Annotated in this window: 54 protein-coding genes and 1 pseudogene (2 of these 55 only partly in view); 29 read left to right on the top strand and 26 right to left on the bottom strand. The window is 69.3% G+C overall.

Annotated elements, in window-relative coordinates:
• The 5 genes in view from APZ15_RS19195 to APZ15_RS19175 are tightly spaced (at most 28 nt apart) and all read left to right on the top strand, a layout consistent with a single transcriptional unit that may run on beyond the window.
• Positions 1-577 carry the final stretch of a glycerol-3-phosphate dehydrogenase/oxidase gene (locus tag APZ15_RS19195; protein WP_027791190.1) on the top strand. 1103 nt of this gene lie to the left of the window's left edge, so 577 of the gene's 1680 nt are visible here — the last part of the coding sequence; its start codon lies beyond the left edge, outside the window; its stop codon occupies positions 575-577.
• Positions 574-2136 carry an FAD-binding oxidoreductase gene (locus tag APZ15_RS19190; RefSeq protein WP_027791191.1) on the top strand — a complete coding sequence of 521 codons (1563 nt, stop codon included), beginning with the start codon at positions 574-576 and terminating at the stop codon, positions 2134-2136. Before APZ15_RS19195 ends, APZ15_RS19190 begins: the two co-directional genes overlap by 4 nt.
• A 5-nt stretch (positions 2137-2141) precedes the next feature.
• The gene (locus APZ15_RS19185) at positions 2142-2717 is read left to right on the top strand and encodes a glycerol-3-phosphate responsive antiterminator (RefSeq protein WP_027791192.1); all 576 of its coding nucleotides are present in this window, start codon (positions 2142-2144) and stop codon (positions 2715-2717) included.
• A gap of 28 nt (positions 2718-2745) precedes the next feature.
• Positions 2746-3078 carry a putative quinol monooxygenase gene (locus tag APZ15_RS19180; RefSeq protein ID WP_027791193.1) on the top strand — a complete coding sequence of 111 codons (333 nt, stop codon included), beginning with the start codon at positions 2746-2748 and terminating at the stop codon, positions 3076-3078.
• The gene (locus tag APZ15_RS19175) at positions 3078-4235 is read left to right on the top strand and encodes an iron-containing alcohol dehydrogenase (protein ID WP_027791194.1); all 1158 of its coding nucleotides are present in this window, start codon (positions 3078-3080) and stop codon (positions 4233-4235) included. Before APZ15_RS19180 ends, APZ15_RS19175 begins: the two co-directional genes overlap by 1 nt.
• Before the next feature lie 198 nt (positions 4236-4433).
• Here APZ15_RS19175 and APZ15_RS19170 read toward each other — a convergent pair whose 3' ends face one another.
• A complete protein-coding gene (locus tag APZ15_RS19170; RefSeq protein ID WP_027791195.1) occupies positions 4434-5342 on the bottom strand; it encodes a LysR family transcriptional regulator in 909 nt (302 codons plus the stop codon).
• A gap of 174 nt (positions 5343-5516) precedes the next feature.
• Here APZ15_RS19170 and APZ15_RS19165 point away from each other — a divergent pair, with 174 nt between their 5' ends.
• The gene (locus APZ15_RS19165; protein WP_027791196.1) at positions 5517-6101 is read left to right on the top strand and encodes a putative glycolipid-binding domain-containing protein; all 585 of its coding nucleotides are present in this window, start codon (positions 5517-5519) and stop codon (positions 6099-6101) included.
• A gap of 36 nt (positions 6102-6137) precedes the next feature.
• On the opposite strand, the gene APZ15_RS19160 is transcribed toward APZ15_RS19165, so the two are convergent.
• Both APZ15_RS19160 and APZ15_RS19155 read right to left on the bottom strand, forming a co-directional pair.
• Positions 6138-7130, bottom strand: coding sequence for a sulfonate ABC transporter substrate-binding protein (locus APZ15_RS19160; RefSeq protein WP_027791197.1), 993 nt, complete (start codon positions 7128-7130; stop codon positions 6138-6140).
• 342 nt (positions 7131-7472) lie between these two features.
• Complete coding sequence (locus APZ15_RS19155; RefSeq protein WP_027791198.1) at positions 7473-7880, bottom strand: DUF427 domain-containing protein; 408 nt, start codon at positions 7878-7880, stop codon at positions 7473-7475.
• Positions 7881-8145: 265 nt separating this feature from the next.
• On the opposite strand from APZ15_RS19155, the gene APZ15_RS19150 reads away from it, so the two are divergent.
• Complete coding sequence (locus APZ15_RS19150) at positions 8146-9807, top strand: ABC transporter substrate-binding protein (protein ID WP_051363312.1); 1662 nt, start codon at positions 8146-8148, stop codon at positions 9805-9807.
• A 100-nt stretch (positions 9808-9907) separates the two neighbouring features.
• Here the strand turns inward: APZ15_RS19150 and APZ15_RS19145 are convergent, their stop codons facing one another.
• The 6 genes from APZ15_RS19145 to APZ15_RS19120 form a co-directional block, all read right to left on the bottom strand.
• Complete coding sequence (locus APZ15_RS19145) at positions 9908-10855, bottom strand: TauD/TfdA dioxygenase family protein (protein ID WP_027791200.1); 948 nt, start codon at positions 10853-10855, stop codon at positions 9908-9910.
• A gap of 156 nt (positions 10856-11011) precedes the next feature.
• Entirely contained in the window at positions 11012-11965 is a 954-nt protein-coding gene (locus APZ15_RS19140; RefSeq protein WP_027791201.1) for a TauD/TfdA dioxygenase family protein, read from the bottom strand.
• 148 nt (positions 11966-12113) lie between these two features.
• The gene (locus tag APZ15_RS19135; protein ID WP_021162897.1) at positions 12114-12959 is read right to left on the bottom strand and encodes an ABC transporter ATP-binding protein; all 846 of its coding nucleotides are present in this window, start codon (positions 12957-12959) and stop codon (positions 12114-12116) included.
• Positions 12960-12992: 33 nt separating this feature from the next.
• Positions 12993-13811, bottom strand: a complete 819-nt coding sequence (locus tag APZ15_RS19130; protein WP_027791202.1) for an ABC transporter permease — start codon at positions 13809-13811, stop codon at positions 12993-12995.
• Between the two features lie 48 nt (positions 13812-13859).
• Entirely contained in the window at positions 13860-14711 is an 852-nt protein-coding gene (locus APZ15_RS19125; protein WP_027791203.1) for an ABC transporter permease, read from the bottom strand.
• A gap of 14 nt (positions 14712-14725) precedes the next feature.
• The gene (locus tag APZ15_RS19120) at positions 14726-15793 is read right to left on the bottom strand and encodes an ABC transporter substrate-binding protein (protein WP_027791204.1); all 1068 of its coding nucleotides are present in this window, start codon (positions 15791-15793) and stop codon (positions 14726-14728) included.
• A 99-nt stretch (positions 15794-15892) separates the two neighbouring features.
• Between APZ15_RS19120 and APZ15_RS41020 the strand changes: the two genes are divergently transcribed.
• The 13 genes from APZ15_RS41020 (at position 15893) to APZ15_RS19060 (ending at position 27175) form a co-directional block, all read left to right on the top strand.
• The gene (locus tag APZ15_RS41020) at positions 15893-16312 is read left to right on the top strand and encodes a hypothetical protein (RefSeq protein WP_138143382.1); all 420 of its coding nucleotides are present in this window, start codon (positions 15893-15895) and stop codon (positions 16310-16312) included.
• Positions 16313-16656: 344 nt separating this feature from the next.
• On the top strand, positions 16657-16839 hold the full coding sequence (locus APZ15_RS19115; protein WP_027791205.1) for a Flp family type IVb pilin: 183 nt from the start codon (positions 16657-16659) through the stop codon (positions 16837-16839).
• Positions 16840-16929: 90 nt separating this feature from the next.
• Positions 16930-17403 carry an A24 family peptidase gene (locus APZ15_RS19110; RefSeq protein WP_027791206.1) on the top strand — a complete coding sequence of 158 codons (474 nt, stop codon included), beginning with the start codon at positions 16930-16932 and terminating at the stop codon, positions 17401-17403.
• Between the two features lie 20 nt (positions 17404-17423).
• Positions 17424-18443: a Flp pilus assembly protein CpaB gene (gene cpaB, locus APZ15_RS19105; RefSeq protein WP_027791207.1), complete on the top strand. Its 1020-nt coding sequence runs from the start codon at positions 17424-17426 to the stop codon at positions 18441-18443.
• A gap of 54 nt (positions 18444-18497) precedes the next feature.
• Positions 18498-19880 carry a type II and III secretion system protein family protein gene (locus tag APZ15_RS19100; RefSeq protein WP_021164088.1) on the top strand — a complete coding sequence of 461 codons (1383 nt, stop codon included), beginning with the start codon at positions 18498-18500 and terminating at the stop codon, positions 19878-19880.
• Between the two features lie 15 nt (positions 19881-19895).
• Positions 19896-20276 carry a CpaD family pilus assembly lipoprotein gene (locus tag APZ15_RS19095; RefSeq protein ID WP_021164087.1) on the top strand — a complete coding sequence of 127 codons (381 nt, stop codon included), beginning with the start codon at positions 19896-19898 and terminating at the stop codon, positions 20274-20276.
• Positions 20277-20297: 21 nt separating this feature from the next.
• A complete protein-coding gene (locus APZ15_RS19090; RefSeq protein WP_027791208.1) occupies positions 20298-21521 on the top strand; it encodes a CpaE/TadZ family protein in 1224 nt (407 codons plus the stop codon).
• Positions 21518-22936: a TadA family conjugal transfer-associated ATPase gene (locus APZ15_RS19085; RefSeq protein ID WP_027791209.1), complete on the top strand. Its 1419-nt coding sequence runs from the start codon at positions 21518-21520 to the stop codon at positions 22934-22936. Before APZ15_RS19090 ends, APZ15_RS19085 begins: the two co-directional genes overlap by 4 nt.
• A complete protein-coding gene (locus APZ15_RS19080; RefSeq protein WP_027791210.1) occupies positions 22933-23910 on the top strand; it encodes a type II secretion system F family protein in 978 nt (325 codons plus the stop codon). The genes APZ15_RS19085 and APZ15_RS19080 overlap by 4 nt, the downstream gene beginning before the upstream one ends.
• Positions 23907-24851 carry a type II secretion system F family protein gene (locus tag APZ15_RS19075; RefSeq protein ID WP_027791211.1) on the top strand — a complete coding sequence of 315 codons (945 nt, stop codon included), beginning with the start codon at positions 23907-23909 and terminating at the stop codon, positions 24849-24851. Before APZ15_RS19080 ends, APZ15_RS19075 begins: the two co-directional genes overlap by 4 nt.
• The gene (locus tag APZ15_RS19070; protein WP_027791212.1) at positions 24848-25717 is read left to right on the top strand and encodes a tetratricopeptide repeat protein; all 870 of its coding nucleotides are present in this window, start codon (positions 24848-24850) and stop codon (positions 25715-25717) included. Before APZ15_RS19075 ends, APZ15_RS19070 begins: the two co-directional genes overlap by 4 nt.
• Positions 25714-26142 carry a TadE/TadG family type IV pilus assembly protein gene (locus APZ15_RS19065; RefSeq protein ID WP_021162502.1) on the top strand — a complete coding sequence of 143 codons (429 nt, stop codon included), beginning with the start codon at positions 25714-25716 and terminating at the stop codon, positions 26140-26142. The genes APZ15_RS19070 and APZ15_RS19065 overlap by 4 nt, the downstream gene beginning before the upstream one ends.
• A complete protein-coding gene (locus APZ15_RS19060; RefSeq protein WP_027791213.1) occupies positions 26135-27175 on the top strand; it encodes a TadG family pilus assembly protein in 1041 nt (346 codons plus the stop codon). The genes APZ15_RS19065 and APZ15_RS19060 overlap by 8 nt, the downstream gene beginning before the upstream one ends.
• On the opposite strand, the gene APZ15_RS19055 is transcribed toward APZ15_RS19060, so the two are convergent.
• From APZ15_RS19055 to APZ15_RS19040, 4 genes are all read right to left on the bottom strand, one after another.
• Entirely contained in the window at positions 27148-28401 is a 1254-nt protein-coding gene (locus APZ15_RS19055) for a glycosyltransferase family 87 protein (protein ID WP_027791214.1), read from the bottom strand. The two genes, APZ15_RS19060 and APZ15_RS19055, sit on opposite strands and share 28 nt — an antisense overlap.
• Before the next feature lie 15 nt (positions 28402-28416).
• Complete coding sequence (locus APZ15_RS19050; RefSeq protein WP_027791215.1) at positions 28417-29496, bottom strand: glycosyltransferase family 2 protein; 1080 nt, start codon at positions 29494-29496, stop codon at positions 28417-28419.
• A 262-nt stretch (positions 29497-29758) separates the two neighbouring features.
• The gene (locus tag APZ15_RS19045; protein ID WP_027791216.1) at positions 29759-31021 is read right to left on the bottom strand and encodes a glycosyltransferase family 87 protein; all 1263 of its coding nucleotides are present in this window, start codon (positions 31019-31021) and stop codon (positions 29759-29761) included.
• 6 nt (positions 31022-31027) lie between these two features.
• Positions 31028-32125 carry a glycosyltransferase family 2 protein gene (locus tag APZ15_RS19040; RefSeq protein WP_027791217.1) on the bottom strand — a complete coding sequence of 366 codons (1098 nt, stop codon included), beginning with the start codon at positions 32123-32125 and terminating at the stop codon, positions 31028-31030.
• 315 nt (positions 32126-32440) lie between these two features.
• On the opposite strand from APZ15_RS19040, the pseudogene APZ15_RS39495 reads away from it, so the two are divergent.
• A pseudogene (locus APZ15_RS39495) lies at positions 32441-32812 on the top strand (phage protein NinX family protein); the annotation flags it as partial.
• 32 nt (positions 32813-32844) lie between these two features.
• Here the strand turns inward: APZ15_RS39495 and APZ15_RS19030 are convergent.
• Together APZ15_RS19030 and APZ15_RS19025 are read right to left on the bottom strand one after the other, a co-directional pair.
• Complete coding sequence (locus APZ15_RS19030; RefSeq protein WP_027791218.1) at positions 32845-33831, bottom strand: ABC transporter substrate-binding protein; 987 nt, start codon at positions 33829-33831, stop codon at positions 32845-32847.
• A gap of 148 nt (positions 33832-33979) precedes the next feature.
• Complete coding sequence (locus APZ15_RS19025) at positions 33980-34870, bottom strand: LysR family transcriptional regulator (protein WP_027791219.1); 891 nt, start codon at positions 34868-34870, stop codon at positions 33980-33982.
• A 100-nt stretch (positions 34871-34970) separates the two neighbouring features.
• Between APZ15_RS19025 and APZ15_RS19020 the strand changes: the two genes are divergently transcribed.
• Positions 34971-36542 (top strand): MFS transporter, encoded by a 1572-nt coding sequence (locus tag APZ15_RS19020; protein ID WP_027791220.1) that lies wholly within the window; start codon positions 34971-34973, stop codon positions 36540-36542.
• 48 nt (positions 36543-36590) lie between these two features.
• Here APZ15_RS19020 and APZ15_RS19015 read toward each other — a convergent pair whose 3' ends face one another.
• The 4 genes from APZ15_RS19015 to APZ15_RS41015 form a co-directional block, all read right to left on the bottom strand.
• Complete coding sequence (locus tag APZ15_RS19015) at positions 36591-37799, bottom strand: LysR family transcriptional regulator (protein ID WP_027791221.1); 1209 nt, start codon at positions 37797-37799, stop codon at positions 36591-36593.
• A gap of 61 nt (positions 37800-37860) precedes the next feature.
• Positions 37861-38589, bottom strand: coding sequence for an aspartate/glutamate racemase family protein (locus APZ15_RS19010; RefSeq protein ID WP_027791222.1), 729 nt, complete (start codon positions 38587-38589; stop codon positions 37861-37863).
• A gap of 22 nt (positions 38590-38611) precedes the next feature.
• Positions 38612-40162 carry an NCS1 family nucleobase:cation symporter-1 gene (locus tag APZ15_RS19005; RefSeq protein ID WP_034196035.1) on the bottom strand — a complete coding sequence of 517 codons (1551 nt, stop codon included), beginning with the start codon at positions 40160-40162 and terminating at the stop codon, positions 38612-38614.
• A 238-nt stretch (positions 40163-40400) separates the two neighbouring features.
• Positions 40401-40697, bottom strand: a complete 297-nt coding sequence (locus APZ15_RS41015) for a hypothetical protein (RefSeq protein ID WP_172535146.1) — start codon at positions 40695-40697, stop codon at positions 40401-40403.
• A gap of 130 nt (positions 40698-40827) precedes the next feature.
• Here APZ15_RS41015 and APZ15_RS18995 point away from each other — a divergent pair, with 130 nt between their 5' ends.
• Complete coding sequence (locus tag APZ15_RS18995; protein WP_027791224.1) at positions 40828-41385, top strand: DUF3005 domain-containing protein; 558 nt, start codon at positions 40828-40830, stop codon at positions 41383-41385.
• 83 nt (positions 41386-41468) lie between these two features.
• On the opposite strand, the gene APZ15_RS18990 is transcribed toward APZ15_RS18995, so the two are convergent.
• On the bottom strand, positions 41469-42233 hold the full coding sequence (locus tag APZ15_RS18990) for a DUF4397 domain-containing protein (protein WP_027791225.1): 765 nt from the start codon (positions 42231-42233) through the stop codon (positions 41469-41471).
• Positions 42234-42745: 512 nt separating this feature from the next.
• On the opposite strand from APZ15_RS18990, the gene APZ15_RS18985 reads away from it, so the two are divergent.
• Positions 42746-43078, top strand: coding sequence for a hypothetical protein (locus APZ15_RS18985; RefSeq protein ID WP_027791226.1), 333 nt, complete (start codon positions 42746-42748; stop codon positions 43076-43078).
• A gap of 124 nt (positions 43079-43202) precedes the next feature.
• Here the strand turns inward: APZ15_RS18985 and mmsB are convergent, their stop codons facing one another.
• The 3 genes from mmsB to APZ15_RS18970 form a co-directional block, all read right to left on the bottom strand.
• Positions 43203-44093: a 3-hydroxyisobutyrate dehydrogenase gene (mmsB, locus tag APZ15_RS18980; RefSeq protein ID WP_027791227.1), complete on the bottom strand. Its 891-nt coding sequence runs from the start codon at positions 44091-44093 to the stop codon at positions 43203-43205.
• Between the two features lie 113 nt (positions 44094-44206).
• The gene (locus APZ15_RS18975; protein WP_027791228.1) at positions 44207-45733 is read right to left on the bottom strand and encodes a CoA-acylating methylmalonate-semialdehyde dehydrogenase; all 1527 of its coding nucleotides are present in this window, start codon (positions 45731-45733) and stop codon (positions 44207-44209) included.
• Positions 45734-45848: 115 nt separating this feature from the next.
• Positions 45849-47168, bottom strand: coding sequence for an MFS transporter (locus APZ15_RS18970; RefSeq protein ID WP_027791229.1), 1320 nt, complete (start codon positions 47166-47168; stop codon positions 45849-45851).
• 157 nt (positions 47169-47325) lie between these two features.
• On the opposite strand from APZ15_RS18970, the gene APZ15_RS18965 reads away from it, so the two are divergent.
• The 3 genes from APZ15_RS18965 (at position 47326) to APZ15_RS18955 (ending at position 49724) form a co-directional block, all read left to right on the top strand.
• The gene (locus APZ15_RS18965; protein WP_027791230.1) at positions 47326-48285 is read left to right on the top strand and encodes a LysR family transcriptional regulator; all 960 of its coding nucleotides are present in this window, start codon (positions 47326-47328) and stop codon (positions 48283-48285) included.
• A 90-nt stretch (positions 48286-48375) separates the two neighbouring features.
• Positions 48376-49167, top strand: coding sequence for a hypothetical protein (locus APZ15_RS18960; protein WP_027791231.1), 792 nt, complete (start codon positions 48376-48378; stop codon positions 49165-49167).
• Between the two features lie 59 nt (positions 49168-49226).
• The gene (locus tag APZ15_RS18955) at positions 49227-49724 is read left to right on the top strand and encodes an SRPBCC family protein (protein ID WP_027791232.1); all 498 of its coding nucleotides are present in this window, start codon (positions 49227-49229) and stop codon (positions 49722-49724) included.
• On the opposite strand, the gene APZ15_RS18950 is transcribed toward APZ15_RS18955, so the two are convergent.
• The 3 genes from APZ15_RS18950 to APZ15_RS18940 all read right to left on the bottom strand — a co-directional run bounded on the left by APZ15_RS18950 (position 49721) and on the right by APZ15_RS18940 (position 52352).
• A complete protein-coding gene (locus APZ15_RS18950; RefSeq protein ID WP_226153227.1) occupies positions 49721-50731 on the bottom strand; it encodes a hypothetical protein in 1011 nt (336 codons plus the stop codon). The two genes, APZ15_RS18955 and APZ15_RS18950, sit on opposite strands and share 4 nt — an antisense overlap.
• 55 nt (positions 50732-50786) lie before the next feature.
• Complete coding sequence (locus APZ15_RS18945; protein WP_027791234.1) at positions 50787-51509, bottom strand: haloacid dehalogenase type II; 723 nt, start codon at positions 51507-51509, stop codon at positions 50787-50789.
• Positions 51510-51713: 204 nt separating this feature from the next.
• Positions 51714-52352 carry a hydrolase gene (locus APZ15_RS18940; RefSeq protein WP_027791235.1) on the bottom strand — a complete coding sequence of 213 codons (639 nt, stop codon included), beginning with the start codon at positions 52350-52352 and terminating at the stop codon, positions 51714-51716.
• Between the two features lie 199 nt (positions 52353-52551).
• On the opposite strand from APZ15_RS18940, the gene APZ15_RS18935 reads away from it, so the two are divergent.
• The gene (locus APZ15_RS18935) at positions 52552-53445 is read left to right on the top strand and encodes a LysR substrate-binding domain-containing protein (protein ID WP_027791236.1); all 894 of its coding nucleotides are present in this window, start codon (positions 52552-52554) and stop codon (positions 53443-53445) included.
• A 495-nt stretch (positions 53446-53940) separates the two neighbouring features.
• Positions 53941-55863: the 5' portion of a putative bifunctional diguanylate cyclase/phosphodiesterase gene (locus APZ15_RS18930; protein ID WP_027791237.1), read on the top strand. The gene runs 327 nt beyond the window's last position; 1923 of the gene's 2250 nt are visible here — the first part of the coding sequence; its start codon is at positions 53941-53943; the stop codon falls past the right edge of the window.

Here is a 55863-nt window from a genome sequence, read left to right as displayed (position 1 = left end):
GGGCGGCAAGACGATCGAGATGAAGCGCAACCACGAGATCCATGTCGCGCCGGACGGGCTCGTGACGATCGTCGGGGGCAAGCTGACGACGTCGCGGCACATGGCCGAGCAGACGATCGATACGGTCGGCAGGTTGCTCGGGCGCCGCACGCGCTGCCGCACCAAATCGGCTTACCTGCTCGGCGCGGCCGGCTACGACCCGCAGGCGATCGTCGCGTCGGGCGGACTCGCCGCGCATCTTGGCGAACGCTACGGCACCGAGGCGCGTTTCGTCGGCGATCTCGCAGACGAAACGCCGTCGCTGCTCGCGCCGATCGTCGAGGGGCTGCCATACAGCGAAGCGGAAGTGCTCTATGCGGTACGTCACGAATTCGCGCGCAGCGTCGACGACGTGCTGTCGCGCCGCACGCGCGCCCGATTGATGGCGCGCGACGCATCGGCGCGCGCGGCACCGCGTGTCGGCGCCATTCTCAAGGCGGAGCTCGGCTTGTCCGATGCGGCCGTCGCCAGCCAGGTGAGCGACTACGTCGCCGCCGTCGCACTCGAAAAAGCCATCCTCATGGGAGAAAACGGATGATCAGCAAGGAAGCCATCAAGCGCGGCTACAACCGCGGCAATTACGTCGTCGGTGCGCATACGCCGCCGCCTTATTCGCTGAACCTGCAGACGGCGGGCAGCACGTTCGCCGAAGCGGGCATGCAGCGCGCGCCGGTCGTGGTATCGCCGCAGCAAGTCGACGCGTTGCGCGCGGTGGCCGATGAAGTGCTCACGCAGCCAGCCGACGTCGTCGCTTGGACGCGCGACTGGTGGGCCGCGTCGATGGTCGCCGAGACGGGCGGCCGGCCCGCGACGCCGCATGCGGTCATCGTGCGCGTGTCGACGGTCGAGCAGGTGCAGGCCGTGATGCGCATCGCGCACGCGGCGACGATTCCGGTGACGGCGTCGGCCGGTCGCAGCAACGTGACGGGCGCGGCGCTGCCCGTGCGCGGCGGCATCGTGCTCGACGTGTGCGGGCTGAACCGGTTGATCGGTGTCGATACCGAGAGCCAGATCGTCGACGTCGAAGCCGGGATGTTCGGCGACGTGTTCGAGGAAACGCTGCAGCGCGAGCACGGGCTGACGATGGGGCACTGGCCGTCGTCGTTCGGGATCAGCACCGTCGGTGGCTGGATCGCCTGCCGCGGCGCGGGGCAACTGTCGACGCGCTACGGCAAGATCGAGGACATGGTGTTCGGGATCGACGTGGTGCTCGCGGATGGCAGCCTAGTGACGCTCGGCGGGTATTCCCGCGCGGCGGTCGGCCCCGATCTGCAGCAGTTGTTCGTCGGCAGCGAAGGGACGCTCGGCATCATCGTGCGCGCGCGCCTTAAGCTGCACCGGCTGCCCGATTACGGCCGCGCGATCGCGTACGGTTTCGACACGTTCGCGGCCGGCCTTGACGCGTGCCGTGAGATCCTGCAGCGCGGCGCGAACCCGGCGGCACTGCGGCTCTACGACGAACTCGAGAGCGGCGTGCAGTTCGGTCTGCCCGACACGAACGTGCTGCTGATCGCCGACGAAGGCGCGCGCGAGATGGTCGACGCGGTGATGGCGATCGGCGCACGCGTCGGTGAGGAAGGCGGGCGCAAGCTCGACGGCGACGCGATCTTCGAGAAGTGGCTCGACACGCGCTACCTGACCGGCAAGAGCGCGGAAGGCTTCAAGCGCAGCCCGGGCTTCGTCGCCGATACGCTGGAGATGTGCGGCCGCTGGCGCGATCTCGCGGCGATCTACCGCGACGTGGTGGCCGCGCTGCAGGCCGTGCCGGGCACGCTGGCCGGCTCGGCGCACCAGTCGCATGCGTATGCGGACGGAGCGTGTCTGTATTTCTCGCTGCGCGGCGATGTCGCGGTGGCCGAACGGGGCGCGTGGTACCGTGCCGCCTGGGACGCAGCGAACGCGGTGCTGATCCAATACAATGCGACGTTGAGTCATCACCACGGCGTCGGGCTGCTGCGTTCGCCGTACATGCGTGATTCACTGGGCACGGCGTTTCCGGTGCTGCAGGCGGTGAAGCGCGCGCTCGATCCGAAGCACATCCTCAACCCCGGCAAGCTTAGTCTCGGCGACGAGACAGGCCCGCACGTCGACCGGTAAACGTCATGGACAAGTCGCTGGGCGCGCGTCTCGCCCGTCATCCCGTCATCGCGACGCTGTACGGCGCCGAGCAGGCCGACAGTTTCGTCGACAGCGCGGCCGAGGTCGGCATCGTCGCGAACGTCGACCTGCGCCGCCTGCAGGCGGTGGTCGCGGCGCTCGCCCGGGCCGGCAAGTTCGTGATCGTCAACATCGACAGCTGCGATGGGCTGTCGCAGGACAAGGGCGGCGTCGAGTATCTGGCCGATATCGGTGTCGCAAGCCTCGTGTCGACGCGCGTCGCGACGATCCAGCGCGCGAACCGCGCGGGGCTGATCACGATGCAGAAGGTGTTCGTGACCGACCGTTCGACATGGCCGCGCAGCATGAAGGCGATCGAGCAGAGCGATCCGAACCTCGTACAACTGATGCCCGCGCCGATGCTCGCGCACCTGAGCGAAGCCGACCGGCAGGCACTGCCGCCGATCGTTGCATCCGGCTTCGTCGGCAATGCGGACGACGTGCGCAGCGCGAGGCGGCACGGCGCGCTCGCGGTGTCGACGAGCGACAGCGCGTGGTGGAATTTCGACCCGTCGTCGTGACGGATTCCTGTTAAACACGGAGCGCAACATGAACGAACCCTACCTTCAGGTCATCGCGCATTTCTTCGCCAAACCGGGCAACGGCGACCGCGTGATCGAACTGCTCGCGGAACTCGCGCCGGCGACGCGTACCGAGCCGCAGAACCTCGACTACGCGTATTTCCGGTCGGCGGAGAACCCCGACCACATCGTGATCCTCGAACGCTACCGCTATGCGGACGGCCTCGACGTGCATCGGGATACGCCGCATTTCCAGCGGATCGGTGTCGGCGCGATCTTCCCGTTGCTCGATCGCCGCGACGTGTTGCGCTTCATGGTGCAGCCGGACACCGGCACGGCGACGTCGCCGGGAGGTGCCTGATGAACCCGTTTCAATTCCGCACCGTGCCGACGCAGGTCGTCGAATTCGGCGCCGCGCGCCGGCTCGGCGCGTTGTTGCGTGAACGCTTTCCGGCGCTTGTGCGGCTGTGCGTCGTCACCGATGCGTTCCTGCATCGCAGCGGCGTGCTCGCGCCGGCGCTGGAGAGCCTCGCCGCGCACGGCTGGCAGGTCACCGTGATCGACGACGTGATCGCCGATCCGCCCGAGCAGGTGGTCCTCGACGCGACCGAGCGGGCCGTCGCGGTCGATGCGGAGATCGTGCTCGGCCTGGGCGGCGGATCGTCGATGGACGTCGCGAAGCTGATCGCGGTGCTCGTGCCCGGGCGGCAGGCGCTGGCCGACATGTACGGCGTCGACAAGGTCACGAGCGAGCGGCTGCCGCTCGTGCAGATGCCGACGACGGCCGGCACGGGCTCCGAAGTGACGGCCGTGTCGATCGTCACGGTCGGCGAGGCGCGCAAGATGGGCGTCGTGTCGCCGCACCTGTTCGCCGATGTCGCGATCCTCGACGCCGAACTGACGCTCGGCCTGCCGCGCGCGGCGACGGCCGCCACGGGCATCGACGCGATGGTGCATGCGATCGAGGCCTACACGTCCGCGCGGCTGAAGAACCCGGTGTCCGACATGCTGGCCGTGCACGCGCTGACGCTGCTGTCGCGCAACCTGCTCGCGGCGTGCGACGACGGCCACGACCGCCACGCGCGCGAGGCGATGCTGGTCGGCGCGATGTTCGCGGGGCAGGCGTTCGCGAATGCGCCGGTCGCGGCCGTGCACGCGCTGGCCTATCCGGTCGGCGGGATCTTCCATGTGCCGCACGGGCTGTCGAATGCGCTCGTGCTGCCGCACGTGCTGCGTTTCAACGCACCGGCCGCCGCACCGCTGTATGCGGAACTCGCGGCGATCGTCGCGCCGTCGGCGACGGGCAGCGACGAAGCGCGTACGCACGCGCTGATCGGCGAGATCGACCGGCTGATCGCCGCGACGGGCATTCCGCGCACGCTGCGCGAGGTCGGTATCGGCGAGGGCGACCTGCCGAGGATGGCATCGGACGCGATGCTGCAGACGCGCCTGCTCGTGAACAATCCGCGCGAGGTGACGGAGGCCGATGCGCTGGAGATTTACCGGCAGGCGTGGTGACGCGGCGGGCGTGCGCGTCGCGCCGCCCGCCATGCATTCACGTCGCGATGCGCGCGCCGTGCCGCGCCGCGTGCGCATGCGAGCGCAACGGCTGCGAGCCCGCATCCGGCCCGCGAGCGTGACGAGCAATGCGTCGCGTTCGACGCTCACGTGAAGGAACCGGGGAAGTCGCGGCAGGCTTGACGGCGGCTGCCGTCGTCAGCGGGCAGGGCGGGCCAGCAGCGGCGGGATGTCCTGCTTCAGCAGGTCGACGACGGCCCGCACGCGCGGCGGCAGCGGCCGCTGCGCGTGGACGAGCACGTTGAGCGCGAAGTCGGGAATCGCGTAGCGCGGCAGGAGCTCGACGAGCGTGCCGGCCGCGAGCGCGTCGGCGCAGGCCGGGTGCTGGACCACGCCGATGCCGCCGCCCGCCGCGATCGTGTCGAACATCGGCCGCCAGTGGCTCGTCGTCATGATCGTGCGGATGCGCGCGTATTCGAGCGGGCCGCCGTCGTGCTGCACGGGCAGCCGTTCGCTCGCGAAGACGCCTTTCACGCGGATGAACGGATGGTTGGCCAGATCGGCCGCCGTGTCGATCGGGCCGCACCGGTCGAGATACGACGGCGCGGCGACGAGCCGGCGGCCCACCGTGCCGACCGGGTGCGCGACGAACCCGCCGTCGCCGAGCTGTCCGACGCGGATCGAGATGTCGACGCCTTCCGTGACCGGATCGACGATGTCGTCGTTCAGGACCAGATCGATGTGCAGGCCCGGATACGCGGTGCGGACATGCATCAGCACGCCCGGCAGCACGACCTCGCCGAAGCATTGCGGCGCCGCGAGCCGGATCGTGCCGTCGAGCGCGGTTTCCGTCTTCGAGACCGATGCGACCGCATCGTCGGCCGCTTCGAGCAGCGCCTTGCTGCGGTCGTAGAAGATCCGGCCTTCTTCCGTGCACACGAGGGTGCGCGCACTGCGCATCAGGAGCCGTGTGCCGAGATGCTTCTCGAGCCGTTCGATGCGCTCGCTGACGGCCGGCTGGCCCATGTCGAGATCGCGCGCCGCGCCGGACATCGTGCCGCGCTCGACGACCCTGACGTAGATGCGCATCGTCGCCAGCAAATCCATGAAGTCGCGCCCCTTGTCTGGTTCCGGTTGATGCCGATCGACGGATGGTACCAAAGCACGGCTGACTGAAGGTGTGGAGCGACCCGATACTGACCATCGGTTGCGCAAGCCGCGTGTGTTCGCCGGTGCGATGGGCGACAATCGGCTTCCGTGCGATCGACTGGAGACGATGACATGACGCGACAGGATGAAGCGGTGCGCACGCGCTGCGTCGCATGGCAGATCGTGCAGACCTGGCAGGCGGCCGAATGGTGCAGGCTCGTCGAGTCGCGAACGGGTATCGGCTTGTCGGGGTCGGTGTCGGGCGCGATCGACGGCGCGCCGTTTCGTGTCGATTACGCGATCTCGTGCGGCGCCGACTGGCTCACGCGCGCGGCGCGCATCACGCAGTGGGGCGGCACGCAGCCGCCACGGCAGCGGGATATCGCGTGCGACGCAGGGCGCTGGACGATCGACGGCGTCGACGTACCGGCGCTCGCGGGCGCGACCGATATCGACCTCGGTTTCAGCCCGTCGACGAACACGTTGCCGATCCGGCGGCTCGGGCTGGCCGTCGGCGAGGCGGCCGTGATCCATACCGCGTGGCTGCGCTTCCCCGAATTCGAGTTCGTGCGCGGCGAGCAGCGTTATACCCGCACGGCGGAGCACGTGTACCGCTACGAAAGCGGCACGTATGCGGCCGATATCGCGGTCGACGAAGCGGGCCTCGTCACCGACTACGACGAATGGCGGCGCATCGGCGCGGCTCCCGCGCGCTGACGCACGCGTGCCGCGCCGTGCGTCGGCGGCAGTGCATCAGCGTGCGCTGGCCACCGACAGCTTGCCGGGAATCAGCTTCAGCGCGCTGAACGCGTCGGCGATGTTCTGCTGATACGCGAGCGTCGCGTCGCTGATCGGCTGCACGCCATAACCGGCGCGCTTGAGCGCGACTTCGAGCGTCGGCGCGTCGAGGCCGACGAGCGGCGACAGTTGCGCGGCGACTTCCGCCACATGGTCGCGTGCCCAGCGGTCGACCGCGTCGACTTCGTCGAGCAGCGCGCGCAGCACCTGCGGATGAGCGGCCGCGTATTTTCGTGCGGCGAGGTAGTACTGCGTATTGCGCACGAGCCCTTCGCCGTTCGCGATCACGCGCGCGCCGATCTGCCGCTCTGCGGCGGCCAGGTACGGATCCCAGATCACCCACGCATCGACGTTGCGTTGCACGAACGCGGCGCGCGCGTCGGCGGGCGTCAGGTAGATCGGCTGGATGTCGGCATACGTCAGGCCCGCGTGTTCGAGCGCCTTCACGAGCAGGTAGTGGACGTTCGAACCTTTGTTGAACGCCACCTTCTTGCCGCGCAGCTGCGCGACGTTGCGGATCGGCGAATCGGGCAGCACGACGATCGCCTCGCCCTGCGGCGCGGGCGGCTCGTTGCCGATGTAGACGAAATCGACGCCGCCCGCCTGCGCGAAGATCGGTGGCGTCTCGCCGACCGTGCCGACGTCGATCGCGCCGGCGTTCAGGCCCTCGAGCAATTGCGGGCCGGCCGGAAATTCGAGCCATTGCACCGTGACGCCCTGGCTCGCGAGCCGCTTTTCCAGCGTGCCGCGTGCCTTGAGCACGACGAAGTTGCCGTATTTCTGGAAGCCGACGCGCAGCCGCGTGCCGCTGTCTTGCGCGTGCGCGGGCAGGCCGGCGAGCGGGCCGAGCGCGAGCCCGGCCAGTCCGGCGGCCGCGCCTTGCAGCCATTGGCGGCGCTGCGGGTTCGCCGGTGTCGGTTCAACGTCTGCGTGCGGTGTGTCGTTCATCGAGGCGTCCTGCGGGCGAAGGAGCGGGCCGCGCGCGAAAGGCGACGCGGTCGGCGCAGGGCGGGGCCGGATGCGGGCGCTGCACGCCACGGGCCGGCCCGCGCCGGACTCGTGACGATACGTCCGCCTGCGTTGGCGGCCAACCAACGAATGCGCATATGCAAATCAGCGGTGGACGCGTTGCCGGCGTTCGATCCGGCGATCAGTGCAGAAACCCGCAGCGACGAGCCAAAACGCGGCCGGAACGGAGCGGCATGGCCGGCCGCCCCGGAGAAATCGCCGCCTCGCACGCGTGGCCGCCCGGCGCGCGACGAGCCGCTGCCTGAACCGCTGCCGCGACGCTCAATCGGAGCCGGTCGGGCTTTCCTCGATCGAATCGACGCGATCCGGATAGAACGCGAGGTGCCCGCGGATCGCGTCGACGGCCGGATAGGGCGCTTCGTAGGTCCAGACGGCATTGACCGAGCGTTCGCCGCCGACCGGGATCGAGTAGTACGCGCAGTCGCCCTTGTACGGGCAGTAGGTCGCGTGATCGGTGCGCAGCAGCAGCGTCAGGTCGGCGTCCTCGCGCGGGATGTAGAGCACGGCCGGGTAGGCGGCTTCGCGCAGCGCCAGCGCGCGGCGCGTGTCCGCGACGATCCGGCCGGCCGCCTTGACCACGACCCGCCGCGGGTGCGATTCGATCGTGATCGGGTGATCGGGGCCCGGCGTCTTCACCGGGCGAGCAGGCGTATCGGGGCTGACAGGCATGGTGTGTCCTCCTGGAATCGGCGGCGCGACGGGATGCGCGCCGGCGTTGGCCAGCCGATACGATGCGCCCATTTCGGCGAACCTGCACGGGGCCGGAAGAGGCGACGCGGGCCACGTGCCCGACGCTCGCACGGACATCCCCGTGCCGCGGCGGCGGGATGCCGATCCAGCGATAAGCAACGCGCAATTAATTGGTAAGCGATCGGCGGGCGACGCGCGAAGATCGGCCGTCGTCATTTGCATGACAGCCACCGATTCCGCCACCATGAAGACCTCTTTCGTTTCGCCCGCCGCGCCTCGCGTGCGGAAACCGCCGCGCGCCGCGACGGCCCTGCGCTGCATCGCGGCGTCGCTGCTGCTCGCCGGCGCGGCCACGCAGGCGCTGGCCGCGCCCGCCGGCAAGACGCTCGTGTATTGCACCGAAGGCAGCCCGGCCGGCTTCGACCCGGGCCAGCACACGACGAGCACCGATTTCGACGCGAGCACGTTCACGATCTACAACGGGCTCGTGCAGTTCAGGCGCGGCACGCTCGATCTCGAACCGTCGCTCGCGACGAGCTGGGACGTGTCGCCCGACCAGCGCACGATCACGTTCCATTTGCGGCGCGGCGTGAAGTTCCAGACGACCGCGTGGTTCAAGCCGACGCGGCCGTTCCAGGCCGACGATGTCGTGTTCACGTTCCGCCGGATGCTCGATCGGGACGATCCGTTCCGCAAGGCCTATCCGGTCAGCTTCCCGTATTTCAGCGACCTCGGTTTCGACCGCAACATCGAGCGCATCGACAAGGTCGACGACTACACGGTGCGCTTCGTGCTGAAGACGCCCGACGTCGTGTTCGTGCGCAATCTCGCGATGGCGTTCGCGTCGATCCTGTCGGCCGAGTACGCGTCGCAGCTCGCGGCGCGTCACCGCGAGGCCGACATCAACCAGTTCCCGGTCGGCACGGGGCCGTTCCTGCTGCGCACGTACCAGAAGGACGCGCTGATCCGCTACGACGCGAATCCGGACTACTGGAAGCCGGGCGACGTGAAGCTCGCCCATCTTGTGTTCGCGATCACGCCCGATCCGGCCGCGCGCCTGCAGAAGCTGGTGTCCGGCGAATGCCAGGTGTCGGTGTTCCCGCGGCCGGCCGACCTCGACACGGTGCGGCGCGACCCGAAGCTGTCGTTGTTCTCGGGAATGGGTTTCAACGTCGGCTTCGTCGCGTACAACACGCAGCATGCGCCGCTCGATCGCGTCGACGTGCGGCGCGCGCTCGACATCGCGATCGACAAGTCGGCGATCGTGAAGACCGTGTTCAACGGCGATGCGAAGATCGCGACGAACCCGATGCCGCCCGCGCAATGGTCGTACAACCCGCGCCTGAAGGATGCGCCGCGCGATCCGGCGGCCGCGAAGGCGCTGCTCGCGCAGGCCGGTTTCCCGAACGGCTTCGACCTCACGCTGTGGGCGATGCCCGTGCAGCGCCCGTACAACCCGAATGCGCAGCTGATGGCGCAGTTGATCCAGCAGGACTGGGCGAAGATCGGCGTGCGCGCGAAGATCGTCAGCTACGAATGGGGCGAATACAACCGCCGCGCGAAGCTCGAAGGGCAGCACGACGCGATCCTGTACGGCTGGTCGGGCGACAACGGCGATCCCGACAACTGGCTCGGCACGCTGCTCGGTTGCGACGCGGTGCACGGCAGCAATCTCGCGAAATGGTGCAACCAGGATTTCGAACGGCTGGTGGACGCCGCGCGTTCCAATGCGGACGTCGCGAAACGCACGGCGCTGTACGAACAGGCGCAGGTCGTGTTCAAGGACCAGGTGCCGTTCACGCCGATCGCGACGTCGATCGTGTCGCTGCCCGTGTCCAAGCGCGTGCACGGGCTGACGTTCTCGCCGCTCGGCGGGCACCGTTTCGACGGGGTCTGGCTGGATTGACGGACGGGCCGCGCACGCGCGCGGCCCGCGCATTCATCGGCGTGACGTGACGAAAGTGACGGAAAGGCCGGCGCGCCGCGGTGCGCCGGCTGCCGCCGGTTCAGTTGAGCGCGACCGCCGCCGCGGCCTCGACCGGCGAGCCTTCGAGCGCGACCGACGGCCGGCTGTCGGGGCCGACCGGCACGTCGCCGGTGAGCGTCGTGCGATAGAGCTGGCGGTCGAAGTCGAGATCGAAGATGTCGACCGGCGCGAGGTGGGCGGTCGCGCGGTTGTCCCAGAACGCGATGCTGCGCGGCTCCCACTTGAAGCGGATCGTGAATTCAGGCCGCGTCACGTGTTCCCACAGCAGTTCGAGCAGGGCCTGGCTCTCGCGCGGCGTCAGCCCGACGATCGATTTCAGGAAGCTCGGGCTCACGTACAGCGCGCGTTCGCCGGTCTCCGGGTGCACGCGCACGAGCGGATGCTCGGTCACGAGCGGGCGGCGTTCGACCGCGTCGTCGAACGCATCGGTTGCGCGCGCGCCGGCCGGCGGCGTGAAGCGATGAAGGCCGCGCAGGCCGTCGACGAAGCCGCGCAGCGGCGCGGACAGCGTTTCGTACGCGCGCACGAGGTTGGTCCAGTGCGTGTCGCCGCCGTAGGGCGGGATCGTCACGCCGCGCAGGATCGATGCCCACGGCGGGTTCACCGCGGCCGTCACGTCGGTGTGCCAGCCGGTCCACGGCCGGCGCACCGGTTCGCCTTCGAAGCGGGTGGCCTTGCGGTGTTTCGCAATCGAATACACGGCGGGATGCCCGTCGACGTGCCCGAACACCGGGTGGCCGACCGTCGGCTCGCCGAACTGCGCGGAGAACGCCACGTGCTGCTCGTGCGTGAGGAACTGCTCGCGGAAGAAGATGACGCGCCATTTCAGCAGCGCGGCGCGAATCGCCGAGATCTGCGGCGTGGTCAACGGTTGCGTGAGGTCGACGCCGCGTATTTCCGCACCGATATGGGCGGACAGCGGGATCACGTCGATCGGCTCGGCGGCGGGTTCGAGTAAGGCGCTCATGCGACGCTCCTGGCGGAAGTGAACGGGGTGCGGGGCCGACATCGTTGCGCGTGCGTGCGTCGGTCCGGTGACGGGAAGGGCATGGTCGGGTGTCCGGTGGCGGAGGAGGCAGGTGCGGCGGCGCGCACGGAACGGCGCCGCCGCGTGACGCGGGCGTTATTGCAGCGTCGCGCCCGGCCCCTTCAGCACGACGCTCCGGCGGCCGTCGATGCCGACCGGCACGTCGCCGTGCACGGTCGCGCGGCGCACGACACGGCGCGCATCGCCGTAGTCGTTGATCGCGTAATGCTGCGTCGCGCGGTTGTCCCAGATCGCGACGTCGCCTTCCTGCCAGTTCCAGCGCACGGTGTTCTCGAGACGCGTCACATGCTCGTGGAATACCTGCAGCAGGTGCGCGGAATCCTGCGCCGACAGCCCCTTGAGCCGCTGCACGAAATGCCCGAGCACGAGCGTGCGTTCGCCGGTTTCCGGATGGACGCGCACGACCGGGTGCTCGGTTTCGTAGACGGTCGACGTGAACACTTCGCGGTAGCGCTTCAGTTGCGCAGCGTCGGCATGCACGTGCGTCGACGCGTAGTCGTACGCGTTCGTATGCAGCGCCCACAGCGTGTCGGCGAGCGCGCGCAGCGGGTCGGGCAGGTTCGCGTAGGCGGCGGCCGTGTTGGCCCACACGGTATCGCCGCCGAACGGCGGAATCACGACCGCGCGCAGGATCGAGACCTTCGGGTACGCATCGACGAACGTCACGTCGGTGTGCCACGAATTGGCGCGCGCGCCGTGTGCGGAATCGAGTTCGAGCAGGTGTGCGCTGCCGTCGACGGACGGCACGGTCGGGTGGGCGACGGTCTCGCCGAAGCGGCGTGCGAACGCTTCCTGCGCGGTGTCGTCGAGGTGGTGCTGGCCACGGAAGAACAGCACCTTGTGGCGCAGCAGCGCGGCCTGGATCGCGTCGAACGTCGCGTCGTCGAGCGTGCCCGACAGCCGCACGCCGGCGATCTCGGCGCCGATCCGGCCGGCGACCTGGCGAAGCTGGAGCGGGGTGGCGGCCGTGCGCGGCGCGGCGTGCGAAGCATGCGAAGACGGGTGAGCGGCGTGCTGGACTTCGGACATCGGGAGTCTCCTGGAGTCGGGTCGGTCGAGTCTCCATTCAAGCAGGGACCGTGCGCAACCGGAACCGATGAATCGTCACAACCTTAGCGTGCGCGCGGCGACGATCGATATGCGTCGTCGTGCTGAGCAAATCGAAGCGCCATGCGTGCTACCACGCAAGCCGCCATTCGCCGATCCGGTGCGGGCGCGGCGGGTCGATACGCTTGCCGCGCGGGTGATCGTCGCCGGGCGGTTCGCCGTCGTCGAAACCGGCGAGCACGGTGTCGCGCAGCCGCGCGAATTCCGGTGAATCGCGCCGGCGCGGGCGCGGCAGCGCGACGTCGACGATGCGCTCGATGCGGCCCGGGCGCGGCGCCATCGTCACGACACGGTCGCCGAGATACACGGCTTCGTCGACGTCGTGCGTGACGAGGATCATCGTGATGCGCTCCTGTTCCCAGATGCGCAGCAGCTCGTTCTGCATCCGCGCGCGCGTCTGCGCGTCGAGCGCGCCGAACGGCTCGTCGAGCAGCAGCACGCGCGGGCGGTTCACGAGGCCGCGTGCGATCGCGACGCGCTGCGCCATCCCGCCCGACAACTGGTTCGGATACGCATGCTCGAAGCCGTTCAGCCCGACGAGCGCGACGTGATCGGCGACCGCGCGGCGCTTCGCGGCCGCGTCGAGCGGCGCGTTGCGCAGCGCGGCCTCGATGTTCTGCGCGACGGTCAGCCACGGGAACAGCCGGTGATCCTGGAACACGATCCCGCGTTGCAGCGACGTGTCGCGTACGCGCTCGGCGCCGGCACGGATCTCGCCCGCGTAGTCGGTGTCGAGCCCGGCGATCAGGCGCAGCAGCGTCGACTTGCCGCAGCCGCTCGCGCCGACGATCGTGACGAACTCGCCGGCGCGCACGTGCAGCGACACGTCGTCGAGCACGGCGAGCGCGGCGCCGCGTTGCGCGTAGTGCTTGCTCACGTGGAGGATGTCGAGCGAATCGGAGGCGAGGGTCGTCATGGCGGTGTGAGGAAGGGGGAAAGGAAGGGGCGATCAGCGCGGCAGGTCGCCGCGCCGGGCCAGCACCTTGCGCTCGATCGCGCGCGCGATCGCGTTCAGGGCCCAGCCGGTCACGCCGACGACGATGATTCCGAACAGCACGAGATCCATCCGGAACTGCTCGCTGCCGTCGATCAGCGTGTTGCCGATCCCGCTGCCGGCGACCAGCAGGTATTCGGCGCCGAGCGTCGCGAGCCACGAATAGATCAGGCCGAGATACAGCCCGGTGAAGATCGACGGCAGCGCGGCCGGCAGGATCACGTGGCGCACGAGCTGGAGCCGCGAGTAGCGCAGCGCGCGGGCGACGTCGACATACGCGCGCGGCACCGCATGAATGCCGTCGCAGGTGTGCGCGGCAACGGGCAGCAGCGCGGCGAGCGACAGGAACACGACCTTGGCGACGTCGCCGAGGCCGAACCATACGGAAATCAGCGGAATCCACGCGAACAGCGAGATCTGCTTGAACGTGTCGAAGCTCGGGCCGACCATCCGCGCGGCGAGGCGCGACAACCCGAGCGCGGTGCCGAGCAGCAGCCCGCCGGCCGCGCCGATCGCGAAACCGCAGGCTTCGCGCGCAAGCGACGCGGACAGCGCGCGGCCGAGCGCGCCGCTCGTGGCTTGCGCCCATGCGGTGCGCAACACGTCGGCCGGGCCGACGAGCAGGCCGCTGTTCACGAGGTGCGCGGACGCGATGACCCACCACAGCGCGAGCGCGACGAGCGGCAGGACGAAGCCGCGCCAGTCGGGCGCACGCAGGCGGCGGGTGGCCGTGGCGGCCGGCGGTGCGGCGTCCGGCGAAGCGGAATGCGTCACGGGAGAATCTCCTTCGGTTGCGCGGGCGGGGCGGGCATCGTGTGTGGCTCAGCCCCGGAAGGCGGACGGCACGCCGCGGCGCAGGCGCGCCTCGAGCGCGTCGAGCAGCCGGTTGATCAGCAGGCCGACCGCCCCGACGACGATCACGGCGGCCATCACGAGATCGAGCTGGAACAGTTGCCGCCCGTACACGATCAGGTAGCCGAGCCCTTCGGACGACGCGACGAGCTCCACGACGACGAGCGCGAGCCACGACTTCGTGACCGCGAGCCGCACGCCGGTCGCGAGCGTCGGGATCGCGGCGGGCAGCACGACGTGCACGATGCGCTGGCGGCGCGTGTAGCCGAATACGCGGGCGACTTCGTCGAGCGCGGGCGGTGTCTGGCGAAACCCTTGCAGCGTGCTCAGCGTGACGGGAACGAGCGCCGCATGCGCGATCAGCAGGTACTTGAGCGGTTCGCCGACGCCGACGAGCAGCAGCAGGAACGGCAGCCAGCCGAGCACCGGAATCTGCACGAGCGCGTTGAAGCTCGGCAGCACGTAGGCTTCCAGCGTGCGCGACAAGCCGAGCGCGACGCCGGTCGCGAAGCCGAGCAGCGTGCCGGCGGCGAACCCGACCAGCACGCGCTGCAGGCTGATCAGCGTGTGGCGCACGAGATCGCCGCTCGTCGCGAGATCCGCGAGCGCGTCGAACACGCGTTCCGGCGGCGGCAGGATCTGCGGCGCGATCCAGCCGCGCGCGCTGCCGACGCTCCACAGCGCGAACAGCAGCGCGGGCAGCAGCCACGGCGCGAGCCGCCACGACCACCGTTTCACGTGTGCCGCCGGGTGCGGCTGCGCGGTGAGCGCGGCGGGCGTGCGAGTGTCGGATGACGGGACGGAAAACGCGGTGTCGCTCATCGGGAAAGTCCGGGTCAGGAAAGGGGCTTGCCGGCCGCGTCGTATCGTTGCCAGTAGTTTTCGAGCTTCAGCGTGCGCAGCGCGTTGTCGAGATACTTCGGCTCGAACCAGCCGTCGACGTCGACCGGCTGGCGAATCAGTTTCAATGCGAGCGCATCCTGCGCGACGGACTTGTAGCGCGCGACGAAGAACGGATCGATCAGCGGCGACAACCGGTCCTTCAGGCGCTGGTTCGCGTAGTCGGCCTGCCACGACGAAACCGGCACGCCGCTCTTCGCCCACAGCTTGAACAGCGCGTCGCGGTTCGCCTCGTCGGACGACCATTGCGCGCTCTTCACGATCGCGGTGACGACACGCTGCACGATGTCCGGATGCGCGCGGTCGAAATCGTCGAGCACGAGCAGGTGCGTCTGGCGCGTGAACTGCGGGCCGTCGTTCTGCGATTCGTAGATGATCTTCGCGAGCCCCGCGTCGCGCAGCTTGTACAGCTGGTAGTCGCCCACCGACGCGTCGATGCCTTTCGACGCGAGCGCGGCGAGCGAGCTTGCGGCATCGAGGTTGATCACGCGCAGGTCGCGTTCGCCGAGGCCGTTTTTCGCGAGTGCGTTGTCGGCGACGAGTTGCAGGTTGGTGCCGCGGAAGATCGACACGCGGCGGTCCTTCAGGTCCTTGATCGAGCGGATCGTGGAGTCGGGCGGCACCGCGATCTTGACGCCCGAGCGCACGCTCGCGGCGAGCAGCAGGCGCGTCTTGATCCCGTTCGCACGCGCGAGCACGGCGGGCAGGTCGCCCTGGTACGCGAAGTCGAGCGCCTTGTTGGCGATCGCCTCGTTGACGGCAGGCCCCGCGCCCTTGAAGAACAGCCATTCCACCTTGATGCCGTCTGCCGCGAACTCCTTTTCGACCTGTTGCTGCAACTGCGCGGTGGCGGCGCTCGAGCCGCCGAACGTCGGCGGATCGCCGGCGCCTTGCTGGGCGACGCCGATGCGGATGGTGGCGGGCTTGTCGGCGTGCGCGGCGGCGGCCGGCAACGCAATGAGGGACGCAATGAACAGCGATCGCAGCAGGCGCAGTGGAAGCATGAATCGACGGGTCCGGAACGTTGAGGAACAAGGCCGGGCCGCAGCCCGTCGGGGCATTCTCGATGACGTGCCGGGGCCGGACAAGAAACGATTTGAACTATGCTTATCGCCGCCTTGCGGGTTGCCGCGCCGCGCGTTCCGTTCTTTGCGGCGGAGAACCGCATTCACATGCATTGGAGATTCATTCAGGATTCCCATCATGTCGATTGCGGCCGGATGCCGAATCGGGCAATCGTCGATTTGAAAATCGCAATGGCGACGTGGGTGGATTCGCGTGAGGATCGCCGGACGAATCCGGGCGGAAAGACGGAGGCCGGTAATCGGGGAAATGCGATGCGGGCCGGTCAATTTTGCCGGGAAGTCAGGCCGGATAAGGAGAAGCGAGCCGCTGTCGATCGATCCGGCATGCTGATAAATCGAATGGAAACGGTTCGGCGGCCGGCCGGAAAATCATGCGCCGCAACAGTGGCAATGCCTGTTCCGATACGTGAATCATGCGAAATGCCGCGAGAAAAATGAAGGCAAATGAGTGATATGGCATTCATCGTTGCAGCATGAAATCCATAAATGCACTCCGACGCCAAATCATTTGAATTCGCCTGAAAAATTGTCTATACCCTAGACGAATCAGCGTGGTTGCATCGTGCGGGAAGACCGCACCATGGATGCGGGCATGCAACGGTCGAAGTCAACGTTGCGCGCCGCGTGTTGTCGTGATCGAGAGTATTCCGGGGGATGCGAACGACCCAGTGCCAGGGTCGCCCGCACGCATCGCAATGGGCGAAGGTCCTGCGCAACCGCCGGAGCAAGGGTGCGTCTTTGCGTTCAACGGTCGGTCACCGACCCGTTACACGGAGGTTGCCATGCTGCAATACGTCAAGTCCCTGCTGCGTGACGAACGCGGCGTCAGCTCGCTCGAATACGCAGTGCTGGCCGGCATCGTCGTGGTCGCGCTGGCGGCGGTCGGCGTGATCCTCAGCAGCAACACCGGCGGCTTGCCGAGCATATTCACGACGCTGATCAACAAGGTGACGAGCCTGATCTGATCCGCCGAACCCGCGCGCCACCGACGAACACCGGGATCCGCAGCGGTAGAACGTATCCGCGGCCGGTGCGTGTCGACGGACGGCTCTCCCATGCTCACGCTCGTGCAGTCGGTGGCCACGGTCTTGCTGGCTTCGCTCGCCGCGCAGGATCTGCGCGACCGGCGGCTGTCCAATCGCGTGGTGCTCGCGTTCGCGGCGCTGTATTTCGTCGCGGCGGCGCTCGCGCGCGACGGCTTCGCGCCGCTGGCCGGGCATGTCGCGATCGGCGCGGCGACGCTGGTGCTGTTCGGCGCGATGCGTCACGCGGGCTGGATCGGCGGCGGCGACGTCAAGCTCGCGGCGGCGGTATGCCTGTGGGCCGGGCCGGCACTGGTGTTTCCGGTGCTGGCGAGTGTCGGCGCGGGTGGTGCCCTGTGCGGTGTCGCATTGCTGGTATCGCGGTCGCGGCGCGCCACGCCGGTGCACGCGATCGACGCGCGCGGCGTGCCGTACGGCGTGGCGCTCGCGCTCGGCGGCACGCTGGCCGTCTGGGCGTCGTTTCCACACACGGTTTCGCTTACCTAGCCCGGGGGACGCACGCCGCCATGCCCAAACCGCTGAGAATGGCCGTGCTCGTCGTTGCCGCCGGCATCGGTGCGTTCATCCTGCGCGAACTGTACGTCGCCGCGTCGACGCCGTCGGTGCCCGCCGAAACGGATCAGGCGCGCGTGCGGGTCGCCGCCGCCGACCTGCCGGAAGGGCTGCTGCTGCGCGACAACGATCTCGCGTGGAAACGCATGCCGCGCGCGCAGGTGCCGGCCGGCGCGTTCGTCGAGTCGCAGCCGGGCGCGGATCTGAAGGGCGCGCTGCTGCGCAACCACGTGGGCGCGGGTGCGCCGATTCGCGTCGAGAACGTGATTCCGGCCGGCGCGCCGGATTTTCTCGCGGCCGCGCTGCAACCCGGCATGCGCGCGATCTCGGTGCCGGTCGACGACGTGTCGGGCAACGCGGGGCTGATCCAGCCGGGCGATTTCGTCGACGTGTTGCTGACGCAGCAGATCGGCGGCTCGGCGACGTCGCCGGGCACGTTCGAAGCGGAGACGGTGGTGCGGCGTGCGCGCGTGCTCGCGGTCGGTTCCGAATTCCAGCGCGCGAAGGCGCCCGCGAGCGCGCCGGACGCGACGGCGCGCGCGCGCACGGTCACGCTCGAGGTCGCGCCGCGCACCGCGCAGGTCGTGCTGGTGGCGACCCGCCTCGGCTCGCTGTCGCTCGCGCTGCGCAGCTTCGCGACGAGCGACCGGCGGCAGCCGGCGGGCGGCGACGAGCAGGAGGCCGATACCCAGCCGGTATGGGCCGGCGACGTGTCGCGCGCGGCGCGCGAGACCGCACGCGAGCCGTCCGCCGGCCCGGATGCGGGCGCGCGGCCGGCGTGGCGGAACAACGCCGTCGTGATCTATCGCGGTTCGTCGGTCGACGACGGATCGCACGGCGGCGGAACCGGCACGCCGGGCCTGCCGCCGCTGCCGTCCGGGCTGCCGTCGTGGCCGGCGATGCCCGCGGCACCGGGCGGTGCCAATGTCGCGGCGCAGGCGGGTGCGCCGCCGCCGGGAGCGACGGTGCAGTGACGGATTGACGATTCGGGCCGTCCGTCCGGCGGCCGGCATTTGACGGGAACACGCATGGTGCGCATGGTTCGTTGGATCGCTTTCCTGGGCCTGGCCTGCGGCATCGCGTCCGGGGGTGCCGCCGCGCAGGTCGCGCGGGCGCCGGACGCGGGCGCGGCGCTGTCGATCGCGACCGGCAAGGGGGAACTGCTGTCGCTGCCCGAGCCCGCAACCGCGATGTTCGTCGCCGATCCGGCCATCGCGGACATCCAGGTGCCGTCGCCGCGTACCGTATTCGTGTTCGGCAAGAAGGCGGGCACGACCACGCTGATCGCGCTCGGCGCGAACCATCGTCCGATCCTGCGCAAGACGGTGATCGTGCAGGTCGACACGGCATCGCTGCAGGGCGTGCTCGACAGCCGCTTCCCGCAACTGAAGCTGTCGGTGTCCGGCGCGCCGGGCTCGCTGATGGTGTCGGGCAAGGTGCCGAGCGCGGCCGACGCCGACGCCGTGATGCAGTCGCTCACGCCGTACCTGCACGACAAGGAAAAGATCGTCAACCGGCTCACGCTGTCGCGCCCGATCCAGGTGAACCTGCGCGTGCGGGTGACGGAGGTGAGCCGCAACATCACGCAGCAGCTCGGCATCAACTGGAGCTCGCTGGGCGGGGCCGGCAACTTCGTCGGCGGGCTGTTCAACGGGCGCACGCTGTTCGATCCGACGACCAGCCTGTTCAACCTGTCGCCGACGGGCGCGTTCTCGGTGCTCGGCGGGTTCCGCGCGGGACGCTGGTCGATCGACGTGGTGCTCGACGCACTCGATCAGGAGGGCCTGATCACGATGCTCGCCGAACCGAACCTCACCGCGATGTCCGGCGAGACCGCGAGCTTCCTCGCGGGCGGCGAGATTCCGATCCCGGTCGCGCAGGCCGGCTCGTCGACCGGCGCGATCACGGTCGAGTTCAAGCCGTTCGGCGTGTCGCTCGATTTCACGCCGACCGTGCTCGCCGACAACCGGATCAGCCTGAAGGTGCGGCCGGAAGTGAGCGAGGTCGATGCGAACAACAGCGTGACGACCGGCGGCGTCAAGGTGCCGGGGCTCACGGTGCGGCGCGTCGAGACGACGGTCGAGCTGTCGAGCGGGCAGAGCTTCGCGATCGGCGGGCTCCTGCAGAGCCAGACGGCCGACACCGTATCGCAGATCCCGGGGCTCGGCCGGCTGCCGATCATCGGCCGGCTGTTTTCGTCGAAGAACTTCCAGGACAACAAGACCGAGGTGGTCGTCATCGTCACGCCGTACATCGTGCAGCCGGCCGGGCCCGGCCAGCTCGAGCAGGCGATCGACACGGTCGCGCGGCCGAGCAGCGACCTGGAGTTCGCGGTGCAGCGCAACCTGGGGCTCGACCTGCTGTCGGGCGATACGCCGCGCCTCGTCGGCGCCGCGGGCTTCGTGTACTGAACCGGAGGCGCGCCCATGCGAACCCGATCGATCGTTGCCGCACTGCTGCCGCTGGGGCTCGCGGGCTGCCTGTCGGCGCCGCCGCCGGTCAACCTGCCCGATGCGCGGACGATCGGCTTCGACGGCGCGCGCGCGGTGCCGCCCGATTGCGCGACGCTGATGCAGCCGTCGCATCTCGTCGACGCGGGGTACGCGCGGCCCGGTGTGCCGTTCGGCTGCGCGACGTACTCGAACCTCGCGGCGATGCTTGCACGGCCGGAGGATCTCGTCGCGCCCGTGCCGTACGGCGGCGCGGACGCGCAGGCCGCGGCCGACGCGGTGCGCCGCTACGTCGAGGATCGCGTGAAGCAGCCGACGCCCGGCAAGACGCTGACGACCGGCTCGCCCGGCCATTGAACCGACCCGGATGCCATCACGATGCCGCCCATGAACCTCCTCGATCGCCAGCACACCCGGCGCGCCGCGTCCGCGGGGGCGGCCGATCTCGTCGCGGTCGTCACCGATCCGGGCAGCGAGGACGTGATACGTCGCGTCGCGCAGGAGCTGTCGATCACGCGCACCCATCTGCAGGCGGGCACCTGCGACGATGCGATCCGGCTCCTGCAGCAGTACGAGCGTTCGCCGCGCCAGCTCGTCATCGACGTGTCGGATTCGGTGCTGCCGGTGTCGGACCTGATGCGGCTCGCCGACGTGTGCGACCCGTCGGTGCGCGTCATCGCGATCGGTACGCAGAACGACGTCGGGCTGTTTCGCAACCTGCTCGGCATCGGCGTGCAGGACTACATCGTCAAGCCGCTGACCGTCGAGTTGATGCGGCGCGCGCTGACGGCCACGGAATCGGTCGTCCAGGCGCGTACCGGCAAGGTCGTCAGCTTCGTCGGCGCCCGCGGCGGCGTCGGCGCGACCACGATCACGGTGAGCCTCGCGCGCTTCCTGGCGGGCGAGAAGCGCCGCCGCGTGGCCTATGTCGACCTGAACCTGCACGGCGGCGGCGCGAACTCGATGTTCGGGCTGTCCAGCAACAACGGGCTGATCGAACTGCTGAACATGGGGCAGCGCCCCGACGACGCGTTGTTCGAGCGCATGTTCGTCACGAAGGGCGACCGGCTGCACGTGCTGTCCGCCGAGCTGGCGTATGGCGCCGACACCCCGGTGGGCGACGAGGCCGTCGCGCGCCTGGTCGACATGCTGAAGGACCGCTTCCACTACGTGCTGTTCGACGTCGGGAGCGGCGCCGGCAAGCTGCTCGAGGACGCGCTCGTCGCGTCCGATCTCGTCCATGTCGTGGTCGACCGCTCGGTGCATGCCGCATACGAGGCCGCGCGGCTCGTGCGCTTCGTGCGGGAACTGCCCGGCGAGCGGCTGCTGTCGATGGTGCTGAACAACCCGCTCGCGCCCGTCGCGGGCCGTGTCGAGCCGGTCGATTTCGAGGAGGCGTTCGGCGGCGCGCCGCTGCACGAACTGCCGCACGAGCCGCAGACGCTCGCCGTCGCCGAGAATCTCGGCGAGCCGATCGACGGCGCGAAGCGGCACGGCTTCGTGGATCAGATCCGGCAGCTCGCGAACGGCATCACCGGCGAGCCGATGGCCGTCGCCGAGCCGTGGTATGCGCGGCTCGTCAAGTGGAGGAAGGGATCGTGACGTTCGGTACCCGCAACCGGCCGCCGGCGAACCCCGTGTCGGCCGCGACGCCCGCCGTGGCGCACGAGCCGGCACCGGCGTCGGCTCCGGCGGAAGCACCGGCACCCGCGTCGGCATCGGCGCGTGCGCCCGTGGCGGCCGATACCCACGAGGCGCTGATCCGGTCGAGCAAGTTCGATGCGATCCGCCACGCGGTGTTCACGTCGATGAACATGTCGGCGGCACTGATGAAGACGCGCGACGAGGTGCGCGCGGGCATCGAGCAGGTGGCCGCGCACACGGTCGAGCGCGAGCGCCTGAAGATCACGGCCGGCGAGCAGGTGCTGATCGTCGATGCGATCCTGAACGACATGTTCGGCGTCGGGCCGATCGAGCCGCTGCTGGCCGACGACACGGTCACCGACATCCTCGTCAACGGGCCCGACCAGGTGTACGTGGAGCGCGCGGGCCGGCTCGAGCTCACGTCGCTGAAGTTCCGCGACGACGCGCACGTGGCGAGCGTCGCGCAGCGGATCGCGGCGGCGGTGGGGCGGCGCGTCGACGAGAGCAGCCCGATGGTCGATGCGCGGCTCGCCGACGGCAGCCGCGTGAACGTCGTGCTGCCGCCGATCGCGATGCGCGGGCCGTCGATCTCGATCCGCAAGTTCGCGAAGCGCGACATCACGCTCGCGCGGATGGCGCAGCAGGGCAACATCTCGCATTCGATGCTGCAGGTGCTGAAGGTCGCGTGCGCGTGCCGGCTGAACATCGTGATCTCGGGCGGCACCGGCTCGGGCAAGACGACGCTGCTCAACGCGCTGTCGCAGCATATCGAGCAGCACGAACGGATCGTGACGATCGAGGATGCCGCCGAGCTGCAGTTGCTGCAGCCGCACGTCGTGAGCCTCGAGACGCGCCCGGAAAATACCGAGGGGCTCGGCGGGATCTCGCAGCGCGATCTCGTGCGCAACGCGCTGCGGATGCGGCCCGACCGCATCATCCTCGGCGAGATTCGCGGCCCCGAGGCGTTCGACGTGCTCCAGGCGATGAACACGGGGCACGACGGCTCGATGACGACGATTCACGCGAATTCGCCGCGCGATGCGATCAGCCGGCTCGAGAGCATGGTCATGATGGCGAACGCGAACCTGCAACTGCTGTCGATCCGCCGCCAGATCGCGAGCGCCGTGCACCTGTTCGTGCAGATCGAACGGATGCGCGACGGGGTGCGGCGCGTGACGCGGATCACCGAGATCGTCGGGATGGAAGGCGAGGTGGTCATCACGCAGGACCTGTTCGTGTTCCGCCAGGAAGGCGACACGACGCGCGATGCGGTGAAGGGCGTGTTCGAGGCATCGCCGTTGCGGCCGGGATTCGCGGCGCGTGCCGCGTATTACGGCGTCGAGGATGCGCTCGCGGAGGTCTTCCGGCAATGAGGGCCGCCGACCTGTTCGCGGTGGGCGGGTTCGTGACGATCCTCGCGATCGGGCTCGTGCTGTCGTCGCTGTTCGATCGCGCGAGCCATCATCCGGCGCAGCGCATCCGCGCACGGATGCGCAAGCTGTCGCCGTCGCTCGCCGGGCACGCCGGGCACGCGTCCGCCGCGCCCGGCGTCGCGCTGTTCAACCTCGAGCGCCGGCAAGGGCGCCTGCGCGCATGGCTGCAACGCCGCGTGACGCGGGTGCGCGCGGTCGGCGGCAAGGGTGGGGTGAGGATCGTCGTCGCGAGCACGATCGCCGGTGCGATCGCGGCGATCATCGCGGTGAAGCTGATCGGGCCGCCGGACTTCCTGCGTCCGCTGATCTATGCCGGGTTGCCGCTGGTCGCGATGCGCGCCAGCTACCGCGCGCTGGTCGACCGGTTCCGGGTGCGCTTTCTCGAAGCGTTCCCGGACGCGATCGACGTGATCGTGCGGGCCGTGCGCGCGGGGATTCCGGTCACGCAGGCGATCGGCATGGTCGGCGACGGCGCGGCCGAACCGGTGCGCGCGACGTTCCGTTCGATGGGCGACAGCCTGCGCGTCGGCGCGGATCTCAAGGACGTGCTGACGCAGGCGGGGGACCGGCTGATGATCGCGGACTTCTCGTTCTTCACCGTCTACCTGCTGCTGCAGCGCGAGACCGGCGGCAGCCTCGGCGAAACGCTCGACGAGCTGTCGAGCATCATCCGCACGCGCCGCGACATCCGCCTGAAGACCCGCGCGCTGACCGCCGAGGGGCGCATCACGACGAACATCATTTCGGCGGTGCCGTTCGTGATGATCGGCGCGCTGTTCCTCGTGAACCGCGACTACGTGATGCTGCTGTTCTCGACGCACGCGGGGAACACGATGCTGACGATCGCGGCCGGGTTGCTGACGGTCGGCCTGCTGGTGATCCGCAAGATCTCGAAACTGGATACCGCGCGATGACGATGTCGATGCTGGCCGCCCGCGGCTTCGAATTGCTGCTGTTGCTCGCCTGTGTCGCGGCGGCGCTCGGCAGACCCGGCGGCGGCACCCGCCAGCGGATCGCCGCGCGTGTGCGGCAGGCTGCCGGGCAGCACCCGCCGGTACCCGTGACGGGGTGGCTGCAGCCGGGCGGCGTTCGCCAGGACCTGACGCGCCGGCTCGCGCAGCTGGGCGAACGGCTGCCGGTGCTCGACCCGATGCAGCGCGTGAAGCTCGGCCTGCAACTGACACGCGCGGGTTTTCGCGAGCGCCGCGCGGTGTCGTCGATGATCGGGATCAAGCTGAGCTGCGGCGTGCTGTTCGCATGCGGCGCGATCGTGTTCAGCCCGCTGATTCCGCGCTTCGGCGAATACTTCGTGATCCGGGCGCTGGCGATGGTCGCCGCGTTCGTGGTCGGCGTGATCGTGCCGGAATACGTGCTCGGCGCGATGATCCGGCGGCGGCGGCGGCTCATCGCCGCGTGCTTTCCGGACGCGCTCGACCTGCTGGTGATCTGCACGATGGCCGGCAACAGCCTCGCGTCGGGCATTCGGCGCGTCGCGCACGAACTGTCGCGCATCTGCCCGCCGCTCGCCGACGAGCTGACGGTGTGCGCGGACGAGCTCACGCTGAGCGGCGACGTGTCCGCGACGCTCGCGCATTTCGCGACGCGCGTCGATTTCACGTCGGCGCGTTCGCTCGCGACGACGCTCACCCAGTCGCAGCGCTTCGGCACGCCGATCACGCAGGCGCTGCGCACCCTGTCGCGCACCGAGCGCACCGAGCAGATCGTCGCGCTCGAGGAACGGGCCGCGAAGCTGGCGCCGAAGATCACGTTGCCGATGATGCTGTTCATCCTGCCGACGGTGTGCCTGATCGCGGCGGGCCCGGCGGCGATTCGCCTGCTCGAGGTATTCAGATGACACGATCCGTCGTACGTGCGTTCGCGCTCGCGGCCGTGCTGCCGGTGCTGGCCGGCGGCTGCGCGCCGGGCATCCAGACGCGGCCGGTGCTGTCGCACAAGAGCGACGACCCGCAGGCCGAGCTGCGCATCGCGGACAGCGCGCTCGCCGGCGGTAACGTCGATCTCGCATCGACGCTGTACGAGAAGGTGCTCGCGAAGCATCCCGAATCGCTCGCGGCGCGCCTGGGGCTCGGCGACGTCAACTATCGCGCGGGCGACCTGGAGCGCGCGCGGATCTTCTACGACGAGGCGCAGCGGCAGGCGCCTGCCGAGCTCGGCCCGCGGCTCGGGCTCGCGCGCGTCGCGTTGCGGCAGCGGCGTCTGGACGAAGCCGCGCAGCGCTATCGCGACCTGCTGGCCGCGCAGCCGAACCATCCGCTCGCGGCGGAAGGGCTCGGCACCGTGCTCGACCTGCAGGGGCGTCATGCGGATGCGCAGGTCGTGTATCGCGACGCGCTGCGCGCGCACCCGGACGCGCAGGGGCTGCGCGTCGACCTCGGGCTGTCGCTCGTGCTGAGCAACCGGCCGCGCGAGGGCGTGAACGTGCTGCTCGACGTCGCCGGGCTGCCGTCCGCGCCGTGGCAGGCGCGCCAGAACCTCGCGTTCGCGTACGGCGTGCTCGGCAATACCGATTCGGCGAAGAAGCTGCTGTCCGCGGATTTGCCCGCGTCGGCGGTGGCCGACAACCTGCGCTTCTACCAGGCGGTGCGCGCGCGGCTCGCGTCGCGCGGGGGCGGTGCCGGCGGCTCCAGCGCCGCGCCGCCGATGTCCGGCGCGGCGCTGGAGCCGGGCGTCGCGCCGCCGGATGCGGGGGCCGCAAAATGACACGCGGGGCGACCGGCGCCCGCCGCGCGCGCGGCGTCGTGTCTCTCGAATTCGTGCTGATGCTGCCGTTCCTGCTGATGGTGCTGATCGGCATCATCGACACGAGCCTGATCCTGTGCGACAAGGCCGTCATCACGAACGCGAGCCGCGAGGCCGCGCGGGCCGGCGTCGTGCTGCGCGTGCCGATGCTGACCACGACGCAGATCGCGGGCATCGCGCAGAACGCGATGCAGAACAGCCTGATCACCGGCGGCACCGCGACCACCCCGGCGGTGACCGTGACGCAGGCGAACGGCACGACGTCGGGCACCGCGCTGACGGTGACCGTGACCTACACGTATACGGGGCTCGTGCTGGGTTCCGCGTTCAGCGCGCTCACCGGCCCGGTGACGGTCTCGGCGACTTCGGTGATGCTCTATGAATGACGTTCGCGCAACGCAACCCGCCGGCCCCGCGCGGCAGCGCGGTTCGGTCGCGCTGTTCTTCCTGATGTTCCTGATTCCGCTGCTGTCGTTCGGCGCGCTGGCGATCGACATTGCGTGGGTGGTCACGGTGAACAACCAGTTGCAGAACGCGGCCGATGCGGCCGCGCTCGCGGGGGCCGATGCAATGATGTCGCCGAGCGGCGGCGCGGTGAACTGGTCGCAGGCCGCGCCGGCGGCGAACGGCGTGATCGCGCGGAACTCGGCGGCCGGTGCGGCGCTGTCGACCGGCACGGTGACCACCGGATACTGGAACGTGACGCGCAATCCCGCGTCGATGCAGCCGACGACCATCACGCCCGGCACCTACGACGTGCCGGCGGTGCAGGTCACCGTGTCGCGCGCGCCCGGCGTGAACGGCGGCTCGATTCCGCTGCTGCTCGGCGGGCTGCTCGGGATTCCCGGCGCCTCCGGCAGCGCGACCGCGGTGGCGGTGCTGGCGGCGCCGGGCGGGGTGGCGGCCGGCGCGCTGTTTCCGGTTGCGATCGACCAGTGCGTGTACAACCTGTACTGGAACGCCGCGACCAACCAGCCGCTGATCAATCCGCTGACCGGCCAGCCGTACGAGTTCTCGATCACGAACGGCCAGGTCTACGGCCTGCTCTGCATGGGCGGGCAGTGGACCTCGTTCCAGTCGACCGCGACCGACACGACGACGATGGGCAACCTGATGGCGACCGGCAACCCGACGGCGCTCAACATCGGCGACAGCATCAATCTCGCGACCGGCGTGAAGGCGACGCTCTATACGTCGGTGCCGGTCGGCACGACGGTGGTGCTGCCGGTCGTCACGCAGACCGCGACCAGCACCACCGTGCCGATCGTCGCGTTCGCGCCGTTCCATGTCGATGTGTCGCTCGGCGGCACGTACAAGTACATCCAGGGCCACTTCGTCGCCGGCGTGAAGATGTCGGGCTCAGGGACCGGCGTCGGGCCGTACTACGGCGTCTACGTGCCGCCGCGGCTCGCGTTGTGAGTGCGCGGGCCGGCGCGGCGCAGCAGCAGGAGGAGTGCGAACAGCGTCACGGCCGGGCCGATCTGCGGCCATTGCAGCCACGGGTTCAGGTATTCGACGATCGGCAGCAGCCACATGAGCGCGATCGCGGCCTGCTCGCCGCGCAGCCAGCCGTCCTGCCAGCCGGTCGCCAGCATGCACGCGATCGCGATGCCGAGCCATGCGAGCTCGTAGTGCCACACGTAAGGGTTCGCCGCGAGCGTCGCGACCGCTAGGACGGCGGCACGCATGCGGATGTCGCGCGAACGCGTCCACACGATGCAGGCGGCTGCGATCGCCAGCGCCGCGATGCACGCCTGCGCGGCATACGCGAGCCCGGGCGTCAGGCCCGCGAGCCGGAAGGCGGCGAACGGTGCCGGCGACGCGAGCCAGAACACGACACCTTGCTCGAGGAGGAGCGACCGCGCGAGCGCGGTGCCGGCGACGAACCGATGGAGCGACTCGACGCCGCAGACGAGGACGCTCAATGCGGCGAACGCGGTGGTGGCGAGCGCGGCCCACGCGATCGTGCGCCATGCGCGCGTGGCGATCAGCACGAACGGGAACAGCAGCGCCAGTTGCGGCTTGGCCGACAGCAGGCCGATGCAGAGGCCGGCCCACATCGGCCGGCGGTCAGCCCAGCAGACGGCCAGCGCCGCGCACGACGCGGTCAGGAACGCGTTTTGCCCGAACATCCCGGTGACGAACACGCACGGGGCGGCGACCAGCGCGAACCCGCCGACGCGCGCAGTGCCGGGGATCGCGCCGAGGCCCGATACGCGCGATGCGGCGAAACCGAACACGGCGACACCGAACGCGACGAACAGCGGATAGCCGATCGCAAAAGGCAGCAGCGCGAGCGGCGTCACGAGCAGCAGGTTGGTGGGCGGGTACAGCCACGCGACGAGGTCTTCGCGGCGGAACTGCGGGAACAGGTCGGCGGCCAGCCGCGTGAAGGTCGGCACATCGTACGCTTGCCATGGCGAGCCGTGCAGCATCACGTACGACGCCGTCCAGAACACCGCGTAGTCGGGGCCCGGGCGCGACAAGGCGGTGGCCGGCGCATGACGGACGACGGATACCCAGATCGCGACGAACAGCGCGTAGCACGCGAGCGCGACCGCGCTGTACGCAACGACGCGCCGCGGTGTCAGCCATGCGCGGACGGGATGGTCCGCCGATCGCATCGTTTGCCGGGCGAGATCCATGCGGCGTGTACGCGGTTACTTGACGGAGACTTTGCGCGCGCCGTGGCCGGCGGCAGTCGCGGGGAGCGGCGTCCGGCGGCGGGCCGCGTGCGTGCGCTTGAGCGGGAACTGCAGCAGCTTCGACGCAGGATGCGCGGCGGCGTCCCGCTGCGCGCGGTAACGGCGGCGCACGAGATAGACGGGGCGCTGCTTCGACTCGTGATAGATGCGGCCGAGGTATTCGCCGATCACGCCGATGCCGATCAACTGGATGCCGCCGACGAACAGCATCACGGAGATGAGCGACGCGTAGCCGTGCACGGGGTTGCCGAACAGCAGCGTGCGCATGACGATGAACGTGCCGTAGATGAACGAGAGGGCGGCGAACGCGAGGCCGATGTAGGTCCATACGCGCAGCGGCACGGTGCTGAAGCTCGTGATGCCTTCGAGCGCGAAGTTCCAGCGCCGCCATCCGGAGAATTTCGAGCGGCCGCCGCTGCGTGGGGCACGCGTATATTCGATGATCTCGGTGCGATAGCCGACCCACGCGAACAGGCCTTTCATGAAACGCCGCCGCTCGGGCAGCGCACGCAGCGCGTCGACGACCTGGCGGTCCATCAGCCGGAAATCGCCGACGTTCTCGGGCATTTCGACTTCGGAGAGGCGGTTGTGCACGCGGTAGTAGAGCGCGGCGGCCACGCGCTGCATCAGCGGATCGCACATGCGGTCGGTGCGTTTCGCGGCGACGACCTCGGCGCCGGCGAGCCAGCGTTCGACCATCGCGGGGATCAGGGCGGGCGGATCCTGCAGGTCGGCATCGATCAGGATCACGGCGGTGCCGGCGGCTTCGTCGATGCCGGCGGTGAGCGCGGCTTCCTTGCCGAAGCGCCGGGTGAGATCGACGATGCGCACGCGCGGGTCGCCGGCGGCGATGTCGATGAGCCTGTCCAGCGTGTCGTCGCGGCTGCCGTCGTTGACGCAGACGATCTCGAAACGGATCGTATCGACCGATTCGAGGATGGGAAGGGCAGTCGCAAAGAATGCGTCGATTGTTTCCGCCTCGTCGTGGAACGGTACGACGAGCGATACCAGCGGCCTTCTGGCGTGCGCGGACATACGTCCCCCGAGAGATCCGGCTCGTGCTGCGCCGTATGGATCAGGTCGTCGTCCGCTGCAGGCCGGACGACAGGCGTTCTGATCATTGTAGGCAGGAATCGGGGATTCGTAACACGAATTGATGCGGGCGTGGTGGTGGGGCGGGCGCCAGCCTGACTTGCCGGATGCCGGCGTCGACGCTGCCCGAGCGCGACCCGGGGCGCGATTGCCGAGCGCAGCAGTCGGCACGGGCAGGGTGCCGGCGTGGTGCGCGGCTATCGGCTCACGGGGCGCGAACGAGCGCGGCGCGCGTACCGCGACTGGCAAACCGTCCACGCCGCAGCAGCATGAGCAACGCGATTGACGTCACGAGCGGCCCGATCTGCGGCAGATGCATCCATGGATTCAGAAACTCGTAAAGCGGCAGCGCCCACAGGATGGCCACGAAACCTTGCTCGCCGCGCAGCCAGCCGTCCTGCGAGCCGATGGCGATCATGCACGCGATCGGGACGCACAGCCAGGACAGTTCGTAGTGCCAGACATAGGGATTCACGGCGAGCGTCGCGATGAACAGTGTCGCGACGCGCATCCGCGCATCCTGGTGGCGATGCCAGACGAAGCACGCAGCCGCGATCGCAACCGCGGCGATGCCGGCCTGCCCAACATAGGCGAGCGCCGGCGACAGGCCGGCGAGACGAAACGCCGCGAACGGCGTCGGCGACGCAAACCAGAACGGAACGCCATGCTCGATGATCAGCGAACGCAGCGCGCCCGCGTTCTGCATGAAGAGATGGAGCGATTCGATGCCGCCTGTCGCGATGCCCAGCGCGGTGAAGGCAGTCGCAAAGGCCGCGGCCCACGCGAATGCGCGCCACGCACGCGCTGCGATCAGCACGAACGGGAACAGCAACGCGAGTTGCGGCTTGACCGACAGGAGTCCGATAAAGAAGCCGGCCAGCATCGGCCGTCGATCGACGAAATGCACGGCGAGCGCGGCGCACGTCGCAGTCAGCATCGCGTTCTGTCCGTACGTCGCGGTGACGAGCACGCCCGGACATGCGAGCAGCGCGAGCCAGCCGACACGTTTCGCGCCGGGCGTCGCCGCGAGCCCCGACACGCGCCAGGTCGACACGCCCAGCAGCACGATGCCGAGCGCGATGAACAGCGGATAGCCGATCGCATAGGGCAGCAGCGAGAACGGTGCCACCACGAGCAGATATGAAGGCGGGTACAGCCACGGCAGGAACGCATGGCCGGCCGTGATCGGGAACAGGTCGGCGAGCGCCCGCGAAAACGCGGGGACATCGTAGACCTGCCACGGCGAGCCATGGCGCATCAGATGGGACGCGGACCAGAACACCGTGAACCCCGAGCCGGGGCGGAACAGGCCCGGGTCGGTCGAGTGGAAGCCGACCCGGACCATGATCGACACGAACAGCACGCCGATCGCGAGCATGACCGCGCTGTAAAGCGCGATGCGTCCGGGCGTCAGCCAGACGCGGACAGGGCGTTCGTCAGCTTGAATCGATGAGCTGGAAATATCCATGCTGCGCTACTTGACCGACAGGTTGCGTGCTGCTGCCGCGGTCACGGCGGCCGTCTGCCGTCGTCGGGCAGGGGCGACGCGCCGAACCGGAAACGGCAGCAGCTTCGAGGCGTCCGGCTGCGCGACGTGCCGCGCCGGATGTTGGCCCACCAGCGCGGCGGCGCGGTAACGGCGCCGGACGAGATAGACGGGGCGCTGCTTCGACTCGTGATAGATGCGGCCGAGGTATTCGCCGATCACGCCGATACCGATCAGCTGGATGCCGCCGACGAACAGCATCACGGAGATGAGCGACGCGTAGCCGTGCACGGGGTTGCCGAACAGCAGCGTGCGCATGACGATGAAGGCGCCGTAGATGAACGAGAGGGCGGCGAACGCGAGGCCGATGTAGGTCCATACGCGCAGCGGCACGGTGCTGAAGCTCGTGATGCCTTCGAGCGCGAAGTTCCAGCGCCGCCATCCGGAGAATTTCGAGCGGCCGCCGCTGCGTGGCGCACGCGTGTATTCGATGATCTCGGTGCGATAGCCGACCCACGCGAACAGGCCTTTCATGAAACGCCGCCGCTCGGGTAGCGCGCGCAGCGCGTCGACGACCTGGCGGTCCATCAGCCGGAAATCGCCGACGTTCTCGGGCATCTCGACTTCGGAGAGGCGGTTGTGCACGCGGTAGTAGAGCGCGGCGGCCACGCGCTGCATCAGCGGATCGCACATGCGGTCGGTGCGCTTCGCGGCGACGACCTCGGCGCCGGCGAGCCAGCGTTCGACCATCGCGGGGATCAGAGCGGGCGGGTCCTGCAGGTCGGCATCGATCAGGATCACGGCGGTGCCGGTGGCTTCGTCGATGCCGGCGGTGAGCGCGGCTTCCTTGCCGAAGCGCCGGGTGAGATCGACGATGCGCACGCGCGGGTCGCCGGCGGCGATGTCGATGAGCCTGTCCAGCGTGTCGTCGCGGCTGCCGTCGTTCACGCAAACGATTTCGAAGCGCGTGGTGTCGATCGATTCGAGGATGGGAAGGGCAGTCGCAAAGAATGCGTCGATCGCTTCCGCCTCGTCATGGAAGGGTACGACGAGCGATACCAACGGCTTTCGGGTGTGCCTGGACATATGTCCCCCCGTGAGATCAGGTCTGCGCCGCATTGTCTGGTCCTGATGTCGCCGAACCCCCGGAAACAGCTCCGGATCGGCGCAGTTTTGTGTGTTTTCTGTTTGTAATGCCCTGATTCGTTTGCCGTGAACGGCGGCGGCAAGCGGTCGGATCATTGTACGCACGAGTGACGCGGCCGTGACAACGTGCGCGGGTTTGCTCGGGGGAGGGATTTCAGCGATATGGCAGCGCGCTTCGGCGCCATCGGGAACCGCAACCGCCGCAGATGCAACGGTCGGCATGTCGATTCGAAAACGACGGTGACGGAGACGGGCATGCAAGTCCGGGATCTGACAGGCGCGCCGCTGGACTACTGGGTCGCGGTCGCGCAGGGCCATGACGCCCCGCACGCCGATGCGTCCGGGTGTACGTCGATTCGCGCGGCGGGCGCGGCGCCGGCTCCGTTCGCGCCGTCGACATCGTGGACGGACGGTGGCCCGATCGTCGAGCGGCTGCCGTTCGCCGCTTTCGAACGCGAGGGCGGCCGTGGCGCGTGGTGGGCCGTGCTGCACCGGGCCGTGCCGGCCGCGGGCGAGCGCTGCACGTTCAACCAGTCGGGGCCGACGCTGCTGGTCGCCGCCATGCGCACGCTCGTCGCCTCCACGTTCGGCGACGACGTGCCGGACCTCGACATGCCGCGGCCGCGCAGAACGCTGAACGCCGCCACGCGCGTCATCGTTCAGGCGGACACGTTGCGGATCGCGATCGAGGCGACGTCGACGCGCCGCGGCAGGATCGCGTCGGCCGCCGCGCGGTCGGCGACACGCTGCAGCACGTCGATGTCGGCACCGCTGAGGCTGCGCTGCGCGAGCGCGGCCCGGCGTGCGATGTCGGTGGCCGCGTCGGGCGGCAGGCGCGTGAGCGACGCATAGACGGTCGCATAGTCGGCGGGATGCGCGAGCGCCCACTGGCCCGCGCGGGCGAGCCGCGCCAGCACGTCCGCGAGCGCCGCGCGCTTCGCGCGATCGTCGAGCGTTTCGACCGGCGACGTGAGGAACGCCAGCCCGGAATTGATGCCGCTGCCGTCACGGACGACGCGCGCACCGCGTCGTACCGCATGCCCGTAGTACGGGTCGAACGTCGCCCAGATGCCGATCCGCTTCGCCTCGAACGCGGCGAACGCGTCGACGGGCAGCACGAAGCGCACGTCGACGTCACGCGGCGCGAGGCCGTGTTCGCGCAGCGCCCCGTACAGCTGGTACTGCGAAATGCTGCCGCGCGCGGACGACACGACGACGGTCTGTCCTTTCAGGTCGGCGACGGTGCGGACCGGCGAATCGGGCTGCACGACGATGCCGAGCGATGTCGCCGAGCCGACGCGCGTCGCGACGATCCGCAATGACGGATCGCCGAGCGCGGCCGTCAGCACGGGCAGGTCGCCGGCCGGCGCGAGATCGATCGCCCCCGCGCGCTGCGCCTCGAACAGCGGCGCGGCACCCTGGAAGTTGGCCCAGCGGAACCGGTAAGGCGTGCCGTCGAGCACGCGCGCGGCTTCGGCGAGCGCGCGCAGGCCGCCGGCCTGGTCGCCGAGCACGAGCGTGACGCCCGACGGGTCGGCGCCCGCCGCATGGGCGGGCAGTGCGACGCCGCCGGCGAGCGGCGCGGCGGCGAGGGCGACAAGACGCTGCAGCACGCGGCGGCGCGCCGGGGCGGAAGTTGGGTTCATCGGCGGAGTGTCCTCGGTTACCCGCGCGCAGGTGGCGCGGTTGCCGGGCAGGTTACGGAATCGGTTTCCAGCCGACAAACATCGAATCGTGCAATGCATATTCGCGCCGCGGCGGCCGCCATCGCCGCCGTCGCCGCACGCGGGCGTTTCATCCAGCGTCTTGCACGGCCGACGGAACCGTCCGCAGGAACGCGCGCACCGCCGGCGCCTTTTCGAAGCGCCGGTGCGCGAGTGCGAGTTCCGACGTGATCGGCTTGCCGGCGATCGGCCGGTACACGATACCCGGCAGCGACACGCAGCCGGCGAGCGCATCGGGAATCACCGCGACCCAGCCGTTCACGGACACGCACGCGAGCACCGCGAGCAAGCCGCCCGGGCGGGGGGCGACCAGCGGCGCGAAGCGGCCGCGGCGCGCGACTTCGAGCGTGCCGCGCTCCTGTTCGGGCACCGCGAAGCGCGCGTCGGCGAGGTCGGCCGCGCGAACGGCGGCCATCGACGCGTAGCGCGACCCGGCCGGCACGGCCGCGACGAACACGTCGCGTTGCAGCGTGACGATCCGCAGGCCGCCGGGCAGCGGCAGCGGCGGGCGGACGTACGCGAGGTCGAGGCGGCCGGTGTCGAGCTGGTTCGCGACGTCGTCCATCGGCACTTCGCGCAGGTTCAGTTCGATGCGCGGATGCGCGTCACGAAACGCGCCGACCGTGCGCTGCAGCGTGCCTGAATAGACAGCCGACGACACGTAGCCGATCTCGATCCGGCCGAGCTCGCCGCGCTCGGCCAGCGCCGCGAGTTCGCGGCCGCGCTGCAGGTGTTCGACCGCGGCGCGCGCTTCGGCGAGATAGGCCTCGCCGGCCGCGCTCAGCGTGACCGCGCGGCGCGACCGGTGAAAGAGACGCACGCCGAGCACGCGTTCGGCTTCCTGGATCTGCCGCGTGAGCGCGGGCGGCGCCATGTCGAGCGCCTCGGCCGCGCGGGCGAAGTGCAGGTGCTGCGCGACGCTCAGGAACGCGCGCACGTGACGGAATTCAAGCCGGTCCATGATTGCGGTTTTCGTCAATAAAAAAGCATCTGAGTGTCAATGACGGGCAATACCGGGCAAGCCTAGCATACGGTTCGTTCAACCTGTTCCGGAGTGTCCGATGTCCCAGTCTTCACCGGCGTCGCGCGCGGGCGCGCCTGCCGCCCCGCGCACGGGCGGCCGCATGCCCGCCGCCGCGACGCTCGCCGTTGCGTCCGCGACCTGCTCGCTGATCGTGCTCGACACGAACGTCGTCGCCGTGTCGCTGCCGAGCATCGCGCGCAGTTTCCACGCGAGCTTCGCCGATATCGAATGGGTCGTGAGCGCGTACATGACCGCGTTCGCCGCCTGCCTGCTGCCGGCCGGCGGGCTCGCCGACCGCTTCGGACGCAAGCGGATGCTCGGCGCGGGGCTCGCGCTGTTCTTTCTCGCGTCGCTCGGCTGCGGCGTCGCGCCGTCGGCCGGCTGGCTGATCGCCGCGCGTGCGGTGAAGGGCGGCGGCGCCGCGCTGTTGCTGACGGCCGCGCTCGCCGTGATCGCGAACCGTTTTCCGGAGGGGCGCGAGCGGGCGCGCGCGTGGGCGATCTGGGGCATGTGCATGGGGATCGCGACGGCCGTCGCGCCGCTCGTCGGCGGCGCGATCACGCAATGGATCGGGTGGCGCTGGGTGTTCCTGCTGAACCTGCCCGTCTGCATGCTGCTCGCGGCCGGCGCGCGCGTCGCGATCGACGAGTCGCGCGATCCGCACGCGAAGCGCGTGGATGCGGCCGGCAGCCTGTTGTTCGGCGCGGCGCTCGCGTGCGCGATCGCGGCCCTGATCGGCGCACCGTCGCACGGCTGGCTGTCGGCCGCGACGCTCGGCCGGCTCGCGCTCGCCGCCGCGCTGTTCGCGGCGTTCGTCGGCGCGGAGCGCTGGCAGGCGCGGCCGATGATCGATCTCGCGCTGTTTAGCCAGCCGCGCTTCGTCGGCGCCGTGCTCGCGATGTTCGGTTATGCGGCGTGCGCGCAGGTGATGATGACGTTCCTGCCGCTGTACCTGCAGAACGCGTTCGGGATGTCGGCGATCGACGCGGGGCTCGGGATGCTGCCGTTCGCGTTCGCGATGATCGCCGGGCCGTCGCTCGGCGCGGCGCTGGCCGCGCGCGTGTCGTCCGGCGGCGTGCTGGCGGGCGGGCTCGCGCTGATCGGCGCGGGCAACCTCGCGACCGCGGCGCTGACGGCCGCCGGCGACTACCGGCTCGTCGCGATCGGCATGTTCGTGACGGGCTGCGGCGCGGGCATCATGAACGGCGATACGCAGAAGGCGATCATGGCGTGCGTGCCGTCGAATCGCACCGGCATGGCGTCGGGCATCAGCACGACGACGCGCTTCTCGGCGATCGTGACGGCCGTCGGCGTGCTCGGCGCGGTGCTGGCGGCGAGCACGCAGGCGCGGCTCGACCGGCTGCTGTCCGCCGCGCCCGGCCTGCGCGCGTTCGCCGATGCGCCGTTCATGTCGAGTCTGCTGGCCGGCGACCTGGCGCGGGCGCTCGAGCGTGTGCCGCCGTCGGCCGCCGGCGCGCTCGCGAAGGCGGCGCCCGTCGCGTTCGCGAGCGGGTTTGCCGACGCGCTGACGGTGAGCGGCGTGCTCGCGCTCGTCGTGGCCGTCGTTGCATGCAAGCTGCTTGCGCAACCGATGCGCGATGCTGCGTGACGGTGTGTGAAAGTGTGTGACGTACGGAGCGGCGCGTTGTCGCGCCGGTCAATGCGACTTCGTCGCGTGACGGTGGATGCGTGCCGCATGGGCGACGCGCGGCGGGTGCGATGCACGGCAATGCGTCGCCTGCCTGCGGCGCGTGCGTCGAACCGGTTCGGGCGTATCGGCTGTAGCGTCTGTATCGGGTGCATCGGCCGTATCGCCCGCAGCCGTCACGCTGTTCCCTGCGTCCGCAGCTGCGCCGGCGGGAACCGCGGCAACCGCCGGCAGCATCGCCTCGGCGTCGAGCCACGCGCGTGTCGCTTCCGCGATCAGCCCGCGCAGCCAGCGCACGCCGTCCACGCACGCGCCCGATTCGTTCCACGTCATCCGGTACACGATGTCCGGCGGCTCCGCCGGCAGCGCGACGGCGGCGAGCGGCAGCAGCTTCGCATAATGCCGCGCGAGCCGGTACGTGGTAGTCAGGAGCATGTCGGTGCGCACGAGCGCATGCGCGGCAAGTTCGAAGTGGGGCAGCGTGACGACGATCCGCCGCTGCAGGCCCACGCGTTCGAGCTGCCGGTCGATCGCGCCGGACGCCTCGAGCCACGACGGTGTCGGGCACAGCTGCGGCGCGTCGGCAAAATCGGCGGCCGTCATCGCGCCGTGCCGCGCGAGCGGATGCGTCGCGCGCATCAGGCATACGACGCGATCGTCGAACAGGTCGTCCTGCCGGAACCGCGACGAGCGCGCCGGGCGATTGTCGATCACGACGTCGAGTTCGCCGTCGGCCAGCGCGCGCTCGTCGTCGAAGCCGTCGCCGAGCGGATGGAACACGAGCTGCGCGTTCGGCGCGCGTTCGCGGAACAGCGCGACGAGCTTCGGCACGAACAGCACGTTCAGGTAGTCGGGGCAGCCGATCCGGTAGGTGCGCACCGACGTGCGCGCGTCGAACGTCGGCTGCTGGATGCGGATGAAGTCGATCACGCGCAGCGCGTTGCGCAGCGGTTCGATCAGCCGCGCGCCGAACTCGGTCGGCACCATCCCGTAGCGGCTGCGCACGAGCAACGGATCGCCGAGCAGCGTGCGCAGGCGCTTGAGCGCGGCGCTCGTCGCCGGCTGCGACATGTTCAGCCGCACGGCCGCGCGCGACACGGTGCGCTCGGTGAGCAGCACGAGCAGGATGCGCATCAGCCGCGCATCGAGCACGTCGAGCGCGCCCGCGGCGTCGGACGCGCCGCGGGGCAGTGCGTCCGGTTCTAGCGTGTCCCGCATGCCGATACGTCTCCCGGCGACACGATGCCCGAGCGCGACGCAGCAGCCGGCCGGCGGCGCGTCATTTTGCGAAGGTGCCCGGCCAGCCGACGATCCGCTTCGGGCGCGGCGGCGCGTACGTGCGGACCTTCGACGTCTTCAGCTTCAGGCGCACCAGCGACTCGGCGAGCGCGACCGCGGCCGACACGCCGTCGACGACCGGCACGCCCGTGCATTCCTCGATCTGCCGGTCGAGGCCGGCCATTCCGCCGCAGCCGAGGCAGATCACTTCCGCGTGATCGTCCTTCACCGCGCGCTGCGCCTGGCCGACGATCGACTCGATCGCGCGCGCCGGGTTTTCCTCGAGTTCGAGCACCGCGAGGCCGCTTGCGCGCACCGACGCGCAGCGCGCGTCGAGCCCGGCGAGCTTCAGGCGATCCTCGATCAGCGGCACCGTGCGGTCGAGCGTCGTGACGACCGAGTAGCGATGGCCGAGCAGCATCGCGACGCTCGCGGCCGCTTCGGTGATGTCGACGACGGGCACCGTCAGCAGTTCCTGCAGGCCTTCGCGGCCGTGTTCGCCGTAGCCGGCCTGGATCACCGCGTCGTACGGCTCGTCGTAGCTCAGCACGCGATCCATCACGGCGATCGCCGCGAGATAGCTCTCGAAGTTGCCTTCGATCGACTCCGCGCCGAAGCGCGGCGTCAGACCGACGATCTCCGTGCCCGGCGATGCGGCGGCCTGCGCCTGCGCGGCGATCGCGTCGGTGATCGACTCGGTCGTGTTGACGTTGACTACCAGGATCCTCATTGCTGACTCCGTATGCGTGTGTTCAGTGTTGCGCGCAGGCGACCGCGATGGGCTCGCCCGAGCGCTCCTCGTATTGCCGTTTGCGATCGGCCAGCAGCCAGTACACGCTGCCCGCGATGGCCGCGCCGAGCAGCCACGAGAACGGCGTCATCGCGCTGAAGGCCGGCACGACGGCGAGCGTGATCGAGATCAGCGCGGACGGCAGGAGCGCCGCAAGTGCCTTGCGGTTCACGCCGCGCGTGTAGAAATAGGTGCCGGTCGGCGCTTCGGTATAGAGGTCGGGCACGTTCACGCGCTGCTTGCGCACGAGCCAGTAGTCGACCGTGATGATCCCGTACAGCGGGCCGAGCAGCGCGCCGAGGCCGGACAGGAAATAGACGATCACGATCGGGCTGTTGTACAGGTTCCACGGCAGGATCAGCACGGCGACCGTCGCGCTGATCAGGCCCGCGCGGCGGAACGACAGGCGATGCGGCGCAAGGCTCGTCAGCACGAAGGCCGGCGCGACGAAGTTCGCCATGATGTTCACGGCGACCGTGACGATCAGGAACGCGAGGCAGCCGAGCACGAGGAACAGCTTGTTCGGCACCGTCGCGATGATTTCCGTCGGGCTGTGGATGATGTGGCCGTTCAGCTTGAACTGCGCGCCCGCGAGCACGAAGCTGATCGTCGCGAACACGAGGATGTTGACTGGCAAGCCCCAGAAGTTGCCGACCCGCACCGTCTTCGCGCTCGGCGACGAGCGCGCGAAGTCGCAGAAGTTGAGCACCAGCGTGCCGTAGATCGCAAGCCACAGCGAGCCGCCCGCGAAGATCTCCGTCCACATCTTCAGGCCGGTCAGCGGCTTGCCGATCGACATCGCGAGATGGCCGCCCGTGCGGCTGAACATCCACGCGGCGAGCGACAGCGTCGTGACGAGGATCACCGGGCCGGCGAGCCCTTCGTACTTGCGGACCATTTCCATCCCGTACGTGAGGATGCCGATCTGCACGAGCCAGATCGCGACGAACGTGACCCAGCCGAGCGTCGACAGCCCGAAGATCGCATCCTGGTCGAACGCGGCGAGGCCGGGCCAGATCGCGGTGAGCAGCACGCGCAGCACGACGGACGCGAGATAGGTCTGGATGCCGAACCATGCGATCGCGATCACCGCGCGGATCATCGCGGGCAGCAGCGCGCCGTAGATGCCGAAGCTCATCCGGCTGATCACCGGGAACGGCACGCCGGTCTTCTGGCCCATGTAGCCGGTGAGGTTCATGAAGCAGTACACGAGCACCGCGCCGATCGCGAGCGACGCGAGCATCTGCCAGCCCGACAGGCCGAGCGCGAACAGCCCGATCGCGAACGAGTAGTTCGCGATGTTGTGCACGTCGTTGGTCCACAGCGCAAAGATGCTGTAGCGGCCCCACGTCCGCCCCTCGGCCTTGGTGGGCGCGAGGTCGGGGTTGTGCAGCCGCGGGCTCAGCGCGGGGTCGCGCGCGGCCGAATCGGTTCGATGCGATGCGTCGACCGCGCCGGGCACGATGCCCGGGCGGTGGGTGGCTTCCAGTTGCACGCCGTTGTCTCCTTCCATGTGCGGGGCGCGAAACCGGCAGCGCGTATACGCTGCGACGGCCCGGCCGCCGTGGACGTTATGTCTCGGATTTGTTCGCGAGTATGGGTGGCCGGCACGGTGATGGGAAATTAAATATTCGGCTGGGCGTCATTTGAAAAATGAATGGGAGGGATCGATGGCGAGGCACGGGGATTGCGCGCCGAAGGGTTCCATCCACCGACATCAGCGGAGGTGTCATGCAGCGATATTCCCTTCGTCACGTATCGCGAGCCGTCTTCGCCGGCATCCTGATCGCCGGCCTGGCGGCGGGTGCGGGTTGCCAGAAAAAGAGCGACACCGGTACCGGTGCGAGCTCGGACACCAGCGCCACGGGCGGCATGTCGCCGGCGCCGTCCACCGCGCCGTCGGGCACGCCGGGCGGCGCGGCAAGCATGCCGGGCGCGGCTTCCGCGCCGGCGGGCGCAAGCGGCGGCTGACCGGCATCAGGCGGGGGCGCACGCGCACGCGGCGTGCGCCGGTTCGTCACCCGTGCGCTGTCGTGCGGCATGCCCATGCGGCACGGGCGCCGCAGGACGCGCGTGTGCGCCGTACCTGCGCGTGAAAGATTTGCAAGGACCGTTGTAGCGATTCCCGGACCGGCGCCGGCATCACGCCGGCGCACGCCGTCCGGAACAGGAGGTGCGATGCAGAACGCGGAATCGAATCCAACCCCGCAACAGCAGCAGGAACAGATCGCGAAGAGTCCGGTGAAGACCCCGGCAGCCGGCGACATGCCCGACGCGGCGACCCAGGCCGCCGAGGTCGCCGAGGTGGCGAAGCGGCCGCTGACGCCCGAGGCGGTCGCGGCGAAAACGCCGACCGGCCTGCCGCCGATCGACGTCGGCGCGCATGCGGTCGACAGCGGCGATCCCGTGCGTCGCGCGGCCGGCCGGATCGTCACGCTCGACAACGCGAACATGGCGATGACCGACAACACGGTCGACGTCGACGGCAAGGGCATGGAGGCGCGCACCGGCGCGTCGGAACTGCAGGACAACGTGATCTACTCGAACGCGTCGCTCGACGATGCGGTCGATACGCCCGACGAGGGGCTCGGCGGGATCGAGAGCCGGCCGGGCGGCAACATGCCGCAGATCGCGACGCGGCCGGGCTGGCGCGTGCGGCATGTCGGCGATGTCGACGTCGAGCACGGCGACGGTGCGCGCGCCGAGCACGTGATCTGCCTCGAGCGGATCGACTGATACCGCCGGATACCGTTACCCGGCGTGGGGCGGCCGGTGCACTCGCACCGTCCGCCACGATCGCCGCCGCCGTGTTCGCGCCGTTACTGCGGCCCGAGTTCCTGCGCGGACGTATCGGCGTCGTTGCCTTGCCCAACCAGCACGTGGATATCGTTCGGCGTCACGTCGCCGACCCCGCCCGACGGAATCGTCAGCAGCAGCCAGTCGGCGTTGTTGTTGATGGTGACCGGCGCGGTCTTGAGGATCGGCGTCTTGCTGCCGGCCGTCGTGACGATCACCTGGTAGCTGCCGCCGTTCAGGTAGATCGAATCCTGCGTCGAGGCCGGCACCGCGTTCTGGTAAGCCGCGCCCGCGAGCGTCGGGCTTTGCGTCGTGATGTCGGTGCCGGGCGGGACGACGTACATGTCGATGTTCTGCGCGTTCGGCGACGCATTGAAGCTGCGCACGCGCGCCTTGTCCGACAGCAGGCCCTTGTCGTACGGATCGTCGATCACGGAGATCAGCGACGTCGTGCTCGGCAGCGCGATCGTCGTGTAGTGATGGCCGTTCGCCGCGCTGAACGATTGCGACGCGATGGTCGAGGTCGTGCCCGAGATGTCGTAGCTCGCGGTCTGCGTGCCCGAGTCGACGTCGTGATAGCGCGTCACGCCCTTGTACGCGACACCCGACTGGTCGACCTTGGCGTTCAGGTAGTAGTCGAGGTTCGGGCCGGCCGGCACCGCGTTGATGAAGCGCGCCTGCGGCTTCGAGATGCCGAGCTCGGTGCCGACGTCGTTGCCGTCGCCGCCACATGCCGCGAGCACGGAAATGATGGAGCACAGGGCCGCTATCGTTCGTATTGATTTCATGTTGTCCTCTCGTTCAGGGGAACCTGTTTGCGATGCGGAATCGCCACGCGAAGGTCGCGTGGCGAGCAACGCCGGTTGCGGGAAGGATGTTGTCCGCCGGATCGGCGGGCGCGTGGGTGGCGCAAGCGATGTGCCTGTCTGGCGACGGGGGCGCCGGGCGGCCGGGTGCGGGGCGGGGCCGGTCAGGGGTGAGGGAGAGGGCGCGCCCGGGTTGTAAAAAGGGCGGTGTCGCAGGGGCCGGGCGCGGGGACGCGTCGGCGCCGACCCGGCCGGCGGGGCTCGACCCGGCCGTCGCGCCGCCCGGCGCGCCCGCAACGGCGTGCGGGCAGGGCGAAACTACCTGCCGGCCGAAGCCGGCCGCCGGCGAGGGCTGTAAATCTTGCCTGCATCCGTCATCGTTTAACCATTCGAAACAATGTGTTCACCGAAAGGGGCATGATCTCCGGCGATCGAGCAGGCATACTGTCGCCTATGTTGCTCAATGCACGTCGAAGTACGTGCGCTTGCCCCCCATGTCCACTCCAGTTTCCTTTCGAACCCTGCGATGGTTGACCGTCGCGGCTGTTGCATGCTTGCTCGCCGCGTGTTCGACCGCTTCCGACGTGACCGCGACGTCGAACCCGAACGTATTTACCGTGACGACGCGCACGGTCGGCGTATCGACGACGTGGGCCGACGCCCATACGAAGGCCGTCGACGAAGCCACCAACTACTGCACGCAGCGCGGCATGCGCGCCAGCCTGAAGCAGGAGGCGCTGACCAGCGGCAGCCGTGTCGGCGCGCGCTCCGAACTCGCGTTCGAGTGCCATCCGACTTTCGAGACGGCGTCGAATCCGCGCGGTTGAGCGACCGGCGGCGTCGCACGCCGCTGCCGTCCGCGTTTTCCTTCCTTCTCCCGGATGCAAAGCGACCCGCGAGGCCATACAGGCACATCGCGGGTCGGCGCACGTCCGGCGTCGGCTGCGGCGGTTACGCCGGCTGCGCCTCGTACAGCTTGACGCACGCGGAGAAGTCGAGCGTGCCGAGCCCCTGCTGGCTCATCGACTGATAGAGCTGCTGCGCGAGTGCGCCCATCCACACCGGCTGGTGCGCGCTCCGTGCCGCTTCGGTCGCGAGCCCGAGATCCTTCAGCATCAGGTTCGCCGCGAATCCGCCCGCATAGCCGCGCGCGGCCGGCGCGGTGTCGCTCACGCCCGGATACGGGTTGTACGTGTCCGAGCTCCAGCAGCGGCCGGTCGACGTATTGATGATGCCCGCCAGCACGGATGGATCGATGCCGAGCGCGGCGCCGAGCGCCATCGCTTCCGAGACGCCCATCATCGAGATCCCGAGCAGCAGGTTGTTGCAGATCTTCGCGATTTGCCCGGTGCCGGTGCCGCCGCAGTGCACGACGTTCTTGCCCATGTCCTGCAGCACCGGGCGGATGCGCTCGAACAGCGCGGCGTCCGCGCCGACCATGAAGGTCAGCGTGCCGGCCTGCGCGCCGCCGGTGCCGCCCGACACGGGCGCGTCGGCGAGCGGGAAGTCGCGCTGCGCGGCGGCTTCGGCCACCGCGCGCACGGTGCCCGGATCGATCGTGCTGCAGTCGATCAGCGCCGCGCCGGCGCGCGCGCCGGCCAGCACGCCGTCGTCGCCGAGGTAGACGGCGCGCACGTGCTGCGCGGCCGGCAGCATCGTGATCACGACCGCGCCGCGCGCGGCCGCTTCGCGCGGCGAGCCGGCGGCGGTCGCGCCGGCGCGCACCGCGACGTCGACCGCGTGCGCGTCGAGGTCGAACACCGTCAGCGCGTGGCCGGCTTTCAGCAGGTTGGCGGCCATGGGGCCGCCCATGTTGCCGAGTCCGATGAATGCAATTTCCATGTATGGGTCTCCGTGTCGACCGGACTTGGCGCTTTAGCGCTTAGTCCGGTCCCATGCTTCGCGGTCGACCGGACCTGGCGCTTCAGCGCTCAGTCCGGTCCCATGCTTCGCACTCAGCGCAGCGCGATCGTCGTGTTCACGCCGCCGGCCGTCGCGTCGTCGTCGAACCAGCGCGCGGTGACCGTCTTCGTCTGCGTGTAGAACTGCACGACCTGCTTGCCGTACGGGCCGAGATCGCCGAGCTTCGAGCCGCGCGAACCCGTGAAGCTGAAGTAGGGCACCGGCACCGGAATCGGGATGTTGATGCCGACCTGGCCGATGTCGATCTCGCTCTGGAACTTGCGTGCCGCCGCGCCGCTCTGCGTGAACAGCCCCACGCCGTTGCCCATCGGGTTGCGGTTGACGAGCGCGATCGCGTCGTCGAGCGTGTCGGCTTCGAGCACGACCACCACCGGCCCGAAGATTTCTTCCGTATAGATCGACATGTCGGTCGTCACACCCGAGAAGATCGTCGGGCCGACGAAGTTGCCCTGCTCGTAGCCGGGCACCTTCACGTTGCGGCCGTCGAGTTCGAGCTTCGCGCCGGCCTTCACGCCTTCGTCGATCAGCGCGGTGATGCGCGCATGCGCGGCCTTCGACACGACCGGGCCGACATCGGTACCCGGTTCGTGGCCCGCGTTCACCTTCAGCGCCTTCGCTTTCTCGACGAGCTCGGGCAACCAGTCGCGCGCCGTGCCGACCAGCACGACGACCGACGTCGCCATGCAGCGCTGGCCGGCCGCGCCGAAACCCGCGCCGACGAGCGCGTTGATCGTCTGCTCGCGGTGCGCGTCGGGCAGCACGACCGCGTGGTTCTTCGCGCCCATCATCGACTGCACGCGCTTGCCGTGCTGGCTGCCGAGGTTGTACACGTGCGTGCCGACGCGCGTCGAGCCGACGAACGAGATCGCCTTGATGTCCGGGTGCGTGCAGAGGCGGTCGACCACCGTCTTGCCGCCGTGCACGACGTTCAGCACGCCCTGCGGCACGCCGGCCTCGATCGCGAGCTCGACGAGCTGCATCGTCGACAGCGGATCCTGCTCCGACGGCTTCAGCACGAACGTGTTGCCGCAGACGATCGCCATCGGGAACATCCACAACGGGATCATCCCGGGGAAGTTGAACGGCGTGATGCCCGCGCACACGCCGATCGGCTGGCGCAGCGTATAGGTATCGACGCCGCCCGCCACGTTCTCCGCGAATTCGCCTTGCTGCAGCGTGCCGATCGAGCATGCGTGCTCGACCACTTCGAGGCCGCGGAAGATGTCGCCCTGCGCATCGGGCAGCGTCTTGCCCTGCTCGGCCGTCAGCGTGTGCGCGATCCGTTCGAGATTGCGGCGCACGAGATCCTGGAACTTCAGCATGATGCGCAGGCGCGCGCCGATCGGCGTCGTTTTCCACGTCTGGAACGCGCGCTGCGCGGACGCGATCGCGGCGTCGACCTCGTCGAGCGTCGCATACGGCACGCGGCCGATCACTTCCTGCGTCGCGGGGTTGACGATGTCGCCCCATTCGGCGCTTTGCGATTCGACGAACGCGCCGTCGATCAGCAGCTTGGCGGTGGGCAGGGCGAGGGTGGTCTGGGGAACTGCGGCGTTCATGGAACTCTCCGGGAAACGGGGTGATGACAAACAAGGCGGCCCGTATCCGCCGCCGCGCATGCACGCACGGCGGACGGCAGGACGAACTGAAATCGATCGGATGCCGGCGGCGTGCTCACGCGCGCGCCGGCCGCATCAACGCGGTACACACGAGCGCGAACACGCCGAAGCCGACGAGGTAAGCGATCACGTAATGCGGCTGGCCGCCGCCGGCCTTGAGCAGCGACGTCGCGATCATCGGCGCGAAGCCGCCGCCGATCACGCCGGCCAGCTGCACCGACAGCGAGATGCCGCTGTAGCGGATCTCCGCCGGGAACTGCTGCGCGAACAGCAGCGATTCCGGCGCATAGAGAATCGGGAACACGACGCCGAGGCCGAGCACGATCGCCCACCATGCGGTCGACGTCTGCTGCGTGCCGAGCATCATGAAGAACGGCGCGGCGAACGCGCACATCAGCACGAGGCCGATCGCGAACATCCGGCGCTGGCCGATGCGGTCGCTGAGATGGCCGCACAGCGGCATCGTGACGAGCGACAGCGCGGCGCCGGCCGTGATCGCGTGCAGCATCTCGGCCTTCGGCAGATGCAGCTGCTGCGTCGCGTAGGCGAGCGCGAACGTGACGACCATGTAGAACCAGGTGTTCTCGGCGGCGCGTGCGCCGACGATCGTCAGCACCTCGCGCGGATGGCGGCGCAGCGCGGCCGTCACTGGCGACTTCTCGGCCTTGCCCTGGCGCTGCATCTTCTCGAAGTCGGGCGATTCGGGCACCTTCGCGCGGATGAACCAGCCGAGGCCGACGAGCGCGATGCTCGCGAGGAACGGCACACGCCAGCCCCACGACAGCATGTCGGCTTCCGGCAGCGCGGCCACCGCGGCCATCGCGACCGACGACAGGATCAGGCCGAGCCCGACGCCCGTCTGCGGCAGGCTGCCGAACAGCCCCTTGCGGCCCTTCGGCGCGTGTTCGACGGCCATCAGCACCGCGCCGCCCCATTCGCCGCCGACCGCCATCCCTTGCAGGAACCGCATCCCGATCAGCAGCGCGGCGGCCCAGTAGCCGATGCTGTCGTACGACGGGATCAGCCCGATGATCATGCTCGGCACGCCCATCAGCAGCAGCGTGATCATCAGCATCGACTTGCGGCCGATGCGGTCGCCGAAGTGGCCGAACACGATGCCGCCCATCGGCCGCCCGATGAAGCCGACCGCGAACGTGCCGAACGCGGCGAGCGTGCCGACGACGGGGTCCAGCGACGGGAAGAAGATGCGGTTGAACACGAGCGCGGCGGCCGTGCCGTAGAGGAAGAAGTCGTACCACTCGATCGTGGTGCCGGCCATGCTGGCCCAGCCGGCCAGCAGGTGGTGCTTCGCGGTGCGCTCGGGCGCAGGTGCCGCGACTGTCGCATGCTCATCGAGGGTGGATCGCGTCTGCATGGTGTCTCCGTGGTGGTGCCGCGGCTCGTGGTCCGCAGGTCACGGTCGAGTATAGTTATGCGCAGATTCATCATGTACCGATAAAGAAACCGGTTGGATGTGCATTTATGCATATCGACGGCCGGCCCGGAGACTCCCGCCCCTTTTTCCCTCGCCGATGCGACATGCCACCGAGCCGGTTTCCGGCAACCTGAACTGGGACGACCTGCGTTTTTTCCTCGAAGTCGCGCGCACGCAGCGGGCGAGCGGCGCCGCGAAGCGGCTGGGGGTCGACTACACGACCGTCGCGCGGCGCATCCGCGCGCTCGAGGCGGCGATGGGTACGCTGCTGTTCGACAAGTCGCGCTCCGGCGGCTTCACGCTGACGGCCGAAGGCCAGCGGCTCGTCGCGTATGCGGATGCGATGGAGACGACCGTGCAGTCCGCGTGCGACCAGGTCGCGAATACGGGCGAGGCGCTGTCGGGCCATGTGCGGATCGGGTCGACCGAGGGGTTCGGGTGCTTTTTCCTCGCGCCGCAACTCGCGCAGTTTCGCGCCGAGCATCCGCACGTGACGGTCGACCTGCTGCCGGTGCCGCATTTCGTCAACCTGCCCAAGCGCGAGGCGGACCTCGCGATCACGCTCGAGCGGCCCGAGCGCGGGCCTTACGTGGTCACGAAGCTGTGCGATTACCAGTTGCGGCTCTACGCGACGCGCGACTATCTCGCGAACCATCCACCGATCACCTGTACCGACGATCTCGCGGAGCACGCGTTCATCAGCTATGTCGACGATCTCGCGTTCAGCAACGAGCTGCTGTACCTCGACCGGGCGGTGCCGGGCGCGACGGCCGGGCTGCGCACGACGAGCGTGATCGCGCAGTATTTCGCGGCGCTGCAGGGCGGCGGGCTCGCGATCCTGCCGTGCTTCATGGCGGCCACGCAGCCGGCGCTGGTGCCCGTGCTGCCGGATGACGTGGTCGTCACGCGGTGCTTCTGGCTGACGTGCCGCGAGGACCTGCGCAAGCTGCGGCGCGTGACCGCGCTGTGGGATTACCTGCGCGCGGCGGCGGACGCGAATCGCGCGCTGCTGTCGGGCGAATCGGGGACGCTGAGATTCGTCGGCGAGCCGGCCTGACGGAATGGCGGGCGACGTGGTGACGAACGAGTTGATCTGAATTGAAAAAATGGCCGACGAAGATCCGGCCGGTTATCGGGGGAAATGCAGATGGCGTTGACGCAGGCGGGCAAGGTGTTCGTGGTTTGTGTGGCGGTATTCGGCGTGGCCGCGTACTGGCTCGCGTCGCGCATGGTGCGCCGCCAGACCGGCGGCGCGCGCGGAGCGGGCGGCGCGGTCGCCTTCTGGTGGCTCGTGTGCTTTTGCCTGGTGTCGCTGTGTTTCCCGTTCGCGTACTGGATCGGCGACGAACTCTACGCACTGGCGGTGTCGCCGAAATACGAGGCGACCGTCGTGTCCTACCAGTCCGAGTGGGACACCTGCGAGCGACGCGATAGCAGCGGGCGCACCGAACGATATCGGTGCATCAAGTACACGTCGATCCTGGAAGCCGTGATGCCGGATGGCGAGCGGGTCGTGCTGCCGGGCAACATCCGATCCGGCGGCGTGCCGGAGATCGGCGAGAAGATCGATGTCGTGTTGCCGGCCGGGGCTACCCAGTTGCATGAACGCAGCGTGCGCAGTGTCGGCCTGCTGGCCGGCGGCGCGCTGATGGTCGCGATCATCGGGTATTTCGTCTACCTGATCGCGGCGTACGGTGCGGGGAAGAACATCGACGGCGCGGCCCGATTCGGCGTGGCCGTGGTGATGAACGCGCTCGTGCCGCTCGGTGTGCTGCTGATGGAAATCGCGTTCCTGAGCGTGCCGTACCGCTACTGGGTGTGGGGGAATCCCGAACAGTGGCCGGTGTGGGTGCTGGCGCTTGGCCTGCTGTTCGCGCTGGCGCTGCTGCCGTTGCTGCTCATCTACGCGCGAACCGCGTGGCGTGCGGTCGTGAAGTGACGAATGCGGCGGGGCGGTTGTGTCATCATGCCCGCACCGGCAACCGCCAGGAGACGGTCGTGGAAATTCATTCGCAGTGGACGTTCGATTGCCGGCCCGAGCATGTCTGGCCGCATTTCCTCCATGCCCGGATGGACGACACGCGGCCGTTGCTGTTCCGCCTCGGCGTGCCGAAGCCGGTCAGCTGCCGCGTGCTCGAAGGCGTGCCGGCCGTCGGCAACACGCGGCAGTGCACGACCGATCGCGGCACCATCGACCAACGGATTCTCGTGCTCGACGAGCATCGCCGGCTGCGTTACCGGATGGTGGCGTCGACGGTGTGGTGTCGCAACTGGGTCGGCCTGCTGGAAGACGAATTCACGCTGACACCGGTGGAAGGCGGCAGGACGCGCGTCGAACGGCGCACCGTGTTCAGCGCGCGTGGCCTCTTCAGGCCGGTTCGGCAGATCGGGCTGTGGCTCGCGTTGCGGCAGGCGCACCGGTATGCGGCCCGCAACTGGCGGCGTCTCGCGATGGCGGCGCAGGGACGGGCGGGTGCGATGGAGGCAGTGCGCTAGGCCTTGGCCACGGGCGCGTAATAGATTTGCCCGACATCCGTGTCGCGCACCTGGCCGTTGCGTTCGGCCTCGGTGCGCGTAGCCAGGAAATCGACCGTGCACAGATCCGGGCGGCCCAGCGCCTTCAGGATGCCCGACGTGCGCCACGCCGGCAGCCAGTCGGCCCACGACAACCGCACGCCCAAGAGCAGCGCGAGCATGACGCCGATCGCGGCCGGCCCGCCGAGCAGCATGGCCAGGTCGGCACCCAGGTCGGAAAAGCCGTCGTCGCCGGTCCAGAGCAGCACGATCATCATCGGGATGACAAAGCAGTTCATGCCGATGAACATCCATTTCCACGCCAGCCAGATGTCGTGCGTCAGGCCGGCCAGCCCCGTGTCGCTGCACGTGTGATCCATGACCGTGCGGCGCCGGTCCGGAGACGACAGCGCGAACAGGCGGCCACGGCGATCGACCACGGCAACCACGTCGTCGCCGACGTCGAAGCACTGCCCGCCGAGGAACCCGCGGTACGACTCGCCGCCGATTTCGATTTCCACCGGTAGCTTCGCGAACAGGATCCTGCCGTTCTTCCCCACGGTCACGAACGCGTTTGCCGACGCGAAGGTCCTGGTTTCGCGCAGGTTCGCGTACGACCACGTCGCCGGATGCTCGACCTTGTCGGCCGCGGCGTTCAGCTCGGTCAGGACGAGATCCTCGTCGGCTTGCTGAAACACCAGGGCATTGGCCGCGGCCCCGTTGCCGGTGAGTGCCGCGAGGATCGGCACCAGGGTGTGCGTGAACCAGTAGCCGAGCGATTTCTTGCGGGCTTCGGGGTCGACGGGCGGCACCTGACGGCTTCCGGCGCCACCTTGGTCGGGGCGCTCGAGAAAGCGCATCGCGGTCAGTTTGCCTTCGACAAGACGCAGGGGTGACGACATCAGGGCAGGCCGCTGCAATGGGACAAGGTTTGCGGAGTCTACCAGTCGTCTGTCGGCGCGTTTGTCCTGCTTGACGCGCCGCTCCACCGGCCCCGCATCGTGGCCGCCAGCGCCACGCTCGCGCACCCTGACCCGGAGGCCTTCAACCCGGGCAGCCCAGCCGGTCCGCGAGTTCGTTCAGGTCCTTGACGTCGAAGTCCCACTGATCAACGGCTCGCAGGTCGGTCGTCTGGCCGGGCCCGTGTTCGGTCGGCCGCAGCACGAACGCGGTCGACAGCCCCTGCCGGCGTGCGGCCGCGAGATCGCCGTTGTGCGCGGCGACCAGGCACAGCTCGGCCGGCTCGATGCCGAGAATCTCGACGGTATCGCTGTACACCTGCGGCGACGGCTTGTACGCGCGCACGACTTCCGCGCCGAGGATCGCATCCCACGGCAGCCCCGCGCGTTTCGCGACGTCGACCATCAGCCGGATGTTGCCGTTCGACAGCGGCGCGATGATGTAGCGTCGCTTCAGACGCTGCAGCGCCGCGACGGCGTCGGGCCACGGGTCGAGGCTGTGCCACGCGAGGTTGAGTGCGTCGATGTCGGCGTCGGGCACGTCGACGATTCCGTAGCGGTCGAGCGTGCGCACGAGGTTCTCGCGATGCAGGACGTCGAGCCGCACGTAGCGGCGGCGCCCGCTGCGGATTTCTTCCATCGACGGCGAATATTCGGCCCGCCACGTATCGGCGAATTCGAACGGGTCGAGTGCGGGTGCGTGGCGATCGAGGAACGCGGCGGCGCCGCGTGCGACGCCGCTTCTCCAGTCGACGATCGTTCCGAATACATCGAAAACGAGCGCCTTGATTTCGGCAGGGTTCGTCATGGTGATCCTGTGAAGGTCAATCGATGAGGGTACACATCGCCGTGCCGCGCGCGATGCGCGGCGCCGGAGCCATCGACATTGAATCACGGATACGAAAACGCGGCCTGCCGGCCGCGATGCAGTCCAGCCGCGCCGGAACGGAGAAGCAGGGCAACGGCGCGCGCCGACGGCCGGACACGCCGGACGCCGCGCGTGCCGTGCCGGTCAGGTCTTGTCGTACGAGAACTGGATGCCCGCGGTGCCGCCGGTTTCGATGAACAGGTTGATGAACGCCGGCACGGTGGCGCTGCGCGCCCAGTCGCGCTGCAGTTCGCAGAACAGCTGCGCGACGCTGATCATCTGGCCACCGGCCTGCTCGATGCGGCGCAGCGCGGCTTCGTGCGCGGCGACCGACGTGCCGCCGACCGCATCGACGACCACGTACACCTCATAACCGGCCTTCAGCGCGTCGAGCGCCGGGAACGTCAGGCACGCTTCGGTCCACAGCGCGGTCATGATCAGTTTCTTGCGGCCGGTCGCTTCGACGGCCTTGCGGAATTCGACGTCCTCCCACGAGTTGACGCTGGTGCGGTCGTAGGTCGGATAGCCTTCGAGCGCCGCGCGCAGCTGCGGGATCGGCGGCTTGTTCAGGCCCGTCTTCACGTTCACGGTCGAGTGGACGATCGGCAGGTTGTACGCGACGGCCGCCTTCGACGCGCCGACGATGTTGTTGATCAGCAGTTGGCGATCCATCGACGCGATGGAGTTCACCTGGACCGGCTGGTAATCGATGACGATGAACGCCGCGTTCTGCGGGGTGAGCAGGTGGTCGTTCGCGGGGTCGCGAACCGGTTCGCTTGCCATGGTTGTCTCCAGTGACGGTGCGGGAAGTGAGGGGGTAAATCCAGGTCCAGTGAACCGTCGGGTCCGGCGAAGAAGCCGGTCGAGAAAATTCCCGGCTGCCGCGACACGATCGATCCACGCTGAAACACGATGCTAGGCGTGCAACAACCGGCGTTCCAGTCTCTTAAAATGCCGTCAGTGTTCTATGGGTGGAACAATCATGGATGACCTGAACGACCTCTACTATTTCGTGAAGGTGGTCGAACACGGCGGGTTCACGCAGGCCGGGCGCGCGCTGGACGTGCCGAAATCGACACTGAGCCGGCGCATCGCCGCGCTGGAAGCGAAGTACGACGTGCGGCTGCTGCAGCGTACGACGCGTCATTTCACCGTCACGGAAACCGGACGCGAATTCCATGAGCGCTGCCTCGCGGTGCTGGTCGAGGCCGACGCCGCGCGCGAGGTGATCGAGCGCCGGCACGCGGAGCCGCGCGGCGTCGTCCGCGTCAGTTGCCCGACCGCGCTGCTCGAATATCGCGTGAGCGAACTGGTCGCGCGCTTCATGGCGATTCATCCGCAGGTGCAGGTGCATCTCGAGGCGACGAACCGCCGCGTCGACCTGCTGAGCGAAGGGTTCGACCTCGCGCTGCGGGTGCGCTTCCCGCCGCTGGAGGACAGCGATCTCGTGATGCGCGTGCTCGCCGACAGCCCGCAGCGGCTGGTGGCCGCGCCGCACTGGCTGGACGGGCGCGCGCCGCTGTCGGACCCGGCCGCGCTGGCCGGCGCGCCGAGTCTCGACTGGGGGCCGGCGCGGCATCACGTGTGGCAGCTGGTCGGGCCGAACGGCGAGCATGCGCAGTTGCGCCATCATCCGCGCTTCGTCACGGACGACATGCACGCGTTGCGCGATGCGGCGATTCACGGCGTCGGCATCGTGCAGCTGCCGTGCATGGTCGTCGAGGACGATCTGCGCGACGGCACGCTGGTCGACGTGCTGCCCGGCTGGGCGCCGAAGGGCGGCGTGGTGCACGCGGTGTTTCCGTCGCGGCGCGGGCTGCTGCCGCGCGTGCGGCTGCTGATCGATTTCCTGGCCGAACACATCCGGAAGGATTGACGCTCGCACAGGCGCGGCGCTGCAAGCCTGGCCGGCGCGTGTGCCGGCCCGATGCCCGATGCATCGGCGCCGGGCGCGGCGCCCGGAGCGTGGCGGTCACGGCCGCCACCAACGCATCGAGGGCCATCACGCGCACGGATCCCGGCGCGGACGATCGAACGCGAACGGAGCCGGGGCGCCGCCGCAATCTGACGAATGGCTTTCGAACGCGGCCCGCATGGCGCACGGCCTTGCCCGGAGCGGTCGCGCCGCGCGCAGGTCTTCCGGCGGACCGACTGCCGGCCGGACATGCCGCATCGACCGCGTGTAACCCCTGATGCGCATGGACGCCCGGGTTGCCACGGATTGGTGTTAAATGTATTTCGGCGCGCGTTGGCACCGCGTGCAATACGGGGCGCACCGGGCATCGGCGTATACCCGGAGCGAAAAACGGCACGAAGGATCGAAAACGAATCGGGCGCATCAGACCCGATCGGACAGACGGCAGGATTCATCTTGAATACCGAACCGCAAAGTTCTCGTTACAGTCTCGGGCTCGCGGCGGAAGTGCTAGCGTCCGAGCAAAGCGTGCTGAGGCTGATCACGCGCAACACACCGCTGCCGGAGCTGCTCGTCGAAGTCTGCCGGCGCGCCGAGGCTTTGCTCGGCGACGGTGCGTCGTGCACGATCCTGCTGCTCGATATCGACGGCGTGCACGTGCACGTCGGCGCCGCGCCGTCGCTGCCCCGACAGTACAGCGCGGCGATCGAAGGCGCGACGATCGGGCCGGTGGCCGGCTCGTGCGGCACGGCGATGTACCTGCGCCGGATGGTCGTCGTCGAAGACATCGAAACCGATCCCCTGTGGGCCGACTATCGTGCGGTTGCGCTGCCGCTGGGCCTGCGCGCGTGCTGGTCGGTGCCGTTCCTCGACGACGCGGGCGCCGTGCTGGGCGCGTTCGCCGTCTATCACCGCATGCCGCGCCGGCCGAGCGACGAGGAAACCGAACTGCTGCGCGACATCGGCAACAGCGTCGGCCTCGCGGTGCACCAGGACCGGATCGCGCGACAGCTCGCGCGCAGCGAGGAACATCACAGGCTCGTGGTCAACAGCCTGAACGAAGGGATCCTCGTCGTGTCGCGCGATGGCGTCGTGGTCGCGAGCAACCCGAGTGCGAACCGGATGATGCGCGTGAAGGGCGACCTCGTCGGCCGCAGGCTGTCGACGGTGATCCTGCGTAAGCTGCGCGAGGACGGCACGCCGATCGCGCCCGACGACTGGCCGAGCCGGCGCGCGCTCGAAACGGCCACGCCGATGCTCGACTACACGGTCGGTTTCGGCCTGGCGGACGGCGACACCATCTGGGTGCGCGGCAACGCGGTGCCGATCGTGAGGCCGGGCGAAACGCAGGCCGACTCGGTGCTCGTGTCATTCAACGACATCGGCCCCGTGCGCGAAGCGCAGCAGCAGCTGCGCTACCTGGCGACCCGCGATGCGCTGACGGGCCTCTACAACCGCCGCTGGCTCGGCGACCGCATGCGCGAGCTGTTCGGCGGCCACGATGCGGCGGGCGGGCCCGCGCGCGTCGCGATCCTGTTCATCGATCTCGTCGGCTTCAAGAAGGTCAACGACACGGCCGGCCACGACGCGGGCGACGCGCTGCTGCGCAGCGTCGCGGCGCGGCTCGCGGCGTGCGGAGGCGGGCAGCATGCGCTCACGCGCGTCGGCGGCGACGAGTTCGTGATCCTCGTCGACGACTGCGACGATCCCGACAAGCTCGCGGTGCTCGCGCGCGAGGTGATCGACGCGATCGCGAAGCCGTTCGCGATCGCGAACAACGAATACTGGCTCGGCGTGTCGATCGGGATCAGCGTCGCGCCGCGCGACGGCGACGATGCCGTCACGTTGATGCGCAACGCGGATTCGGCGATGTACGACGCGAAGCAGCGAGGCCGCAACCACTTCACGTTCTTCACCGCGCAGCTCAACCTGCGGCTGCAGCGCCGCTTCGCGATCGAGCAGTCGCTGCGGCGCGCGCTCGCGTCGGACATGCTGCGGCTCGCGTATCAGCCCGTCGTCGACGCGCGCAGCGGCCGCACCGTCGGCGCCGAGGCGCTGCTGCGCTGGACGAGCCCCGAGCTCGGGCCGATGTCGCCGGCGGAGTTCATTCCGGTCGCGGAAGATACGGGGCAGATCGTCGCGATCGGCCAGTGGGTGCTCGAAACCGCGTGCCGGCAGGCGGCCGAATGGCGCCGCACGATCGCGCCCGACCTGGTGCTGGCCGTCAACCTGTCGCCGCGGCAGTTCCACGAAGGCCTCGTCGAGTCGGTCGGTCGCTGCCTCGCGCAGACGCGGCTCGATCCGTCCGCGCTCGAGCTCGAGATTACAGAAGGACTGCTGATGAACGACACGGACACCGTGCTGCCGATGCTCGAGGCG

This window comes from Burkholderia cepacia ATCC 25416 (genome assembly GCF_001411495.1).
In the GTDB taxonomy this organism is placed as follows: domain Bacteria; phylum Pseudomonadota; class Gammaproteobacteria; order Burkholderiales; family Burkholderiaceae; genus Burkholderia; species Burkholderia cepacia.
The sequence above is the reverse complement of the archived record's forward strand: the minus strand, read 5'-3'. Positions and strand labels throughout refer to the sequence as shown.

Coding starts and splice junctions, on each gene's coding strand:
- APZ15_RS19150 (WP_051363312.1), top strand. CDS start 8,146: ATGAAGACCTCTTTCGTTTCGCCCGCCGCGCCTCGCGTGCGGAAACCG.
- APZ15_RS18990 (WP_027791225.1), bottom strand. CDS start 42,233: ATGAAATCAATACGAACGATAGCGGCCCTGTGCTCCATCATTTCCGTG.
- APZ15_RS19190 (WP_027791191.1), top strand. CDS start 574: ATGATCAGCAAGGAAGCCATCAAGCGCGGCTACAACCGCGGCAATTAC.
- APZ15_RS19080 (WP_027791210.1), top strand. CDS start 22,933: ATGAGGGCCGCCGACCTGTTCGCGGTGGGCGGGTTCGTGACGATCCTC.
- APZ15_RS18975 (WP_027791228.1), bottom strand. CDS start 45,733: ATGAACGCCGCAGTTCCCCAGACCACCCTCGCCCTGCCCACCGCCAAG.
- APZ15_RS19115 (WP_027791205.1), top strand. CDS start 16,657: ATGCTGCAATACGTCAAGTCCCTGCTGCGTGACGAACGCGGCGTCAGC.
- APZ15_RS19065 (WP_021162502.1), top strand. CDS start 25,714: ATGACACGCGGGGCGACCGGCGCCCGCCGCGCGCGCGGCGTCGTGTCT.
- APZ15_RS19100 (WP_021164088.1), top strand. CDS start 18,498: ATGGTGCGCATGGTTCGTTGGATCGCTTTCCTGGGCCTGGCCTGCGGC.
- APZ15_RS19155 (WP_027791198.1), bottom strand. CDS start 7,880: ATGCCTGTCAGCCCCGATACGCCTGCTCGCCCGGTGAAGACGCCGGGC.
- APZ15_RS19090 (WP_027791208.1), top strand. CDS start 20,298: ATGCCGCCCATGAACCTCCTCGATCGCCAGCACACCCGGCGCGCCGCG.
- APZ15_RS18935 (WP_027791236.1), top strand. CDS start 52,552: ATGGATGACCTGAACGACCTCTACTATTTCGTGAAGGTGGTCGAACAC.
- APZ15_RS19170 (WP_027791195.1), bottom strand. CDS start 5,342: ATGGATTTGCTGGCGACGATGCGCATCTACGTCAGGGTCGTCGAGCGC.
- APZ15_RS18970 (WP_027791229.1), bottom strand. CDS start 47,168: ATGCAGACGCGATCCACCCTCGATGAGCATGCGACAGTCGCGGCACCT.
- APZ15_RS19095 (WP_021164087.1), top strand. CDS start 19,896: ATGCGAACCCGATCGATCGTTGCCGCACTGCTGCCGCTGGGGCTCGCG.
- APZ15_RS19125 (WP_027791203.1), bottom strand. CDS start 14,711: ATGAGCGACACCGCGTTTTCCGTCCCGTCATCCGACACTCGCACGCCC.
- APZ15_RS19025 (WP_027791219.1), bottom strand. CDS start 34,870: ATGGACCGGCTTGAATTCCGTCACGTGCGCGCGTTCCTGAGCGTCGCG.
- APZ15_RS18995 (WP_027791224.1), top strand. CDS start 40,828: ATGCAGAACGCGGAATCGAATCCAACCCCGCAACAGCAGCAGGAACAG.
- APZ15_RS18965 (WP_027791230.1), top strand. CDS start 47,326: ATGCGACATGCCACCGAGCCGGTTTCCGGCAACCTGAACTGGGACGAC.
- APZ15_RS41020 (WP_138143382.1), top strand. CDS start 15,893: ATGCTTATCGCCGCCTTGCGGGTTGCCGCGCCGCGCGTTCCGTTCTTT.
- APZ15_RS41015 (WP_172535146.1), bottom strand. CDS start 40,697: ATGGGCATGCCGCACGACAGCGCACGGGTGACGAACCGGCGCACGCCG.
- APZ15_RS19175 (WP_027791194.1), top strand. CDS start 3,078: ATGAACCCGTTTCAATTCCGCACCGTGCCGACGCAGGTCGTCGAATTC.
- APZ15_RS19020 (WP_027791220.1), top strand. CDS start 34,971: ATGTCCCAGTCTTCACCGGCGTCGCGCGCGGGCGCGCCTGCCGCCCCG.
- APZ15_RS19140 (WP_027791201.1), bottom strand. CDS start 11,965: ATGTCCGAAGTCCAGCACGCCGCTCACCCGTCTTCGCATGCTTCGCAC.
- cpaB (WP_027791207.1), top strand. CDS start 17,424: ATGCCCAAACCGCTGAGAATGGCCGTGCTCGTCGTTGCCGCCGGCATC.
- APZ15_RS19145 (WP_027791200.1), bottom strand. CDS start 10,855: ATGAGCGCCTTACTCGAACCCGCCGCCGAGCCGATCGACGTGATCCCG.
- APZ15_RS19165 (WP_027791196.1), top strand. CDS start 5,517: ATGACGCGACAGGATGAAGCGGTGCGCACGCGCTGCGTCGCATGGCAG.
- APZ15_RS19185 (WP_027791192.1), top strand. CDS start 2,142: ATGGACAAGTCGCTGGGCGCGCGTCTCGCCCGTCATCCCGTCATCGCG.
- APZ15_RS19005 (WP_034196035.1), bottom strand. CDS start 40,162: ATGGAAGGAGACAACGGCGTGCAACTGGAAGCCACCCACCGCCCGGGC.
- APZ15_RS19180 (WP_027791193.1), top strand. CDS start 2,746: ATGAACGAACCCTACCTTCAGGTCATCGCGCATTTCTTCGCCAAACCG.
- APZ15_RS19075 (WP_027791211.1), top strand. CDS start 23,907: ATGACGATGTCGATGCTGGCCGCCCGCGGCTTCGAATTGCTGCTGTTG.
- APZ15_RS18960 (WP_027791231.1), top strand. CDS start 48,376: ATGGCGTTGACGCAGGCGGGCAAGGTGTTCGTGGTTTGTGTGGCGGTA.
- APZ15_RS19055 (WP_027791214.1), bottom strand. CDS start 28,401: ATGGATCTCGCCCGGCAAACGATGCGATCGGCGGACCATCCCGTCCGC.
- APZ15_RS19030 (WP_027791218.1), bottom strand. CDS start 33,831: ATGAACCCAACTTCCGCCCCGGCGCGCCGCCGCGTGCTGCAGCGTCTT.
- APZ15_RS19070 (WP_027791212.1), top strand. CDS start 24,848: ATGACACGATCCGTCGTACGTGCGTTCGCGCTCGCGGCCGTGCTGCCG.
- APZ15_RS19010 (WP_027791222.1), bottom strand. CDS start 38,589: ATGAGGATCCTGGTAGTCAACGTCAACACGACCGAGTCGATCACCGAC.
- APZ15_RS19135 (WP_021162897.1), bottom strand. CDS start 12,959: ATGACGACCCTCGCCTCCGATTCGCTCGACATCCTCCACGTGAGCAAG.
- APZ15_RS19160 (WP_027791197.1), bottom strand. CDS start 7,130: ATGAACGACACACCGCACGCAGACGTTGAACCGACACCGGCGAACCCG.
- APZ15_RS19110 (WP_027791206.1), top strand. CDS start 16,930: ATGCTCACGCTCGTGCAGTCGGTGGCCACGGTCTTGCTGGCTTCGCTC.
- APZ15_RS19045 (WP_027791216.1), bottom strand. CDS start 31,021: ATGGATATTTCCAGCTCATCGATTCAAGCTGACGAACGCCCTGTCCGC.
- APZ15_RS18945 (WP_027791234.1), bottom strand. CDS start 51,509: ATGACGAACCCTGCCGAAATCAAGGCGCTCGTTTTCGATGTATTCGGA.
- APZ15_RS19015 (WP_027791221.1), bottom strand. CDS start 37,799: ATGCGGGACACGCTAGAACCGGACGCACTGCCCCGCGGCGCGTCCGAC.
- APZ15_RS19040 (WP_027791217.1), bottom strand. CDS start 32,125: ATGTCCAGGCACACCCGAAAGCCGTTGGTATCGCTCGTCGTACCCTTC.
- APZ15_RS18985 (WP_027791226.1), top strand. CDS start 42,746: ATGTCCACTCCAGTTTCCTTTCGAACCCTGCGATGGTTGACCGTCGCG.
- APZ15_RS18940 (WP_027791235.1), bottom strand. CDS start 52,352: ATGGCAAGCGAACCGGTTCGCGACCCCGCGAACGACCACCTGCTCACC.
- mmsB (WP_027791227.1), bottom strand. CDS start 44,093: ATGGAAATTGCATTCATCGGACTCGGCAACATGGGCGGCCCCATGGCC.
- APZ15_RS19060 (WP_027791213.1), top strand. CDS start 26,135: ATGAATGACGTTCGCGCAACGCAACCCGCCGGCCCCGCGCGGCAGCGC.
- APZ15_RS19120 (WP_027791204.1), bottom strand. CDS start 15,793: ATGCTTCCACTGCGCCTGCTGCGATCGCTGTTCATTGCGTCCCTCATT.
- APZ15_RS19050 (WP_027791215.1), bottom strand. CDS start 29,496: ATGTCCGCGCACGCCAGAAGGCCGCTGGTATCGCTCGTCGTACCGTTC.